This is a genomic window from Streptomyces sp. NPDC050416, assembly GCF_044458845.1.
In the GTDB taxonomy this organism is placed as follows: Bacteria; Actinomycetota; Actinomycetes; order Streptomycetales; family Streptomycetaceae; genus Streptomyces.
The window spans coordinates 55,977-112,890 of record NZ_JBITII010000005.1 but is presented as its reverse complement, the minus strand read 5'-3'; the positions used below and the strand labels follow the sequence as shown (position 1 = coordinate 112,890).

Annotated in this window: 48 protein-coding genes and 1 pseudogene (1 of these 49 running past the window's edge); 22 read left to right on the top strand and 27 right to left on the bottom strand. The window is 71.4% G+C overall.

All coding sequences use genetic code 11. The features are described from left to right. Positions 1–153 precede the first annotated feature (153 nt). Both ACIBL4_RS17170 and ACIBL4_RS17165 read right to left on the bottom strand, forming a co-directional pair. Positions 154–567: a VOC family protein gene (locus tag ACIBL4_RS17170; RefSeq protein WP_356924911.1), complete on the bottom strand. Its 414-nt coding sequence runs from the start codon at positions 565–567 to the stop codon at positions 154–156. Between the two features lie 47 nt (positions 568–614). Then, entirely contained in the window at positions 615–845 is a 231-nt protein-coding gene (locus tag ACIBL4_RS17165) for a hypothetical protein (protein ID WP_356924912.1), read from the bottom strand. A gap of 177 nt (positions 846–1,022) precedes the next feature. On the opposite strand from ACIBL4_RS17165, the gene ACIBL4_RS17160 reads away from it, so the two are divergent. After that, positions 1,023–2,744: a hypothetical protein gene (locus ACIBL4_RS17160; RefSeq protein ID WP_399410764.1), complete on the top strand. Its 1,722-nt coding sequence runs from the start codon at positions 1,023–1,025 to the stop codon at positions 2,742–2,744. A 66-nt stretch (positions 2,745–2,810) separates the two neighbouring features. Here the strand turns inward: ACIBL4_RS17160 and ACIBL4_RS17155 are convergent, their stop codons facing one another. The 6 genes from ACIBL4_RS17155 to ACIBL4_RS17130 form a co-directional block, all read right to left on the bottom strand. Next, on the bottom strand, positions 2,811–3,488 hold the full coding sequence (locus ACIBL4_RS17155) for a cutinase family protein (RefSeq protein WP_399410762.1): 678 nt from the start codon (positions 3,486–3,488) through the stop codon (positions 2,811–2,813). 154 nt (positions 3,489–3,642) lie between these two features. Then, positions 3,643–4,860, bottom strand: coding sequence for a PucR family transcriptional regulator (locus ACIBL4_RS17150; protein ID WP_399410760.1), 1,218 nt, complete (start codon positions 4,858–4,860; stop codon positions 3,643–3,645). Between the two features lie 122 nt (positions 4,861–4,982). Continuing rightward, complete coding sequence (locus ACIBL4_RS17145) at positions 4,983–5,942, bottom strand: alpha/beta hydrolase (protein ID WP_399410758.1); 960 nt, start codon at positions 5,940–5,942, stop codon at positions 4,983–4,985. 21 nt (positions 5,943–5,963) lie between these two features. Continuing rightward, the gene (locus ACIBL4_RS17140; protein ID WP_399410756.1) at positions 5,964–9,941 is read right to left on the bottom strand and encodes an acyltransferase domain-containing protein; all 3,978 of its coding nucleotides are present in this window, start codon (positions 9,939–9,941) and stop codon (positions 5,964–5,966) included. Next, on the bottom strand, positions 9,938–11,716 hold the full coding sequence (locus tag ACIBL4_RS17135; protein ID WP_399410754.1) for a fatty acyl-AMP ligase: 1,779 nt from the start codon (positions 11,714–11,716) through the stop codon (positions 9,938–9,940). Before ACIBL4_RS17135 ends, ACIBL4_RS17140 begins: the two co-directional genes overlap by 4 nt. 81 nt (positions 11,717–11,797) lie before the next feature. Further along, positions 11,798–13,327, bottom strand: coding sequence for an acyl-CoA carboxylase subunit beta (locus tag ACIBL4_RS17130; protein ID WP_399410752.1), 1,530 nt, complete (start codon positions 13,325–13,327; stop codon positions 11,798–11,800). A gap of 325 nt (positions 13,328–13,652) precedes the next feature. On the opposite strand from ACIBL4_RS17130, the gene ACIBL4_RS17125 reads away from it, so the two are divergent. Beyond that, positions 13,653–14,510, top strand: a complete 858-nt coding sequence (locus ACIBL4_RS17125) for an aldo/keto reductase (protein ID WP_399410750.1) — start codon at positions 13,653–13,655, stop codon at positions 14,508–14,510. A gap of 124 nt (positions 14,511–14,634) precedes the next feature. Then, the gene (locus ACIBL4_RS17120; protein WP_399410748.1) at positions 14,635–14,886 is read left to right on the top strand and encodes a DUF5133 domain-containing protein; all 252 of its coding nucleotides are present in this window, start codon (positions 14,635–14,637) and stop codon (positions 14,884–14,886) included. A gap of 17 nt (positions 14,887–14,903) precedes the next feature. Here the strand turns inward: ACIBL4_RS17120 and ACIBL4_RS17115 are convergent, their stop codons facing one another. Then, positions 14,904–15,938 carry a GlxA family transcriptional regulator gene (locus ACIBL4_RS17115; RefSeq protein ID WP_399410746.1) on the bottom strand — a complete coding sequence of 345 codons (1,035 nt, stop codon included), beginning with the start codon at positions 15,936–15,938 and terminating at the stop codon, positions 14,904–14,906. Positions 15,939–16,126: 188 nt separating this feature from the next. On the opposite strand from ACIBL4_RS17115, the gene ACIBL4_RS17110 reads away from it, so the two are divergent. Continuing rightward, positions 16,127–16,600: a hypothetical protein gene (locus ACIBL4_RS17110; protein WP_399410744.1), complete on the top strand. Its 474-nt coding sequence runs from the start codon at positions 16,127–16,129 to the stop codon at positions 16,598–16,600. 139 nt (positions 16,601–16,739) lie between these two features. Continuing rightward, positions 16,740–16,943: a hypothetical protein gene (locus ACIBL4_RS17105; RefSeq protein WP_086604202.1), complete on the top strand. Its 204-nt coding sequence runs from the start codon at positions 16,740–16,742 to the stop codon at positions 16,941–16,943. A 30-nt stretch (positions 16,944–16,973) separates the two neighbouring features. Here ACIBL4_RS17105 and tgmB read toward each other — a convergent pair whose 3' ends face one another. From tgmB to ACIBL4_RS17090, 3 genes are all read right to left on the bottom strand, one after another. Beyond that, a complete protein-coding gene (gene tgmB, locus ACIBL4_RS17100; RefSeq protein ID WP_399410742.1) occupies positions 16,974–17,957 on the bottom strand; it encodes an ATP-grasp ribosomal peptide maturase in 984 nt (327 codons plus the stop codon). 16 nt (positions 17,958–17,973) lie between these two features. Continuing rightward, on the bottom strand, positions 17,974–18,165 hold the full coding sequence (gene tgmA, locus ACIBL4_RS17095; RefSeq protein WP_037669517.1) for a putative ATP-grasp-modified RiPP: 192 nt from the start codon (positions 18,163–18,165) through the stop codon (positions 17,974–17,976). A gap of 131 nt (positions 18,166–18,296) precedes the next feature. Continuing rightward, positions 18,297–18,608, bottom strand: coding sequence for a YkvA family protein (locus ACIBL4_RS17090; RefSeq protein ID WP_399410740.1), 312 nt, complete (start codon positions 18,606–18,608; stop codon positions 18,297–18,299). Positions 18,609–18,851: 243 nt separating this feature from the next. Between ACIBL4_RS17090 and ACIBL4_RS17085 the strand changes: the two genes are divergently transcribed. Beyond that, positions 18,852–20,717 carry a hypothetical protein gene (locus ACIBL4_RS17085; RefSeq protein ID WP_399410738.1) on the top strand — a complete coding sequence of 622 codons (1,866 nt, stop codon included), beginning with the start codon at positions 18,852–18,854 and terminating at the stop codon, positions 20,715–20,717. Positions 20,718–20,742: 25 nt separating this feature from the next. Here ACIBL4_RS17085 and ACIBL4_RS17080 read toward each other — a convergent pair whose 3' ends face one another. The 4 genes from ACIBL4_RS17080 to ACIBL4_RS17065 all read right to left on the bottom strand — a co-directional run bounded on the left by ACIBL4_RS17080 (position 20,743) and on the right by ACIBL4_RS17065 (position 25,774). Next, on the bottom strand, positions 20,743–22,899 hold the full coding sequence (locus tag ACIBL4_RS17080) for a xanthine dehydrogenase family protein molybdopterin-binding subunit (protein ID WP_399410736.1): 2,157 nt from the start codon (positions 22,897–22,899) through the stop codon (positions 20,743–20,745). Then, entirely contained in the window at positions 22,896–23,900 is a 1,005-nt protein-coding gene (locus tag ACIBL4_RS17075) for an FAD binding domain-containing protein (protein WP_399410734.1), read from the bottom strand. The genes ACIBL4_RS17080 and ACIBL4_RS17075 overlap by 4 nt, the downstream gene beginning before the upstream one ends. Beyond that, the gene (locus ACIBL4_RS17070; RefSeq protein WP_399411550.1) at positions 23,897–24,427 is read right to left on the bottom strand and encodes a (2Fe-2S)-binding protein; all 531 of its coding nucleotides are present in this window, start codon (positions 24,425–24,427) and stop codon (positions 23,897–23,899) included. The genes ACIBL4_RS17075 and ACIBL4_RS17070 overlap by 4 nt, the downstream gene beginning before the upstream one ends. Before the next feature lie 195 nt (positions 24,428–24,622). Then, positions 24,623–25,774 carry a hypothetical protein gene (locus ACIBL4_RS17065; RefSeq protein ID WP_399410732.1) on the bottom strand — a complete coding sequence of 384 codons (1,152 nt, stop codon included), beginning with the start codon at positions 25,772–25,774 and terminating at the stop codon, positions 24,623–24,625. Between the two features lie 402 nt (positions 25,775–26,176). On the opposite strand from ACIBL4_RS17065, the gene ACIBL4_RS17060 reads away from it, so the two are divergent. Next, complete coding sequence (locus tag ACIBL4_RS17060; protein WP_399410730.1) at positions 26,177–26,971, top strand: hypothetical protein; 795 nt, start codon at positions 26,177–26,179, stop codon at positions 26,969–26,971. Between the two features lie 29 nt (positions 26,972–27,000). On the opposite strand, the gene ACIBL4_RS17055 is transcribed toward ACIBL4_RS17060, so the two are convergent. Further along, positions 27,001–27,495 carry a cupin domain-containing protein gene (locus ACIBL4_RS17055; protein WP_399410728.1) on the bottom strand — a complete coding sequence of 165 codons (495 nt, stop codon included), beginning with the start codon at positions 27,493–27,495 and terminating at the stop codon, positions 27,001–27,003. A gap of 96 nt (positions 27,496–27,591) precedes the next feature. Here ACIBL4_RS17055 and ACIBL4_RS17050 point away from each other — a divergent pair, with 96 nt between their 5' ends. After that, the gene (locus ACIBL4_RS17050; protein ID WP_399411548.1) at positions 27,592–28,428 is read left to right on the top strand and encodes a LysR family transcriptional regulator; all 837 of its coding nucleotides are present in this window, start codon (positions 27,592–27,594) and stop codon (positions 28,426–28,428) included. A gap of 550 nt (positions 28,429–28,978) precedes the next feature. On the opposite strand, the gene ACIBL4_RS17045 is transcribed toward ACIBL4_RS17050, so the two are convergent. Together ACIBL4_RS17045 and ACIBL4_RS17040 are read right to left on the bottom strand one after the other, a co-directional pair. After that, a complete protein-coding gene (locus ACIBL4_RS17045; RefSeq protein ID WP_399410726.1) occupies positions 28,979–29,641 on the bottom strand; it encodes a dienelactone hydrolase family protein in 663 nt (220 codons plus the stop codon). An 86-nt stretch (positions 29,642–29,727) separates the two neighbouring features. Next, entirely contained in the window at positions 29,728–30,180 is a 453-nt protein-coding gene (locus ACIBL4_RS17040) for an Hsp20/alpha crystallin family protein (RefSeq protein ID WP_399410724.1), read from the bottom strand. A 365-nt stretch (positions 30,181–30,545) separates the two neighbouring features. On the opposite strand from ACIBL4_RS17040, the gene ACIBL4_RS17035 reads away from it, so the two are divergent. The 5 genes and pseudogenes from ACIBL4_RS17035 (at position 30,546) to ACIBL4_RS17015 (ending at position 37,499) form a co-directional block, all read left to right on the top strand. Further along, positions 30,546–30,749 carry a cold-shock protein gene (locus tag ACIBL4_RS17035; protein WP_356924936.1) on the top strand — a complete coding sequence of 68 codons (204 nt, stop codon included), beginning with the start codon at positions 30,546–30,548 and terminating at the stop codon, positions 30,747–30,749. A gap of 201 nt (positions 30,750–30,950) precedes the next feature. Beyond that, positions 30,951–32,573, top strand: a complete 1,623-nt coding sequence (groL, locus tag ACIBL4_RS17030) for a chaperonin GroEL (RefSeq protein WP_399410722.1) — start codon at positions 30,951–30,953, stop codon at positions 32,571–32,573. A gap of 336 nt (positions 32,574–32,909) precedes the next feature. Then, positions 32,910–33,347, top strand: a pseudogene (locus ACIBL4_RS17025) (extracellular solute-binding protein); the annotation flags it as partial. A gap of 482 nt (positions 33,348–33,829) precedes the next feature. After that, positions 33,830–34,807, top strand: coding sequence for a toll/interleukin-1 receptor domain-containing protein (locus tag ACIBL4_RS17020; protein WP_399410720.1), 978 nt, complete (start codon positions 33,830–33,832; stop codon positions 34,805–34,807). A gap of 766 nt (positions 34,808–35,573) precedes the next feature. Continuing rightward, positions 35,574–37,499, top strand: a complete 1,926-nt coding sequence (locus ACIBL4_RS17015) for a hypothetical protein (protein WP_399410718.1) — start codon at positions 35,574–35,576, stop codon at positions 37,497–37,499. A gap of 105 nt (positions 37,500–37,604) precedes the next feature. Here the strand turns inward: ACIBL4_RS17015 and ACIBL4_RS17010 are convergent, their stop codons facing one another. Beyond that, positions 37,605–37,844, bottom strand: coding sequence for a hypothetical protein (locus ACIBL4_RS17010; RefSeq protein WP_399410716.1), 240 nt, complete (start codon positions 37,842–37,844; stop codon positions 37,605–37,607). Between the two features lie 52 nt (positions 37,845–37,896). Continuing rightward, a complete protein-coding gene (locus ACIBL4_RS17005) occupies positions 37,897–38,889 on the bottom strand; it encodes a caspase domain-containing protein (RefSeq protein WP_399410714.1) in 993 nt (330 codons plus the stop codon). A 341-nt stretch (positions 38,890–39,230) separates the two neighbouring features. Here ACIBL4_RS17005 and ACIBL4_RS17000 point away from each other — a divergent pair, with 341 nt between their 5' ends. The 7 genes from ACIBL4_RS17000 to ACIBL4_RS16970 all read left to right on the top strand — a co-directional run bounded on the left by ACIBL4_RS17000 (position 39,231) and on the right by ACIBL4_RS16970 (position 48,283). After that, positions 39,231–39,914, top strand: a complete 684-nt coding sequence (locus ACIBL4_RS17000) for a DUF6338 family protein (RefSeq protein ID WP_399410712.1) — start codon at positions 39,231–39,233, stop codon at positions 39,912–39,914. A 762-nt stretch (positions 39,915–40,676) separates the two neighbouring features. Beyond that, positions 40,677–43,175 (top strand): PQQ-binding-like beta-propeller repeat protein, encoded by a 2,499-nt coding sequence (locus ACIBL4_RS16995; RefSeq protein ID WP_399410710.1) that lies wholly within the window; start codon positions 40,677–40,679, stop codon positions 43,173–43,175. Between the two features lie 1,237 nt (positions 43,176–44,412). Next, a complete protein-coding gene (locus ACIBL4_RS16990) occupies positions 44,413–44,817 on the top strand; it encodes a hypothetical protein (RefSeq protein ID WP_306969873.1) in 405 nt (134 codons plus the stop codon). Then, positions 44,814–45,677, top strand: coding sequence for a hypothetical protein (locus ACIBL4_RS16985; protein ID WP_399410708.1), 864 nt, complete (start codon positions 44,814–44,816; stop codon positions 45,675–45,677). Before ACIBL4_RS16990 ends, ACIBL4_RS16985 begins: the two co-directional genes overlap by 4 nt. Positions 45,678–45,715: 38 nt before the next feature. Further along, positions 45,716–46,237: a roadblock/LC7 domain-containing protein gene (locus tag ACIBL4_RS16980; RefSeq protein WP_399410706.1), complete on the top strand. Its 522-nt coding sequence runs from the start codon at positions 45,716–45,718 to the stop codon at positions 46,235–46,237. 82 nt (positions 46,238–46,319) lie between these two features. Further along, on the top strand, positions 46,320–46,694 hold the full coding sequence (locus ACIBL4_RS16975; RefSeq protein WP_307173218.1) for a hypothetical protein: 375 nt from the start codon (positions 46,320–46,322) through the stop codon (positions 46,692–46,694). An 86-nt stretch (positions 46,695–46,780) separates the two neighbouring features. After that, positions 46,781–48,283, top strand: coding sequence for an FAD-dependent monooxygenase (locus ACIBL4_RS16970; RefSeq protein ID WP_399410704.1), 1,503 nt, complete (start codon positions 46,781–46,783; stop codon positions 48,281–48,283). Here ACIBL4_RS16970 and ACIBL4_RS16965 read toward each other — a convergent pair. From ACIBL4_RS16965 to ACIBL4_RS16940, 6 genes are all read right to left on the bottom strand, one after another. After that, positions 48,280–49,254: an alpha/beta fold hydrolase gene (locus ACIBL4_RS16965; RefSeq protein ID WP_399410702.1), complete on the bottom strand. Its 975-nt coding sequence runs from the start codon at positions 49,252–49,254 to the stop codon at positions 48,280–48,282. The two genes, ACIBL4_RS16970 and ACIBL4_RS16965, sit on opposite strands and share 4 nt — an antisense overlap. A 95-nt stretch (positions 49,255–49,349) precedes the next feature. Further along, complete coding sequence (locus ACIBL4_RS16960; RefSeq protein WP_399410700.1) at positions 49,350–49,844, bottom strand: lamin tail domain-containing protein; 495 nt, start codon at positions 49,842–49,844, stop codon at positions 49,350–49,352. Positions 49,845–49,987: 143 nt separating this feature from the next. Continuing rightward, positions 49,988–51,352, bottom strand: a complete 1,365-nt coding sequence (locus ACIBL4_RS16955) for an FAD-dependent oxidoreductase (protein ID WP_399410698.1) — start codon at positions 51,350–51,352, stop codon at positions 49,988–49,990. Positions 51,353–51,535: 183 nt separating this feature from the next. After that, complete coding sequence (locus ACIBL4_RS16950; RefSeq protein ID WP_399410696.1) at positions 51,536–54,271, bottom strand: SpoIIE family protein phosphatase; 2,736 nt, start codon at positions 54,269–54,271, stop codon at positions 51,536–51,538. A 64-nt stretch (positions 54,272–54,335) separates the two neighbouring features. Beyond that, complete coding sequence (locus ACIBL4_RS16945) at positions 54,336–54,926, bottom strand: hypothetical protein (protein ID WP_399410694.1); 591 nt, start codon at positions 54,924–54,926, stop codon at positions 54,336–54,338. 28 nt (positions 54,927–54,954) lie between these two features. Next, positions 54,955–55,437, bottom strand: coding sequence for an ATP-binding protein (locus ACIBL4_RS16940; protein WP_399411546.1), 483 nt, complete (start codon positions 55,435–55,437; stop codon positions 54,955–54,957). Positions 55,438–55,726: 289 nt separating this feature from the next. On the opposite strand from ACIBL4_RS16940, the gene ACIBL4_RS16935 reads away from it, so the two are divergent. Both ACIBL4_RS16935 and ACIBL4_RS16930 read left to right on the top strand, forming a co-directional pair. Beyond that, positions 55,727–55,957, top strand: coding sequence for a DUF397 domain-containing protein (locus ACIBL4_RS16935; protein ID WP_399410692.1), 231 nt, complete (start codon positions 55,727–55,729; stop codon positions 55,955–55,957). 157 nt (positions 55,958–56,114) lie between these two features. Then, positions 56,115–56,914 carry the 5' portion of a helix-turn-helix domain-containing protein gene (locus ACIBL4_RS16930; RefSeq protein WP_399410690.1) on the top strand. Its footprint extends 115 nt past the window's final position, so 800 of the gene's 915 nt are visible here — the first part of the coding sequence; it begins with the start codon at positions 56,115–56,117; its stop codon lies beyond the right edge, outside the window.

The following is a 56,914-nucleotide window of genomic DNA, read 5'->3' as shown; positions in this document are numbered from 1 at the left end:
GCCGTACCAAAAAACGGGCGGGGCCGCCGCCCGGGTGATGCCGGCCGCCGGGCGGCGCCGGCAAAAGCGGGCGGCCCCCCCCCCCCGGGGGGGCGGGGGGGGGGGGGGCGGCCCCGCGCGGCGGGCGGTCCCTGACCGTCCGGTCGGTCCGGCTCAGCTCTCCGATCCGCTGATGTTGACCATCCACGGGACGCCGAAGCGGTCCGTGCACATGCCGAACACGTCGCCCCACATCTGCTTCTCCAGCGGCACCGAGACCGAGCCGCCCTCGGAGAGCTTCTCCCAGTAGCCGCGCAGCTCGGCGTCGTCGTCGCCGCTCAGGCTCACCGAGAAGGGCTGGCCCGGCGCGGACTCCATGCCCGGCGGGTTGTCGGCGCCCATCAGGGTGAAGCCGGTGGGGGTCTCCAGCATGCCGTGCATGATCTTGTCGGCGTTCGGGTCGTCCCCATGGCCGAAGTCGCCGTAGGTGTTGAGGGACAGCGTGCCTCCGAAGACCTCCTGGTAGAACTCCAACGCCTGCCGTGCGTCGCCGTTGAAGGACAGGTACGGGTTGAGACGGGAGACCATGAGAACCTCCGTGACGGGGCCGTTGTCATGTGGACGGCGCTGAAGGCTCACGCCTCGTCGGACGACCCGTTGTTCCAGTCGTACGGGCCGCCGCCGCGCCACTCGATCAGCTCGGTGTCGTCGACGGCCGTGTCGGTGGTGGGCAGGCCCTCGCGGTGCAGCAGGTCCAGCACGTCGAAGAGGCTGTAGGCGACGCCCATGCGCTCGCCGTGGATGGTCACCAGCCGTCCGCCGTCCGGCGCGGGCGGCTGCACGACCACAGGGGGTTGACCGTCCATAGCCCCACCATGCTCCCGAAACCGCCGGTTCGCAGCTCGACTGGCCCATAAGGGGGCCTCAGGGGTCCTTGTGCGGGCGCAGGGTCCCTGTACGCCGGTGACAAGGCACGATCCGGAAACTGAGTTCTCATCAGCACCCCCTGAGGGACCTCGCGCCGCACCCCTAGCGTCCGTGGCATGGACATGAACCTTTTGAGAAGAGGGAAGTGGCGCGGCGCGGCACTGGCGGTGCTGCTCACCGCGGGGACGCTCACGGCCGCCGCTCCGGGCGCCCGGGCCGACGGCGCGCGGACCGAGACGCCGGTCGCGTCGACGTCACCGGTGACCGGGGTGACGGAGTCGGTGGTGCGGGTGAAGGTGCCGCTGCCGGAGTCGGCCGGGCCGCGTCCGGCCGCCTGCGACTGGCTGTCGTACCTGCGCTACCGCTCCGCCGGTGGTCCCGCCGCCTCGGCCGACGCGGACCGGATCCTCGTCGCCCAGCCCGGCATCCTGGAAGGAGCCGGGGCGTTCGACAGCGTGGCCCGCAACACCGTGGCGCGAGCCGCCGGGCAGGGCCTGCACATCGAGTTCTGGGCGCTGGACCGGCGCTCCAACTGCCTGGAGGACCGCACCGGCATCGCCTCCGGCGACCAGCACACCGCCGTCGACTACTACTACCGCGGCAAGCAGGTCGACGGCCGGACCTTCGGCGGCTACGCCCGCAACGCGGAACTGGGATGGATGGCGAAGCTCGGGATCGAGCAGACCGTACGCGACCAGTACGGCCTCCTCGCCGCCGAGTTGCCCTCCCAGGCGCTGCGCAAGCGCAAGGTGCTGTGCGGCGGGCACTCGCTGGGCGGCGTGATCACCGGGTACTTCGCCGCCGCCGACTTCGACGGCGACCGGGCCACCACGGCGGACGCCGGCTACAACCAGTGCGCCGGCTACTTCGCCCTCGACACCACCGTCTCCACCTCGCTCGCCGACCTCAGCGGCAGCCTGCCGGACGACACCAACCTGCCCGACATCGGCCTCGGTTACGGCGTGGTGCAGGCCGGGCTCGACACCGGGGTGCTGCCCCGCACGCTGTCCGCGCCGGTGCTGCTCAACCCCGAGACCATGACCCTGCTCGGTATCGCCGGGATGGGCGCCCTGAAGGACCCGGACGCCGAGGCCGACCTGCCCCGCTACCTGCCCTCCAACCTCAACATCGAGGCCACCCACCGCTTCCTGTTCTCCAAGGACACCACCGCCTTCCTCACCGGCAAGCCCGCGGTGAAGGACTTCCGCCTCACCAACGGGGCGGTGCTCGGGGCGCTGCTGGACGACAACTCCGTACCCCTGGCGTTCCTCCAGACCAGCGTCGGCTTCTTCGACGGCGGGCCGATCGCCGACAAGAGCTTCCCCGTGGCCAACGGCGGTGACCAGCAGCCCGGGCTGTACGGCACCGCGTACAAGGCCATCCCGGACCGGCCGCAGGGACCGCTCTACACCTGGCGCAACTACGACCGCGTCGGTGACCCCGACGACCCCGGCCACCGGTCGGCCGACGGCACCCCCTTCACCGGCCCCGGCGAGGAGGTCACCGACGTGCGGCAACTGGCCCGCAGCCTGGCCGAGCAGCCGCTGGACTTCACCGAGCAGTACTTCCCGACCAAGCTGGTCACCGACATCCAGATGGCCGGCTCGCCCCAGGTCAAGAAGCTCGTCGTCCACCCCGGCGGGCTCACCGCCAACCCGGTGCTCACCGTCCTCGCCGGTGAGGGACTCCTGGCCGGCCGGGCCCCGGCAGGGCTCCACCCCGTGGTCGCCGACGGCTACCAGCACCTCGACGTCCTGACCGCCGCGCCCACCCAGAACAACGGCCGGCCCGAGATCGTCTCCACCAGTCTCGCCGGGTTCGCGCGGTCGCCGCGCTGACCCCCGCTGACGCACATAAGGGGCCCGGGAGGACATCCTCCCGGGCCCTTCGGTGTGCTGGCGGGGTCAGAGCCTGCCCGCGGCGAACGCCGCCGCTTCGTCCGCGTTGTCGCGGTAGCTCAGGTGCGCCCCGGTGTTGCCGCCGCCGCTCTCGCAGACCGGGTCGCCCTTGGCGCAGATGTCCAGGGTGCGGCTCTGGTACGTGCCGGTGACGCTCTTGCCGAGGGCGCGGATCGGGTTGCCGAACAGCAGCACCGCGGCGACCTTCGGCTCGACCGCGGCGGGCAGCGTGGCCACGATCGGGCTGCCGACCACCGCGCCCGCGCTGCTGATGCCGATCGAGTTGTCGACGACGTTCGCGCCCTGCGAATAGCCGACGAGCACGAACCGCTGATTCGGGCAGGCGGCGGCCTGGCTCTGCACGTGGTTCACCAGGTCCCTGTTGCCCTGCGCGGCAGACGTCAGGGAAAGGTTGGCGGGGTAGTCCACGGCGTAGCTGGACAGGCTTTTGCCCGTCGCTTTCTTCTTCAGCGCGGAAAACACCGGGTCGCCGACGATGAAGCCGAGCGTGCCCGGCTCGAAGGTGCCGCGCGCCGAGACGACCTCGACGTCCGAGCAGGCCGCGGCCGCTGCCGGGGCCGAGGTCGTGGCCGGGGGCGTGGCTGTGGCCGAGGGAGCCGAGAGGGTGGCCAGACCGGCCCCGCCGGCCAGCGAGAGCGCGGCGAGACACAAACGGATACGCATGGGGAATCCTCCGCGGGTGAGGCGCATGGAGCGCCTGCGAAAAAGGACGGCCCGAACGTATTCGCTGTGTCTCCCGGAGTGTTATGGACGGGATTATGGAATCGCCGCGGTTTTTTATCACCGATTGAGTACACCGCCGATTGAGCAGCGGCATTCAGTTCTGTGGTGTGCGTAATGACTCCGCGCGCAACGCGAGAATCAGGTCGAGGCGGGTTTCCGGCTCGTGCAGGGCGTCGCCGAAGAGCTTCTCCAGCTGGCGCAGGCGGTAGCGGACCGTCTGCGGGTGGATGTGCAGCCGCGTGGCGACGTCCGGCACGTTGCTGCCGCTGAGCAGCCACGCCAGCAGCGTCTCGGCGAGACGGTCGCGCTGCCCGGCCGAGACGGTGTCGAGCGGCGCGAGAACCCGCGCCTGGAGCCGTTCCAGCAGCGGCTCGTCGCCGTACAGCAGAAGCGTCGACAGATGGTCGGCGCAGCGCACCACGCCCTGGCGGGGCAGGACCCCGCGTCCCATCAGCCCGAGCGCCCGCGTGGCGAGCCGCAGCGACTGCGCGGCCTCGGTGACCGCGACCGTCGGGCCGATCGCGGCGGGCCGGCCGCGCAGCGCGAGCGTGAACGCCCGGCCGAAGCGGCCGGAGCCGTCCGGGTCGGGCACCAGCATGCGCGGCGGCCGGGACTCCATGTCCACCAGCGCGCCCGCCGCGGCCAGCGGCCGGTCCTCCTCCCGCCGGTCCGGCGCCGCCGCGAGCGCCACGACGGCGACCGTCCGGGGCACCGGCCAGCGCGCGCCGTGCGCCAGGTCGTGCACTGCCTCCAGTGCCACCGGCCCGTCCTCCAGCAGCAGGTCGAGCAGCCGCCTGCGGCGCCGCTCCAGCTCGTCCGAGCTGCGCAACTGCGCCTCGGCGTAACCGGCCGCGGCCGCCTGGGCGACCTCGTGCACGGTCCGGAACGCCAGCTCGCCGAGCGCCGCGACGACCGTGGAGTCCAGGCCGAGTTCCTCCGCTGTCCGGCCCATCAGCCGCCAGGCGTGCAGCCCCCCGACCCGCAGCGCGGACTGCAACGCGTCCAGACTGCGGCCCTCCAGGGCCTCGCCGCGCCCGAGTTCGTAGTACGTCGCCGCGATCGCGCCCCCGTCGTCGCGCGGGTCGGCGATGTGGTCGACGAACAGGGTCAGCGCCTGCACCACTCCGGCCCGCAGGTTCCTGCCGTACGCACCGTCGGCGGGCCGGGCGTACTCGGGAACCTGACGGCGGACCTCCTCCTCCACCTGGTCGGCGACGGCCGCCAGCTGGGCGCGCAGCAGCTCCGCCAGCTCGGGCGGCATCGGGGGCATACCGGGGCGGTCCGGCACGCCGTGCTGGGCAGGCACAGCCATCACGGACACTCCTTTCGACCGGAAGCGGCTCGCCCGCGGACTGTAACCGCTGGGACGAGAGGGAAGTCCTGTGTTGGACGGACGACCCCTGCGCTCCGTTCCGTGCCCCGACGGCACCCCCGTCACTCCGGCACGCCCAGCGCCTGGGCGAGCATCGGCCACGAGGCGGTGAACTCCCGCTTCCAGTAAGGCCAGTCGTGTCCTCCTCCCGCGTACAGGTGCGTGGTGGCCCGGATGCCGAGGCGGGCGAGCGTGCCGGCGAAGCCCTGCGCTGAGGGCCACAGGGCGCTCTCCAGCACCCCGGGCAGCGGATCGCCGCCGCTGCCGCCGCCCACTCCGCTGCCCTGCGAGACGTACAGGGCGGTGCCGCGCAGCCCGGTGGCGCGGGCCCGTGGGTTGAAGTCCCGCCAGGTAAGCAGGTTCAGCAGCGGATGGCCCCACAGGGACGCCGCCGGCAGGTTCTCCCGGGCCACGATGGCGTCCATGATGGCGGGAACTCCGGGCGCGGTGGTGTCGAGGATGCCGCTGAACGAGGCCGCGGCCTTGAACGCCCCGGGGTGGCGGGCCGCGTGCGCCATCGCGCCGTAGCCACCCGTGGAGACCCCGGCGACCGCCCGTACGCCGGAGGCCCGGTAGTCCCGGGCGAGCAGCGCCGGCACCTCCTTGACCTGGAACGTCTCGTAGTCGGGGCCGCCGCGCCAGACGCTGGGGATGCCGGTGGGGCCCGCGTCCGGCATCGCCACGATCAGGTCGCGGCCTTCGGTGAAGGCCTCGATGTCGGTCTCCCGGGTCCAGGACGTGTAGTCGTCATGGGCGCCGTGCAGCAGATAGAGCACCGGATACGTCCGCCCCGGCCGCGCACCGAAGTCCGACGGCAGGATCAGCCGGACCGGCGCGCTGCGGCCGAGCGCGGCGGAGGGCACGGACACGTCCAGCGTGCGCGGCCCGAGCCGGGTGGCGGCCGCGGCACGGGCCGTGCCGCCCGCGGCCCCGAACAAGGCGGCGAGGCCGGCGGCGGCCGTCGCTCTGGCGACGGTGCGCCGGGACACTCGGGCAGCGGGCTTCGGCGGCAGGTCGGGCATGGCGGCTCCTCGGTTGGCGGTTCAGGGGGCCCGTTCGGCGAGCACCCGGCTCAGGTGGGCGGCGATCTCGTCGACGTGCGGCGGATCGAGCAGGGACAGATGGTGACCGGGCACCGGCACGACCTCCAGGCGCGGGCACACCTCGTCCCAGCCCAGCGCCTCGTCGCCCCGTTCGTACGCCGGGTCGCGCACGGTGTGGGGCGCGGGCTCGGTGGCGCGGTAGAGGACGACCGGCCCGTCGTAGCCGCCGGGCCGGTGCGACTCCCCGATGCCCATGTCCAGGTAGGAGGCGCGCTGGTGCTGCAGCGCCGCGGGCGGCACCTCGGCGGCCTCGCGCAGCGCCCGCAGCACGGTGTCGATGCGCTGCCGGTCGTCGTCCATGGCCACGAGCTCGTCGTACGGCAGCTCCAGCCGCACCCCGTAGGCGTCGGCGACGTGGCCGGCGAAGCCCTCGAAATGCGCCCGGATCCGGTCGGCGCGCGTCACGCCCGGCCGGGGGAGAGGGCGGACGGAGTCGATGAGCACGACCAGTGGCACGTCCCGTCCGGCGGCGGTCAGCTGCCGCGCGGTCTCCTGGGCGACGAACCCGCCGAAGGACCAACCGCCCAGCAGGCAGGGCCCGTCGGGCTGGGCGGCGGCGATGGCCTCGGCGTACCGCCGTGCCTTCTCCGGCACGGTCCGGGCCTCCTCGATCCGCTCCAGCCCGTACACCGGCCGGTCCTCGCCGAGCCGCTCGGCGAGTGTCCGGTAGACGGTGACCGGGCCGCCCGCGGCGTGGACGAGGAACAGCGGGGGCCGGGAACCGGTGGCGCGCAGCGGGCGCAGCGGGGTGTCCTCAAGCGGGAGTGCCTGCTGGATCCGGGCGGCGGCGTCCTCGACGGTGGCTGCGGCGAACAGGTCGCGCAGGGGGAGTTCGATGCCGAACTCGCGCTCCACGGCCGTGCGGACGCGGACGGCCATCAGCGAGTCCAGACCCAGATCGGCCAGGGCGGTGCCCGGGGTGACACGGGTGGCCGGGTGGCCGGTGACGGCGGCGATGTGGTGGGTCAGCCGGGCCAGGACCGACACTTCGGCGCGCGGTTCCTCCGGCTCCGGCTCCGGCACCGGCTCGCTTCGGGCCCGGCCGTCCGTCCACCAGTGCCGTACGTGCCGCCACCGGGGGACCGGCAGGTCGACGACCCGGCCGGGCGGCACCGGCAGCTGGTGCCCCGCCACGTACAGGGCGCCCAGTTGCCCGGCGAACGCCTCCGCCCCGTCGGCGTCCCGGCGCAGGGTGGCCAGGGCGAGGGCATCGGGCACGGTATCGGCGACGGCCCCGGTCAGCACCGGGTGGGGCGAGACCTCGACGAACGCCGTGTGGCCGTCTGCCTCGGCCGCTGCGAGCGCCCGGTCCAGGCGGACGGGCCGCCTGAGGTTGGCCACCCAGTGGGCCGCGTCGAACACAGACTCGCCGCGCGGATCGTCCAGGACTGTCGAGTACACCGGGACACGCGGCCGACGGCCCCGGATGCCGGACAGCGCCTTGGCGAGCTCCGGCAGCAGCGGCTCCACCTGGGGCGAGTGCCCGGCGCCGACGACCCGCATGACCCGTGCCGCCCGCCCCTGCCCCTCCAGTCGGCGCACGAGCCCGGCCACCGCGGCCTCCTCACCCGTGACGACCTTCTGCCGCGGGGAGGAGTGCACGGCGACGTGCACACCCGGGAATTCCCGCTCCAGGGACTCCAGTTCGGTGTCGCCAAGGTCCACCACGGCCATCGCGCCGCCGCTCAGCCCGGCCAGCAGCCGAGCCCGTACGGCGATGACCCGCGCCCCGTCCGCCACGTCCAGCGCGCCCGCACACACCGCCGCCGCGACCTCGCCCATGGAGTGGCCGATCACGGCGGCGGGTTCGACCCCGTACGCACGCCACAGCTCGGCGAGGGCCAGCTGAAAGCCGAACAGCACGGGCTGGGCGACGTCCAGGCGGTCGAGGCCGGCCCCGGAGGACAGGTGGTCGTACAGGGACAGGCCGCACTCCGGGGCGAGGTGCGGGTCGAGTTTCTCCACGGCGGCGGCGAACGCGGGTTCCTCGGCCAGCAGTCTGCGCCCCATGCCCGGCCACTGGCTGCCGTAGCCGGAGAAGACCCACACCGGGCCGCGCCCCACCCGGTCTCGTTCCCCGGTCACCACCCGTGCGTCCGGGCGCCCCGCCGCCAACGCGCCCAGGACATCGGCGAGTTCGGTGCGATCCCGGGCGACCACGGCGGCGCGTACGGGGCCGCGGCCGGTGCGCCCAGCCAGGGTCCGGGCCACGTCCGCGGGGTGCGCGGTGCTCTCGCGCAGCCAGTCGGCGAGCCTGCCCGCCGTGTCGCGGACGCGCCCGGCGTCGAGGTCGGACAGCGGATGCAGGCGGGCGGCGGGCTCCTCGGCCGGCCGTACGGGGACCAGGCCGGGCGGACCCTCCTCCAGAACCACATGCGCGTTGGTGCCGCCGAAGCCGAACCCGGAGACGCCCGCGAGGGCGGTGCCGCCATAGCGGGGCCAGGGCTCCGGCTCGGTCACCACCCTCAGCCGCTCGTCGGCGAGGGATGTGCCCTGCGCGCAGTGCAGGGACGGCGGGATGCTGTCGTGGTGCAGGGCCAGGACGGTCTTCACCAGGCCCGCAACGCCCGCGGCGGACTCCAGATGCCCCAGGTTGCCCTTGACGGAGCCCAGCAGCAGCGGCTGGTCCGGGTCCCGGCCCGCGCCGAGTACCGCGCCCAGCGCGCCCGCCTCGATCGGGTCGCCCAGCGGGGTGCCGGTGCCGTGCGCCTCCACGTAGTCGACCTGGGCCGCGGCGAGCCCCGCCCGCGCGTACGCGCTCTCCAGCAGCGCCTGCTGAGCGGCCGGGTTGGGCGCCATCAAACCGTTCGAGCGGCCGTCGGAGTTGACGGCGGTGGCCCGGATGACGGCCAGCACGCGGTCGCCGTCCCGCTCGGCGTCGGAGAGCCGCTTCAGGATCACGGCCGCGCAGCCCTCGCCGCGCCCGATGCCGTCGGCCGCCACCGAGAAGGGCTTGCAGCGCCCGTCCGGTGCGAGCGCGCCCGCTCTGCGGAAGGCGACGGTGACGGCCGGCGACAGCAGCACGTTGACCCCGGCGGCGATCGCGAGGTCGCTCTCGCCCGTGCGCAGGCTGACGCAGGCGTGGTGCACGGCGACCAGCGAGGACGAGCAGGCCGTGTCGACGGCCAGGCTCGGGCCCCGCGTGTCCAGGACGTAAGCGAGCCGCCCGGCGGTCACGCTCAGGGCGCCTCCGGCCGGCGCCCAGGGATCGACGGCGGCCGGATCGGCGCCCGTGAGCTGCCCGTACTCGGGGGCCGACACCCCGACGAACACCCCGGTGGCCGTGCCCGCCAGGGATCCGGCCGGCACGGCGGCGTGGTCGAGCGCCTCGTGGACGACCTCCAGCAGGATCCGCTGCTGGGGGTCCATCACCGCTGCCTCGCGCGGGGTGATGCGGAAGAAGTCCGCGTCGAACCCGGCGATGTCGTCGAGATAGCCGCCGTACGGATGCGCGTCGGGCGGCGGGAAGTCGGTGAAGTCGCGCCAGCGGTCCTCCGGCACGCGCCGGATCGCGTCGATGCCCCCGCTCAGCAGCCGCCAGTAGCCGTCCGGGCCGTGCACCCCGCCGGGCAGCCGGCAGCCGACCCCGACGACCGCCACCGGTTCGGCCGTCCCGCCCGGCAGTCCGGCGCGCGGCTCCGGTGTCACCTCGGCCGCCCGGGAGCTTCCCGAGGCCTGAGTGCCGCACAGCCGCGCCACTAGCGCCTGACCGGTGGGCGTCTCCCACAGCAGCGTCGTCGGCAGCTCGCGGCCCGTGGCCCGGGACAGTTCACCGGCCAGGGCGACGGCGTCCCGCGAGGACATGCCGAGGTCGGCGAGCGGCCGGTCCATCGGAACGGCCTCGGGAGAGGTGCCGTACCAGACGGCCACCCGTTCGGCGATCAGCCGGCGCAGCGCGCCCTCGTCGACGGGGCTCATCCCGCGGCACCCGCCGTCGCCGCAGGGGCCTGCCCGCCGTACGCGCCCTCCAGATACCGGGCCCGGGTCAAGGCCCGGGACACCTTCCCGCTGGAGGTGCGCGGCACCGTGCCCGGCGGCACCAGGACGACGTCGGCGAGCCGCAGCCCGTGCCGGGCGGAGACGGCACCCCGCACGGCCCGCACCACGGCCGGCACGTCGAGCTCGGCGAGCCGCACGGTCCGCGCGTGCTCCGCCACGATCACCACCCGCTCACCACCACCACTACCAGCACCGCCGCCCGGCACGGCGAACGCCGCGAGCCGGTCCCTGCGCACCGCCGGGTCCGCGTCCTGGGCCGTCGCCTCGACGTCCTGCGGATAGTGGTTGCGGCCGTCGACGATGATCAGGTCCTTCAAGCGTCCCGTGACGACCAGCTGCCCCTCCAGCACCGTCCCCAGATCGCCGGTCCGCAGCCAGCCGCCCGGAGCGGCCTCGGCGTCCGCGAACTCGGCGCCGAACACATCCGCCGGTCCCCGGTTCCAGTAGCCCCGGCCGACATTCGGCCCCTGCACCCAGATCTCGCCGACCTCGCCCTCCGACAGCAGGGCCCGGGTCACCGGGTCGGCGATACGGACCCGCTGGCCCGCCGGGGTGCCACAGCCCGCCAGCAGCACCGCCCGGGGATCGTCCGCCCGGGCCGGCAGGGCCTTCCCGGCGGCCAGGGCGTCACGGTCGAGCGCGAACCGGCCGAGCGGCTCACCCGGCCGGGCCGCGCAGACGAACACGGTGGCCTCGGCCAGGCCGTACGACGGGCAGTGGGTCTCCGGTGCCAGGCCCTGACCGGCGAACGCCGCGTGGAAACGGTCGGCCGTGCCCGGGCGGACCGGCTCACTGCCGTTGATCAGCGCCGTCACCCGGTCCAGCCGCAGCCCCTCCTTCTGGTCGTCGGAGACGCTCGCGGCGCAGTAGTCGTAGGCGAAGTTGGGCGCGGCGCTCACCGCGTTCGGGTGCGCGGTGAGCAGCCGCAGCCAGCGCACCGGCTCGTGCAGGAAGGCGGCCGGGTCCATCAGCACCGACAGCGCCCCTCGAGTCACGGGGGCCGCGACGCTGAGCACCAGCCCCATGTCGTGGTAGAGCGGCAGCCAGCCCACACAGGTCACCGGGCGGGTGTCGGCACCGTAGGCGGCGAGTGCCTGGCGGGCGTTGGCGACGACGTTGCCGTGGCTGATCTCCACACCGGCCGGGGCCCGGGTCGAGCCGGAGGTGTACTGGAGGTAGGCGGTCGCCCCGGCGTCCGGCGGGACGGGTCGCCAGTCCCCGGCGGCGTCGTCGGTCACCTGGTCCGCGACCACGATCCGCGGACCGTCGGGGCCGAGGAAGTCACGCACCTCCTCCCGTTGGCGGCTCGTGGTCACGACGGCCGAGCACCGCGCGTCGGCCAGCACACCCGCGAGCCGGTCCGCGTGCCCGGGCAGGCCCGGCGGATACAGCGGGACGGCGACCAGCCCGGCGGCCAGGGCCGCGAGGAAGGCGGTCACGTAGTCCGTGCCCTGCGGACACAGCAGCGCGACCCGGTCCCCCGGGCCGGCCTGGTCGGCGAGGCGCGCGGCCAGCGCCCGCACCCGTACGTCCAGACGGCGCCAGGTCAGGGTGCGGTGGACGCCGCGCGAGTGCGGTGCCGGGTGCTCGACGAAGGTGAACGCCCTGCGGTCCGGGGTGTTTTCGGCCCAGTGCCGGACGTACTCCGGCAGCGTCGGGCACACGGGCGCGTGCGGGGGGCGGCGGCTGTCCATCAGGCGGGGCTCCTCACGGCGCGGATCGGCCTAGGGGTCGCAAAGGGGGAGAAGGGGCGGCTGGAGGGGGAGCGGGGACGGCTAGAGGGGGATGTTGCCGTGCCGGCGTTCCGGCATCGGCGCGCGTTTGCCGCGCAGGGCGCGCAGCGCGCGGCAGACCTGCTCCCGGGTCTCGCGCGGCGCGATGACGGCGTCGACATAGCCGCGCTCGGCGGCGAGGTAGGGCGTGCCGTGGGTGCGCTCGTAGGCGGTGAGCAGGCGGGCGCGCAGCGCCTCGGGGTCGTCGGCCGCGGCGAGTTCACGCCGGTGCAGCACGCCCACGGCCCCCTCGGCGCCCATGACGGCGATACGGGCGGTGGGCCAGGCGAGGTTCACGTCGGCGCCCAGGTGCTTGGAGCCCATCACCGCGTATCCGCCGCCGTACGCCTTGCGCACCACGACCGTGACCTTGGGGACGGTGGCCTCGGCGTAGGCGTACAGCAGTTTCGCTCCGCGCCGGATGATGCCGGCCTGCTCCTGCCGCACCCCGGACAGGTAACCGGGCACGTCGGCGAAGGTCAGCAGCGGGATGCCGAAGGCGTCGCAGAACCGCACGAACCGCGCCGCCTTCTCGGAGGCGTCGATGTCGAGCACCCCGGCGGCGTGCAGCGGCTGGTTGGCGACGACACCCACCGAGCGGCCCTCGATCCGGGCCAGGGCGCAGATGATGTTCGGCGCGAACAGCTCCTGCACCTGGAGCAGTTCGCCGTCGTCGACGACCGCGTGCAGGATCGCCCGCATGTCGTACGCCTCGCCCAGCCGGTCCGGGACGACCTCGTCGAGGCCGGCGCCGGGCGGCGGATGCCCGGGGGCGTACTCCGGCGGCCGTTCCAGGTTGTTGGCCGGGAGGTACGACAGCAGGTCGCGCACGGTGTCGAGGGCGTCCTCCTCGTCGGCGGCCAGGAAGTGGGCGTTGCCGTTGACGGTGTTGCTGGTGCGGGCGCCGCCCAGCTCCTCGGCCGTGGTGCGTTCGCCGGTGACCGTCTCGATGACGTCGGGGCCGGTGACGAACATGTGCGAGGCGCCGTCCACCATCACCGTGAAGTCGGTGATCGCCGGCGAGTAGGCGGCGCCGCCCGCGCACGGACCCAGGACGACCGAGATCTGCGGGATCACCCCGGACGCCTTGACGTTGCGGCGCACCAGCTCGGCGTAGAGGGCGAGGGCGGCGACACCCTCCTGGATGCGGGCCCCGCCGGAGTCGTTGAGCCCGATCACCGGGCAGCCGGTCTTCAGGGCCAGGTCCATCAGCGCGACGGTCTTCTCGCCGAAGGCCTCGCCCATGCTGCCGCCGAACACCGTGGAGTCCTGGGCGAACACACACACCGGGCGGCCGTCGACGGTCCCGTACCCGGTGATCACCCCGTCGCCGTAGGGACGGCGGCCGCCGTCCTCCGCGGCGGGCCGGGCCCGGACGAACAGGCCGGTCTCCGTGAAGGAGTCCTTGTCCACGAGCCGATCGATGCGCTCCCGGGCGGAGAACTCCCCGCGTCTGCGCGGTCCGCCCGGGGCCACCGCCTGCTCCCTGCGGTGTTCCAGGCCTGCGACGCGCTCCGCGGTGCCCCCGGGCACGTGCGCCGCCGTTTCCCCCGGACCGGATGCTGTCACCTCTGTGCTCACAACCACCTCCGAAGCGGTTCTCGAATATGGCAGTGGGGCGGGGGAGTGCCGGGCGGATCGCCGGTCTGTGTGGGGGAATTGAGTCCTCCGGTGCGGGCTTTCATCCCCGCGTGACAAGGGACCGCCGGCCCGGCCGCAGAGGGGCGGGCGCGATTCAGCTGCCCGAGTGCTGAATGCGTTCTCCTTCTTCTATTGGACCTTGGGGCCGTTCGGTGTCCACGCTGGAGTGCACCATCGCCAGACAGCCTCAGCGACAGCCGGAAGAGGTCACGAGCACATGCACACCCGCCGCATCGGTGATGTCGACGTCAGCGCGATCGGCCTGGGCGCGATGCCCATGTCCATCGAGGGACGACCCGACGAGGAACGCTCCCTCGCCACCATCCACGCCGCGCTCGACGCCGGCGTGACCCTGATCGACACCGCGGACGCCTACCACCGGGACGCCGACGAGGTCGGTCACAACGAGACCCTGATAGCCAAGGCCCTCGCCTCCCACGACCGCGGCGGCGACGTCCTGGTCGCCACCAAGGGCGGCCATCTGCGCCCCGGTGACGGCAGCTGGACGCTGGACGGCAGCCCCCGCCACCTCAAGGAGGCCTGCGAGGCGTCCCTGCGCCGGCTCGGCGTCGAGGCCATCGGGCTCTACCAGTTCCACCGCCCCGACCCGCGCGTCCCCTACGCCGAGTCCGTCGGCGCGATCCGGGACCTGCTGGACGAGGGCAAGATCCGCATGGCCGGCATCTCCAACGCGAACCCGGAGCAGATCCGGCAGGCGGGCGAGATCCTCGGCGGCCGTCTGGTCTCCGTGCAGAACCAGTTCTCCCCGGCCTTCCGCTCCAGCGAGCCGGAACTGGACCTGTGCGACGAACTCGGCATCGCGTTCCTGCCGTGGAGCCCCCTCGGCGGGATCTCCAGGGCCGGCGAACTCGGCTCCGGGCACGCGGCGTTCGCCCGCATCGCCGAGGCTCACGGGGTGAGCCCGCAACGGGTGTGCCTGGCGTGGATGCTCGCCAAGTCGCCCGTGGTGGTCCCCATCCCGGGGGCCAGCCGCCCCGGGACCATCCGCGACTCGCTCGCCGCGGCCGACCTCTCCCTGACGCCGGAGGAACTGGCGGAGCTGGACGCGGCCTGAACGGACCCCGCCCCGAGATCGGAGACGATCAGTTTTTCGTCACATCCGCCCCTGGTGAGAAAAACATGTGAATGTTTCCGCGTGGTTCGGGCATACGCAGCGAAAACAGAGAGAGGGGCGCTACGTGCTCGTACCGGACCGGAAGGTCGTCAGGGAGTTGCTGACGCGGTATGCGTCGCTGAGGATCGCTCAGGCGGAGAGGCACGTGCCGACGGCGGCACGCCAGCTTGAGGACGTCAGCTACACGCTGTGCGTGATGATGGGAACGTCCGACATCACCGACGCCATCGCCAAGGCCGACGCCCTGCTGCTCACCAAGGAGCGGTCCGAGAAAGCGGACGCGGACGGGGAGAACGGGCTGACGCTGGTCGGCTGACATCTCGTAGGGCCCGGTCATGAACCGGGCAGCGCCCCGGCGGCCCGTGAACGGGCCGCCGGGGCGTTCGGCTTCCTGTTCGCCGTCCCGTTCGCCGTCCCTTTCGTCTTCCCGTGGAACGCCGTGCGATACGCGTACGGCGTCGTGCCCACCACCTTGCGGAACCGTTCCCGGAACGCCGTCGGAGAGCCGAACCCCGCCTGCCGCGCGATCCGTTCCACGGAGTGGTCGGTGTTCTCCAGCAGGTACTGGGCGCGCCGCACCCGCGCCCGCAGCAGCCACTGCAGCGGCGTGGTCCCGGTCTGCTCGCGGAAGCGGCGGCTGAACGTCCGCTCGCTCATCCCGGCACGCTCCGCCAGCGCGCTCAGCGTCACCTCGTGCGCGAGGTTGTCCTCGATCCACTCCAGCAGCGGCTCCAGCGCCGACCCCCGGGGGACCGGCGGGTGCTCGTGCACGATGAACTGGGCCTGCCCGCCCTCCCGTTCCAGCGGCATGACCGACATCCGGGCGATGTTCGCCGCGACGGCCGACCCCAGATCGCGCCGGATCATGTGCAGACACAGATCCAGCGCGGCGGCCGCACCGGCCGAGGTGAGGATCTGTCCGTTGTCGACGTACAGCACGTCCGGTGCCACCTCGACCCGAGGGAAACGGCGGGCCAGCTCGCCCGCGGCCACCCAGTGCGTGGTGGCGCGCAGCCCGTCCAGCAGCCCCGCCTCCGCCAGCACGAAGGCGCCCACGCACACCGACGCGATCCGGGTACCGGCCTCGGCGGCCTGCCGCAGGGCCTCCAGGACCCGGGCGGAGGGGGGCGGAGCCTCGGGGGAGCAGCCCGGCACGATGATCGTGTCGGCCTCCGCCAGCGCCTCCAGCCCCCGGTCGATGCGCAGGGTGAAACCGCCGTCCGCTCGCACCTCCGGAGTCTCGGCGCACAACCGGACCCGGTAGGCCGGCCGCCCGTCCGGCATATGGGTCCAGGCGAACGTCTGCTGGGGCGCCGCCATGTCGAACGGCACCACTTCGTCGAGAACCAGGATCGCCACGGAGTGCATGAGCGCCACCCTAGGCGCATTCCCGCCAGGCACACGAACCGCCCGAGCATCGGCCCGCAGTGCAAGACAGCAGGTCACACGAGTTGGCGGGAATCCGTTGGAGGCTGTCGTTCCAGCCCATGGGCGATCATCCCCGGGCTCCCTAACGTGGGCTCGCCACCGTCGATCGCACCATGGAAAGAGTCCCGGTGACCAAGATCCTGCTGTCCCTGCACGTACTGGCCGCCATCGTCGCCATCGGTCCCGTGACCGTCGCGGCCAGCATGTTCCCGCCGGCGGCACGCCGCGCCGTCCCCGCAGGCGGCGACGCCCCGGACTCGTCGGCGGTGAGTACGGTCGCGCTGCTGCACCGCATCTGCCGCGTCTACGCCGGCATCGGACTGACCGTCCCGCTCCTCGGGTTCGCCACCGGTGCCGCGATGGGTGTCCTGGGCAGCGGATGGCTCGTCACGTCCATCGCGCTGACCGCCGCCGCGGCGGGCATCCTGGTCGCCTTCGTCCTGCCCCGCCAGGAGGAACTCCTCGGCCAACTGAACGGCGAACAGGCCGTCGAGCACCGAAGCACCGTTCAACTCGCCGTGTTCACCGGCATCTTCAACCTCCTATGGGCGACGGTCACCGTGCTGATGATCGTCCGGCCGGGCTCCACGACGGGAGCCTGAGCCCCGGCCGGCCGCATGTCACGGATTTGCGGTCTGCGTCAAGTCCACCCGGGTAATTCACACTCCGGGACACCTGTCCGCCTACACTCGGCTCTCTCGCCCCCGCTCGGGGCCGACGAGCAGAAAGGCGCGTTGACGGGTGTTCCAGGATTCCCCCATCTACGACCGACTCATCGCGGAGTGCGGCGATGTGCCCACACAGGTTCGCCGCGAGGCCGAACGCGTGAGCAGGGAACTGGAGCTGGTCATGCGGCCCGCACAGTCCCCCGGCTACGACCGCCCGCACTCCCCGGGCACCGGATGGCAGCGTACGGCGATGCTGCCCGGGCCGCGGCCGCAGTGAACCAGGATCGGTGGACGGCCGGTCCGGTGCTCAACAGGCCGTCCTGTTCGCGCCGTTGACGCGCGACGGACCCTCGGGGACGGGGCGGGCCAGCCACCCGGCGATGGTGCGGGCGATCGGCTGGCCCGTCTCCACCTCGACGAACCCGAACTGTCCCGACTGATTGCACTCCAGGAACCACCAGGTCCCGTCGGAGTCCTCGACGAAGTCGAAGGCCCCGTACGCCAGTTCGGCCTCCCGCAGATAGGTCCGGATGCCCGGCGCGATGCACGACGGCACGTCGGTGGGCTGCCACGGCGCGCCGGGTGCGGCGAACCGTACGTCCACCTCGTCGGGGTCCGCGTCCGGGGCCGCCGCCTTGCGGGCGGCCAGCATCCGGTCGCCCACCACGGTGAGACGGATGTCGGCCCGCTTGGAGATCCGCCGCTGGAACAGCGTCGGCCCGAACGCGACGGCGGAGAAGTCCGTGTCCGGCGCGACCCGGCTGGTCGGCACGGCCCGGGGAGGGTCCTGCGGATGCGCGCCCGACACCGGCTTGACCACCAGGTCCGGGTAGCGCTCCGAGAACTCGCGGGCGGCGCGCGGGAACGTCGTGATCAGCGTCGCCGGCACGGGCAGGCCGCACCGCTGGGCGAGGCGCAGCTGCCAGGGCTTGTGCCGGGCCCGGCGGGCCGCGTCGGGGTGGTTCATCCAGCGCGCGTCCGAGCCCCGAAGCATCCCGTAGAGAGCCTGGGCGGCCTCCTCCGTCAGCCACGCGGACGGCTGGGCCGCCCGTACCGCGGGGATGCCCGGCCGGCGGACCCATACCGATCGCAGTCCGCCGATGCTCACCAGCCGCCCCCCGGCGGACAGGTGGCCCCGGAAACGGCCGTGGACGTACTCCCCGGACAGCGAGACACCGCCGGTCAGATCGGCGGGGTCGACGCGGACCACCGGAATCCCGGCCGCGTTCAGGTGGACGACCACCATGTCCGCGGTCACATCCTCCTCGCAGGTGAGGATCAATACCGTCATCTTCGGCGGCCCGCGGTCAGTCGTCGAAGTGCGTCTTGGAGCCGGCGGTGGACGTCGTGGTGCCGACCTCCCTCAACAGAGCGAAGTCGGAGGCGGCCACCCGGCCGTCGTGGAGCACGTTCAACTGCTGTCCGGCGTCGTACACGTACGGAATGGCAGCTTCCAACTCCACTGCCGGGCGCGCGTAGTTGAGCGCGAACGGTTGCATCGTCTCTCCCTCGTCGGTGCTGCGCCGATCGAGCCGGATCCAGGGGCACGGCCACCCGGTCCGCCGACTCGCTTCGGCTCCCAGAGACTTATACGAATCGAACGGGTGGTTGGTTTCCTTACTTTCCGTAGTCATCGGGCCGGTTGGCGGTCCGGCCGGTGTGCCGACTCGCGCTCCCGCACGCCGAGGGAGCCGCGGACGGTGCGCAGAGCGAGCAGCAGGACGCCGATGTCGTCCAGGTACACCGGATCGGGCAGCACGTCGACGGGCAGCACCAAATAGAGAACCGCGCCCCAGAAGACCCAGCGCGGACCCGTGGGCAGCCCCGCGCGACGCAACTCGCGCCGGGTCCTGACCAGTCGCACGAGAATGCCGACGGCGAAGACGAGGACGACGGCCGCGACAACCGCGGCCAGGGTGATCGCCGTTGTGGTCGTATCCACGGGCTGCCCTCCTTCTGGCGTCCGCGACACGGGATGTCCCTTCCTGGATTCCCGTTTCCGGCGGCTGTATTGCGACCGGGGCCCGACATGTCGGCGCGTCGGCGTATTTTCCGTACCGCAGCGGGTGCGGCGGTCATCCCGGTGGCTCACCCGAGTGGCACGGTGTGACGGGGGCGCCTAGTCATGGTCAGCGTAACGTCGCTCGTCACACGACGGGGGGCGGACCCGTTCGGCTCGTTCGGTATGGCAGGCTCGTTCGAGCGGGGTGATGAAGAGCAGGTGGTCATACTCGCCTCCACGGGGGAAGAGTGCGGCCGCTCCTGCGCCCAGCCGTCCGCCGAGACCACCGTCGCCACCGGCACGTACCAGGTGGAGCAGACGAGCACGCAGCCCGCCGCCGGGTCGCACGAGACGTACGGTTCCTCCGACCGGCCGGGCGCCGACTCCGGCGCCCTCGGTGCCCACCCGGGTACGCGTGCCCGCCCCGCTGCCCCGGTCTCGGACGAAGCGGACATGAGCGCCCCGCCCGCCGCGACCGGCTGGGACCAGTCGGATCAGGCGCACGCACGCGCCGCCGCCCCCGGTTCCGGCCGGCCGGGCGAGGCGCAGGCTGCTGCCCGCGGCCTGGACCAGGCGGACCCGGCGCCCCGGCCCGCCGACCCCGGCTCGCACACGGCGACCGACTGGTCCGCCGCCCCGGCCCCGGGCGACGCGCCCACGCAGTCCGCTCCCTCCGGCTCCAACCCCGCGGCCGAGCCCTCCGCCGCGCCGGGCCAGGACTGGACGGACCCCGCGCAGGCGCACCCCACGCCGCCCGCACGGGACTGGCTGGATCCGGCCGAGGCACGCCCTGCCGCTCACGCCCCGGACCGTACGGACCAGGCGCCGGCCGAGCCCGCCCGGCCCGCCGCCTCCGGCCCGGACGAGGCCGTGCGGTCTCCCGAGCCCGGGCCGGGCGACCCCGCCGAGCCAGCCGCGTCCGGCCAGGACGAGACCGACCAGGCGGGCGCGCGGCCGTTCGTCATCCGCTCCCTCGACGACAACCCGGTGGAGCTCCGGCCCGGCACCGCGCAGGGCGCCGCGGTGCCGTACGGCGACGCCGTCAGCGACCTGGTGCACGCCGCCGCGGCGGACCGGCCCCTGGAGGAGGTTGTCGCCCTCATCACCTCGCTGGAGGAGTCGCCCGACCACGCGGAGGCGAAGGTCGAAGCGCTCCGCACGGCCGGAGTGGACCGGCCCGTGGAGGACGTCTCCCGGCTGATCGCCCTGCTGACGAAGCCACCGCGCGACGCCGACTGCGCGGACGAGGCCATCCGGGCCGCGGCCGCCCACCGCCCGGTGGAGGAGGTGACCCGGCTGGTGACCCTCCTGCACAAGGAGCCGCAGATGCCCCACGTCCGCGAGGAGGCGCTCCGGGCAGCCGCCACCCGCCGGTCCGTCGGGGAGCTGGTCGAGCTGATCGACCGCCTGGGCCTCGAGCGCCTGGACCGCAACGGCCGCCTGCCGGCCGGGACGTCAGGTCCGGACGACGCGACCGGGAAGCCCGAGAAGCCCGGCCGTCCCGGCAAGCGCCGTGCGGCACGCCCGGCCTCGGCCCCTGAGACCCGCGTGACCCGTGAGACGCGCCGGACGCGGACGCTCGACGGCTCGCCCGCGGACCGCGTCCGTGCGACGGACCGGCTCGCCAGGTCCGTGTCGTGGTCGGGCTGGCTCGCCGCCCTGGCGCTGGCCCTGTGCGCGGTGGCCCACTTCCCGCTGCAACGCGGCGGAGCGTCCCTGCGCCTGCACGCGTTCGGCCTCGGCCTGTCGGCGCTGTGCACGGTCCTGGCCCTGCTGCTGGCGCTGCGCCCCGTCGCGGTGGTGCCGGCCGGCGCGGTGGTCGTGCCCACGGTGCTGGCCGCGGCCCAGGCGTACGGGAATTCCTTCCCCTCTGCGTCCCTGTCCCGGGCCGTGGACCTCGCCCTCGCCCCGCCGTGGGTCGCCGCCGCGTCCGCCGTCTGCGCGGCACTGCTGGCCCTCGTCGCGCTGGTCTTCCGTACGGTGGCGCCTCTCGCGGGCAGGCAGTGGGCGCCCGCACCGACGCCCGAGGCACGCCAGACGGCGCAGTGACGCCAAGGCGTGTGACGAACACCCCCTAGACGCCCCGCACCGGACCGGATCCGCTCCCTGCGGAGCCGGTCCGGGCGTCGTTCGACGTCCGGCCGTCGAGCAGTCCGGCCAGTACCCGGTCGGGCGTCAGGGGGAGTTCGCGGAAACGGACGCCGGTGGCGTGGTGGACCGCGTTGCCGATCGCCGCGGCCGTCCCGACGATGCCGATCTCCCCGATCCCCTTGCTGCCCATGGGGTTGAGACGGGGATCGTCCTCGTCCAGCCAGTGCGCCTCGATCTCGTCGACGTCGGCGTGCACCGGCACGTGGTACGACGCCAGATCCGACTCCGTGAAGTCACCGAACGCGTCATCCATCGTGCTGCCCTCGGTCAGCGCCATACCGAGACCCATCGTCATGCCGCCTACGAACTGGGAGCGTGCCGTACGGGCGTTGAGGATGCGCCCCGCGGCGTACACCCCGAGCAGCCGGCCGACCCGGACCTCGCCGGTGACCGTGTCCACGGCGACCTCGGCGAAGTGCGCCCCGAAGGCGTGCCGCGCCCAATCGCTCTCGGCGTCCGCCGTGCCCTGGGTGTCGGCGCGGGCGTCGAGGCCCTGCTCGGGCAGCGGCCCCGGATGCTCGGCCAGCCGCCGCGCCAGCCGGGCACCGGCCTCGTGGACCGCCCAGCCCCAGGAGGCGGTGCCGGACGAGCCGCCGGCCAGCGGCGCCGACGGGAGTTCGGTGCTGCCGACCTCGATCCGCACCCGCTCCAGAGGCACGCCGAGGGCGTCGGCGCCGATCTGTGCGAGCACGGTCCGGGCGCCCGTACCGATGTCCGTGGCGTTGATCCGCACCAGGAACGTGCCGTCGGGCAGTGCGCGGGCGGACGCCGTGGCGGGCGACACCAGGACGGGATACGTGGCCGCCGCCACACCCGTCCCCAGCAGCAGGGGGCCGTCCCGGTGGGAGCCCGGCCGGGGATCGCGCCCGGCCCACCCGAAGCGGCGGGCGCCCTCGCGCAGACACTCCACCAGGTGCCTGCTGCTGAACGGCTTGCCGCTGTCGGGTTCGACGTCTGGTTCGTTGCGGACACGCAGCTCGACCGGGTCCATGCCCAGTTCGGCGGCGAGTTCGTCCATGGCGGACTCCAGCGCGTACATGCCCGGCGCCTCGCCCGGCGCCCGCATCCACGACGGGGAGGGCACGTCCAGCGCCGCGACCCGGTGCTCCGTACGGCTGTGGGGGGACGCGTACATCACCCGCGCCGGGACGGCCGCCTGCTCCACGAACTCCTTGATGCGGGAGGTGTGCGTCGTGACCTCGTGCACGAGGGAGGTGAGGCGTCCGTCGGCATCGGCGCCGAGCCGCAGCCGGTGCAGGGTGGGCGCACGATGGCCGACGACGGCGGGCAGATACCGGCGGGGCAGTGCCATCGTGACCGCCCGGCCGGTCTGCCGCGCCGCCATCGCGGCGAGCACCACGTCCGGCCGTGGCGTGCCCTTGGAACCGAAGCCGCCGCCGACGTGCTCGGCGGTGACGACGATCCGCTCCTCGGGAACGCCGAACAGCCCGGCGAGCACGCCCCGCACAGCACCGGCGCCCTGGCTGGAGGTGTGCACGGTGAGCCGGCCGTCGTCCCAGCGGGCGGTGCTGGCATGCGGCTCCATGGGATGGTTGTGCAACGGCGGCACCCGGTAGGCGACGTCGACCCGGACGGCCGAGGACCCGAACGCCCCGTCGGGGTCGCCCCGTTCGCGGACGGCCGGATAGTCGGCGTTGGCGTCGTCGGGGACGTACACACCCGGGTGCGACGCGGTGAGGGTCACATCGTGTTCCTCGGCGGCGTAGTCCACACGGACCGCGGCGGCACCGGCCCGGGCCGCCTCCAAGGTCTCGGCCACCACCAGGGCCACGAACCAGCCGCGGTGCGGAACCCGGGGATTCTGGAGCACGGCGAGCGTGGCGTCGTCCGGCTCGGCGAGCCGCGGCGCGTTCTCGTGGGTGAGGACGGCGAGCACCCCGGGGAGGGCCAGGGCTGCCGCCGTGTCGACGCCGGTCACCCGGCCCCGGGCGACGGCCGCCGGCACGGGCCACGCCTGGGCCAGGCCGGGGTAGTGGTACTCGGCGGCGTAGCGGGCGGTGCCGCTGACCTTCTCCCGTCCCTCCCGGCGCTCGGCGGGGGCTCCCACGCTGCCGGTCATGAAGTCCTCCTCGCCGGCGCCGTCTCCGCGAGCCGGGACAGCACGTCCAGGGCGATCCCCCGGGCCAGCGGCACCTTGTAGGCGTTGTCGCGCAGCGGCTGCGCCGCGGACAGTTCCAGGTCGACGGCGTGCTCGAACGCGGCGGTGGTCGGAGCCGCGCCCAGCAGCGCCTCCTCCGCCCGCCGGGCCCGCCACGGCCGGTGCGCCAGCGCCCCGAACACGAGCCCCACATGGGCGACCACACCGTCCGACACGCGCAGCACGGCCGCAACGGACGCGAGCGCGAAGGCGTACGAGGCCCGGTCGCGGGCCTTGCGGTACGCCGACGGCAGCCCGGCCGTCGCGGCGGGCAGCACCACGCCGGTGACGAGTTCGCCGGGCCGGATCTCGGTGTCCTGCTCCGGCCGGTCCCCGGGCAGCCGGTGGAAGTCCGCCGCCGCGACACTCCGGGCGCCCACGGGACCGTACAGCTCGACACGCCCGTCGAGAGCGGCCAGCGCCACCGCCATGTCCGACGGATGCGTGGCGATGCAGTGCGCGGAGTGCCCGAGCACCGCGTGATCACGATGGACGCCGTCCCGGGCACCGCAGCCGCTGCCCGGCTCCCGCTTGTTGCACGGCTTCGACAGGTCCTGGAAATACGGGCACCGGGTCCGCTGGAGCAGGTTGCCGCCGGTCGTCGCCGCGTTGCGCAACTGCCCCGACGCCCCCGCGAGCACCGCCTGCGACAGCGCCGGGTACCGGTCGCGCACCAGCGGATGGGCCGCGAGGTCGCTGTTGCGGACCGTCGCCCCGATCCGCAGCGCGCCGTCCGGCAGTTCCTCCACCGCGTCCAGCGGCAGCCGGGTGATGTCGACGAGGGCGGCGGGCTGTTCGACGCCGAGCTTCATCAGATCGACCAGGTTGGTGCCGCCGCCGAGATAACGGGCGCCGGCGTGGGAGGCGTACGCGGAGGTCGCCTCCCCGACGCTCCCGGCGCGGACATAGGCGAACTCCTTCACGGGATCACGTCCTCCACGGCCTCGGCGATCCGCGGATACGCGCCGCACCGGCACAGGTTGCCGCTCAGCCGCTCCCGGATCTCCGCCCGGTCCAGCGTCACCGGCCCGGCCGAGGGCGTCGCCGGGTCGGTGACGTGCGAGGGGTGACCGGCCGCCGCCTCGGCGAGCATGCCGGCCGCGGAGCAGATCTGGCCCGGGGTGCAGTAGCCGCACTGGAATGCGTCGCGCTCCAGGAAGGCCCGTTGCAGCGGGTGCGGTCCCTCCCCGTCGCCGGACAGCCCCTCGACGGTCGTGACCTCACAGCCGTCCAGGGCGACCGCGAACAGCAGACAGCTGTTGACGCGCCGCCCGTCCACCAGGACCGTGCAGGCACCGCACTGGCCGTGGTCGCAGCCCTTCTTGGCGCCCGTGAGGTCCAGGTCCTCCCGCAGGAGGTCCAGCAGGACCCGCCGGTGGTCGACGGTGAGGGTGTGGGGTTTGCCGTTGACGCGGAGGGTCGTCTCCGAGTGGTGCTGGTCGTTGCCCATGGCGTGGAAGACCTTCCCGGACGGGCCGTACTGCCGTACGCAACCGCGTATCCACCAGACCACGACTGACACGTGTGCCCCGTGAGGAAGGCACCTGGGGGGTGTACCGGATGGGCCGGTACCGGGAAAGCCCATGCGCGGGTCGTCGCCGGGCACGACGGTGCCGGCCAGACGCAGTGGGCGCAGACCAGCCCGTCAGGGCTCGTCCCGGGACGGGGCCACGGGACGCTGGGACCTGCTCTTGAGGCGTTCGAATGTGCGTGTGAGCTGTTGCAGCGGAGACGCCATGGGGGTGCCGGAGGGCTGCCGGGGCGCGGGAGCGGCCTCGGCGGACTCCTGGTAGGCGGCCAGGGCCTCGTGGGCGCGTTCGGCGGCCTCCCGGTACAGGTCACGTGACTTCGTCATGGCCTCCAGCGCCTCGGCGTACATGGCCACCAGCCCGCGCTGGCGCTCCAGCTCCTCCTCGAGGGTCAGCAGGTGCCAGTCCTCCCGCAGTGCGGTGAGGGCGTCCTCGGCTCCGTCGGGCAGCGGTCTCGGCAGCGCGGCGTACCGCGTCACCGCGTAGACGAGGTCGGTGGGCTCCGAGCCGTCGAGGAAGACCGCGCGGACGGAGAAGTCCTCGGCGGCGTAGCCCTCCGGCGCCGGGGTGCCGGGCAGCACCGCGGCACCGCCGCGCGGCACCTGGACGCCCAGGTCGCGCAGGGCCCAGTTGAGACCCCGGTGCTGCTGGGGTGCGGCGCGGTGCTCCACCACACGGTGCCGCAGGCTCGGCGGCAGCCACCGCGCCACCGGCAACCGGCCCCGGTCGTCGGTGGTCATCGCCTCGTGGACGACCACATGGATGTGCCACCCGCCGCGCACCGCGTTCCTGAACAGGCGGCGCGTGTCCTTGTCGTCGTGGGGGAGGGGATTGATCTTCCGCAGGGACAGCTCCGCGGCGCCGTCCCGGTCCCAGGCGAGGTCCGGCTCCTCCGGCCAGAACAGCGCGGCGGGCGACGGCCAGTCGTTGTTCCACGGCCGCTCCGCCTCCGCGACCAGGATCCACTCCTGCCCGCCGTCGGGCCCGGGCGTCACGCCGATCCGGGCCCGCACGGTCACCGTCTCCTCCACCCGCCAGCGGGCCTCGAAGACCCGCTCCGCCGGGGCGTCCTCGGCCTCGGTCCCGGGGTCGGTGTCGGCTTCGGTCCCGGCTTCGGGCAACTCGAGGAAGTCGTCGATGGCCCGACTTCGCTTGCGCTGCTCCAGCGAGCGCCGGAGCACGTCTTCCGCGGCGCCTTCGGCATGGCGGCCGCGAGCCAGCCACACCGTGGGGGGAGTCATGGGGCGGACGGTGGGGGAAGTCGGCATGGGTCCAACTGTGAACGGGGGCAGGGGCTCCTGCCAGTATCGTCGCCGCAGGCCGACGGGCATAACCCGGGGTCACACACCGGGCAGCGCCCTGCGGCACCCGGCGGCGCCAGGGGGCCGGCACCGGGTGCTCGTAGGCACGCGGCGCGCACGGGGTGTGCGCGCCGCGCGCACACCGGCGGATCACACTCGTGGCCCCACCGGCGCGAGATCCCGACAATGGTCCGCACGAGCAGGGCCCGCCCACCATCCGCATCGGGGCGGGTCCTGCTCGCCTGCCGCGCCCTTCCCACCGTCGGGGCGTCACGGCCGAAACCCCGGGCCCCGTCACCGGTTTCGTGCGAAGATCTGCAGGCCCTGTCGGGCTCCACCCTGACGAAGTGACGATTCCTCGGAGAGCCCATGCGCCGCGCCTCCCTCCTCTCCGCCGCTGTCCTCCTGCTCTGCACCGCCTGTTCCGGCGGTCCGGGCAAAGACTCGGGGGAGAGTGGGAAGAAGACCGTGGATCACGGGGCGGCCGTGCGTGCCGCGATCGAGAGGACGAGCGCGGACAGCGCCCGCGTGGACGAGAAGATCGAGCTGCGGTCCGCCGACAGCCCCACGACGTACACGTTCACGATCGCCGGCGCCTTCGACCTGGCGGACGACAGGGGCCGGCTCACGGTGGAGCTCGAGGACAGCGGCATGGACCCCGTCGAGGAGGTCTTCGTCGGCGACACCGTCTATGTGCGGGGCTCGCGGGCGGTGGGCGGGAGCGAGTGGGCCTCGGCCGTCCGGAGCGAGGCCCTGACCCGCTATTTCCTGCGGGCGCCGCTGAACGACCCCGAGCACCTGCTCCGCCAGATGAAGGCGATGCGGCAGGTGTCGAACGAGGGCGAGGAGCAGGTGAACGGCGCTCCTGCGGTGCACTACCGGGGCACGATCGACCACGCCACCGCGACGCTCCGGATGACGGCGGAGACGAAAAAGGGGCTGGACGACCTGCGCGAGAAGCTGGGCGACGACATGCCCGTCTTCGCGGACGTGTGGGTCGACGGGAAGGGGCGCGCCGTCCAGGCCCGGCTGTCCTGCTTCGGTGGTGTGAAGGCCAGGACGACGATGACGCTGTCGGACTTCGGGACGCCGGTGAAGGCCGAGGCGCCGTCGGCCGAGCAGGTCGTCCCCGTGACAGCGGGCGAGGACGTCCTGCTGGCCTGAGCGCGCCGGGCCGTTCCGTCCCGTTGGCTTCAGGGAAGGTCGGTGGCGGGCTCGGTCGCGTAGCGGCTCATCGTGTCGATGTTGGCCTGCGGCGTCAGCGGCCGGCCATCGGCGAGCACCTCCTGGAGGTCTCGGAAGTACTGCACATACAGGTCGGGGGTGAAGGTGCTGAGCATGACGGCGGGTTGGTCGGTCAGGTTGGCGAAGGTGTGCGGGGTACCGGGCGGGACCATCACGAGGGTGCCCGTGGTGGCGTCGTACTCCCGGTCCCCGACGGTGAATCGCACGGTGCCGGAGAGGATGTAGAAGCCCTCGTCGTGCCGGCCGTGGCGGTGCTGCGGCGGTCCCTGGGTGTGCGGGGCGAGGACGGACTCGGCGATCGCGAGGCGGTGCCCGGTGTGGCTGCCGTCTTCAAGAACGCGCATGTGTGTGGTGCCCAGAACGATCGTCTCGCCGCCGCCGGGACCCACCACCGATACGGCGGGAGCGGTCTGCGGCTCGCTGGTCTTCGCTTCTTCGGCCATGCCGACGAGTGCACCGCCGGGGACCTGCCAATGTCCAAGACCCATCCCGCGGCGCCGATACCTGCTGGGTATCGTTGCAGCGTGGAGCTTCGGACCTTGCGCTACTTCGTCGCGGTCGCCGAGGAGCTCCACTTCGGCCGGGCCGCCACCCGACTGCACATGAGCCAGCCGCCGCTGAGCCGGGCGATCAAGCAGTTGGAGGCCGAGGTCGGGGCCCTGCTGCTCGCCCGCTCACCTACCGGCGTCACGCTCACTCCCGTGGGCACGGTGCTGCTCGACGAGGCGCGGGACCTGCTCGCCCATGCCGATCGCGTCCGGGGACGCGTGAGCGCGGCGGCCGGCGTCACCACCATCACCATCGGCATCCTGGGCGACGGCACCGACCCCGGAGTGTCCAGACTGGCCGCCGCCTACCGCCGAAGTCACCCCGGCATCGACATCCGCATCCGAGACACGGATCTGACCGACCCGACGTGCGGGCTGCGCTCAGGACTGGTGGACGTCGCCTTGACCCGGGCGCCGTTCGACGAGACCGCCCTGACGGTGCGTGTACTGCGGAGCGATCCGGTCGGCGTGGTCCTGCGCGCCGACGATCCCCTGGCCGGCCGCGACCAGCTGCGGCCGGCCGAGCTGAGCGATCGCCGCTGGTTCCAGTTCCCGCAGGGCACCGACCCCCTCTGGCAGTCGTACTGGAACGGCGGCAGCCCGCGCGAGGGGCCAGTGGTACGCGCCGTCCAGGAATGCCTGCAGGCCGTGCTGTGGAACGGCACGGTCGGCCTGGCCCCGCTCGGACACGACCTGCACCCGGAGCTGGCCGTGGTGCCGTTGACCGACATGCCGCCGAGCCGGGTGGTGGCGGTGTGGAACGAGGGCGATACCAACCCGTTGATCCGATCCTTCGTTGAGATCGCGACATCCGCGTACCGCCACTGAGTACCGGCAACCGGTGCCCGTCTCCTTCTCGCGCGCTGCGGGGATCATGCTCTTGGCGCGGCCTCCTCCCGCCCCTTGGCGTGCATCCCCTCGCCCGCACACCACCGTGCCGGGCGGAAGCGGTAGCGCCGGCCAGCCGTGCCCCTCAGGGCGCGCCACCAGGACGACTCGACCAGCACCTTCGCTACCGGCCACCCCTCTCCTTCTTGAGTCAGTCACTAGCAAGAAGCTTCATGGAGCCTTGTCATAGTATTTGCCTCGTCGTATATGAGGTATGCGAGTACCGCAGTGCGAAGGGGAGGAGAGGCGTGTTGATATCTGCTGTCGTGATCCCTCTGATCCTGCTCGCCGCTGTTTTGACGCCCGACCTGTACAGGGACTGGAAGATCTACTCCCAGCGGACTCGATTGCCCCTCCCGCCGCCGAGGCGATCGCTGCGTAGCCGGCTGCTCGATGCCAGTACGGCCAGTTTGCGGCGCTTGGTGCCCCGGCTGACCGAGCGCCGCGGCACTCGTCCGGCCGGCGGAAAGGAACCGACCGCTCGTGCGGGTCAGGCCAAATGCCGTTCCCTCGCCAGGTGAGAGGCGAACCAGTCGCGAGCCGCTGTCGCGACTTCCTCCAGGAGCCGTGGGTCCAGGAACAGGTGTGTCGCACCGCGGACGACATGGATCTCGCTCGGCGCCTTCAGCTTTCCCGCTGCCTCCTGGCCGAGCCGCACGTCCGTCTCGTCGTCGCCACCGACGATGAACAGCACCGGGGCCTGGATCCGGTCCAGGTCGTCGTGTATCAGGTCCGGCCGCCCGCCCCGGGACACCACGGCCGAGATCCGTTCCGGCCGTTCAGCGGCGGCCAGCAGAACCGCCGCCGCGGCGGTCTCGGCGCCGAACAGGCACACCGGGACGTTCGCCGTGTCCGGCCGCTGTTGCAGCCAGTCGATGGCGGACACCAGTCGCCGGGCGAGGAACGGGATGTCGAAGCGGTGCCGGGCCGAGCGCGCGTCGTCCCGCTTCTCGCGTTCGGTGAGGAGGTCCAGGAGCAGCGTGCCCATGCCCGCACGGTGGAACACGCCGGCGATGGCGCGGTCGCGCGTGCTGTTACGGGAGTTGCCGCTGCCCTCGGCGATGAGGACGACCGACCGTACCGGACCGGGCACGACCAGGTCACCGGCGAGAGGAGCCCCCTCTGCGGGCACCAACACCAAGTCGGAGATCATCTGTTGCCTCCACACGGCGCTTGTTGCTTGGTCTCGGAGCGAGCCCGCCCACCGGGGGCGGGCTCGGTGGTGTGGACGGGGCGTGGTCAGCTGGTGATCTCGATACGCCGCGGCTTGGCCTTCTCGGCCTTGGGGACCTTGACGGTGAGCACGCCGTCGGCGAGCTCGGCGGTGATGCGCTCTTCGTCGGTGTCCTGCGGCAGGGTCACCCGGTAGTCGAACTGGCCGGTGCGCCGGGTGCGGCTGCGGAGCACGCCGGTGCGTTCCTTTTCCTTGATCTCGCCGTGCACGGTGAGTTCGCCGGCGTTCAGCTCGACGGTGATGTCGTCCTTCTTCACTCCGGGCAGGTCGACTTCGACGACGTACGCGTCGTCGGTCTCCTCCAGGTCGGCCAGTGGCGCCCAGGTCTCACTGAGCAGGCCGCCACCGCCCGGAACCGCGGACTGCCACAGCTGCCCCATCCGCTGATACAGGTCCTGGAACTCCCTGAAGGGGTCCCATACCGGGCTGCGCTGCTCACGTCGCACGGGAAGCGCCATATCCGATCATCTCCTTCCGAAAGGCGCCTCGGTCGTGGCACGCCACGGCCGTCTCGCGTTCCGGAAGTCCCCCTGACCGGGACCTCCACTATCCATAATCCGCGCATAAGGCCAGATATTCCACGTGCCGTCCTCGTATGGGGACCAACAAGACGGCCTCGTACGGGAATCAACAGGACGGCCGCGCCGTTAGCGGCCGCCGACCGCGCGGTGTAGCGTCGTTATTCCAGCAGTCGTGGTTCCGAAGTCCCGTTCGCCCGTGATCACGATCATGGGCGTTCTTGCTGTTCAGCGCCTCTCCGGACCAGGGCGATCACCTCCCGGGCCCGCACAGTGCGAGCCGGGTTTCCGCAAAGGAGCAGGCCATGGCCAAGGGCACCGTGAAGTGGTTCAACAGCGAAAAGGGATTCGGCTTCATCGAGCAGGAGGGCGGCGGACCCGACGTCTTCGCCCACTACTCCAACATTGCCGCTCAGGGCTTCCGTGAGCTGCACGAGGGGCAGAAGGTCGAGTTCGACGTCACGCAGGGCCAGAAGGGACCGCAGGCCGAGAACATCCGACCGGCATGACCAGCGCCCGGCCAGCCGTCTGGAGGCGCTTGCCCGGTCAGGGAGAAGGTGTTAAATCAAGAGCTGGCACTCTCCGGTCGAGAGTGCCAGCGGCTGGGTCGGGTGGCGGGCTCGTGCGGCAGTGTGCAGCCGTGCGGGCGGGCGTCGCGGACGTCACCCGGGTCCACCGGCATCGATGTATGGATCGGTGTGGAGGAGACGATGACAACGAAGATCATCGCGTACGACGAGGAGGCGCGGCGCGGCCTCGAGCGCGGCATGAACCAGCTCGCGGACGCCGTCAAGGTGACGCTCGGCCCCAAGGGCCGCAACGTCGTCCTGGACAAGAAGTGGGGCGCCCCCACGATCACCAACGATGGTGTGTCCATCGCCAAGGAGATCGAACTCGAGGACCCGTACGAGAAGATCGGCGCCGAGCTGGTCAAGGAAGTCGCCAAGAAGACGGACGACGTCGCCGGTGACGGGACGACCACCGCGACCGTGCTGGCCCAGGCCCTGGTGCGGGAGGGGCTGAAGAACGTCGCCGCCGGCGCCAACCCGATGGCCCTCAAGCGGGGCATCGAACTCGCCGTCGAGCGGGTCAGCGGCGAACTGCTCGCGCAGGCCAAGGAGTTGGAGACCAAGGAGGAGATCGCCAACACCGCGGCCGTGTCGGCGGGCGGTGACCGGGTCATCGGAGACATGATCGCCGAGGCCATGGACAAGGTCGGCAAGGAAGGCGTGATCACCGTCGAGGAGTCCAACACCTTCGGTCTGGAGCTGGAGCTCACCGAGGGCATGCGCTTCGACAAGGGTTACATCTCGCCGTACTTCGTCACCGACCCCGAGCGCATGGAAGCGGTCCTGGAAGACCCGTACATCCTGCTCGTCGGTTCCAAGGTCACCGCCGTCAAGGACCTGCTGCCGCTGCTGGAGCAGGTCATGAAGGAGAGCCGGCCGCTGCTGGTCATCGCCGAGGACGTCGAGGGAGAGGCGCTGGCGACCCTGGTCGTCAACAAGATCCGCGGCACCTTCAAGTCCGTCGCCGTCAAGGCCCCGGGCTTCGGCGACCGTCGCAAGGCCATGCTCGGTGACATGGCGGTCCTGACCGGCGCGACCGTGATCTCGGAAGAGGTCGGCCTGAAGCTGGAGAACGCCACGCTCGACGTGCTGGGCCGGGCCCGCAAGGTGGTCGTGACCAAGGACGACACGACCGTCGTTGAGGGTGCCGGTGACGGCAGGGCGATCGAGGGCCGGGTGCAGCAGATCCGTGCCGAGATCGAGCGCACGGACTCCGACTACGACCGCGAGAAGCTCCAGGAGCGCCTGGCGAAGATGGCCGGCGGTGTCGCGGTCATCAAGGCCGGCGCCGCCACCGAAGTGGAGCTCAAGGAGCGCAAGCACCGCATCGAGGACGCGGTCCGCAACGCGAAGGCGGCCGTCGAGGAGGGCATCGTGCCCGGCGGCGGGGTGGCGCTGCTGCACGCCGCCGAGACCGCGTTCGACAAGCTGGACGCGGAGGGCGAGGAGGCCACCGGCGTGGAGATGGTGCGCCGCGCGCTGAGCGCCCCGCTGCGCCAGATCGCCGCCAACGCCGGGCTGGAAGGCGGCGTGGTGGTGGAGAAGGTGCGCTCTCTGCCGCAGGGCCGCGGCCTGAACGCGGCGACCGGCGAGTACGTCGACATGCTGGCCGAGGGCATCATCGACCCGGCGAAGGTGACCCGCTCCGCCCTGCAGAACGCGGCCTCCATCGCGGGCTTGTTCCTCACCGCCGAGGCGGTCGTCGCCGACAAGCCGGAGGAGGAGAAGGAACCGGCGACTGCGGGAGCCGGCGCCGACTTCTGACGATGCCGGGCGCGGCCGCGCCCGGCATTCATCGAGCCAGGACTGCCCAGTGGGAACGGCTTCGGTCGTTCCCACTGGGCAGCAACGCGTGTTGTGGCAGGTGGCGGGATCATCGGCAGTCCTGGCCGCCGGACCAGCCTGACCGTCCGGCTCTGGCTCGTCCGCCACCTGGCCGCGGCTGCAAGCTCGCGGACGGCCGTCGGCCGACGACTGCAGCCCCGCGCGTACGCACGTTGACCTCTTGTCACGGCACCGGCGTCTGGTCCGCGACGACGCACTCCGCACGCCCCGGGCGCCCCAGTGAGACAGCCGGACGATAGATCCACATAAGTTTTCAAGGGCATCTGCCTGCGCGGTCTGCCCGGCTGTGGCGAACTCGGTGCGCCTCTGACCAGCATGGTCAACACCTTCGGCGGCACCTGGTTCACCAAGGACTGGAAGCCCCAGGTCAACACCGGCGGCTTCAAGGAGGCCACGAAGTTCTACGTCGACCTGGTGCGCAAGCACGGTGAGGCGGGCGCTCCGCAGGCCGGGTTCACCGAGTGCCTCAACGGGATGAGCCAGGGCAAGGTCGCCATGTGGTACGACGCCACCAGCGCGGCCGGTTCCCTGGAGGACCCGAGCAGCAGCAAGGCCGCGGGCAAGATCGGCTACGCGTACGCGCCCACGGTCAGGACCAAGAGCAGCGGCTGGCTGTGGGCCTGGGCGTGGGCGATGCCGAAGACCACCAAGAAGGCCGACGCCGCATCGAAGTTCATGCTCTGGGCGTCCAGCAACTCCACGCCGACCTCGCCCTGATGTCCGCCACCGCGGTCCTGGAAGGCCGCCTCTTCCACCCGTGCCAGCCGGCTTCGGAGTCCTTTCCACGCATCGCTTCCCGGTGTCTGTACTACCGCGGCACCTGTCCGTAGTCAGGGGAGACCGACGGGACAGGTCCTGCTCGCTTCGGATCGGTCCCGTACGCCTCCTGCCCGCTCCTCTGCACATTCATGGGCGTGTGGGCCCTGGCCTGGTAGGTGCGCACCCATCCTGTGGGCGTGCGTGATCCCCCTGTGGCTGAGGCATTCCTCCCGCACGCGGCGTCGCGGCCCACGCTCCCGCGGGTTGCACTGATCGGGGCTGTCAGCGTGCCTCCCGCCCCTGTGCGCCGTCTTTGCGCTCCTCCGCTCCCTTGTTGAGCGGGGTGCTGGTCATAAAGGCTGCCCACAGACGCCTGCAGGAGCCGGCTTAGACGTCGCCGTCGGTGGGGGGAACCCGTGCACGAAACACAAACCAAGACGCTCCACGAAATGGAGTGGGGCATTTTCGTCTCTTACCGTCGTTCGGACTCTGCCGTATCGACCGGGCGACTCGCCGCGGATTTACGCAGGTACTTCGGAAAGGACCGGGTCTACCTGGACATCGATTCCAATCTGTCCGCCCAGAACTACGTCGTCCAGTTGAAACAGGCCCTCGCCACCTCCCGCGCAATGATTGCGGTAGTCGGGCCACAGTGGCTGGCCAACCGGGACGCCGAAGGGGGGCGACGGCTGGACGATCCGGACGACCTGGTCCGTCTGGAACTGGAGACCGCTCTACGAAACGGCATCGCTCTCATTCCAGTACTTGTCGAAGGCGCAACAATGCCCGCCGCGGACCTGATGCCGCCTTCCCTTCAGCGCCTGGCATATCTGCAGGCCGTCAGATTGGCTACCGAAGACTGGCCCTACGACTTCGGCCGTCTCCTGGAGAGCCTCGAGAACCATGCTGTCGTCCCGGCCCCCCAACCAGATGCGACACCACCCAACGAGTTCACGCTTCTCACCACCAAGCGCTATGAACGGACTCTGCAGGCGTCCAGACGCCGAGCGTTCGACGCCTTGACAGGCGCCGTCGAGCTGCTGCGCTACCCGATCATCGAAACCAGCCCCGAAGCCGCACAGGTAATGTTCCATGCCCGCCGCGGCCGCCCAGTCACCGCAAAGGTGATCGATGCCGATCCCGGCCGGTCCACCGTGGTACTGCAACTACCAGCCGTCAAGGCCGGAGCCATCGCCGGCGCATCCCTCCTTCTTGCCGGGCCCACCGGGGGTCTGTCCTTCGTGAGCCTGCCTGCCCTCTGGGCATGGCAGCGTCGCTTCGCCGCCGGCTTCCTTGACAACGTCCAGGGAGTACTGGAAGGACGGGGCGTCGGTGAAGACTCGTCACTGCTTCCTGGAGTCCATGCCTGGCGCAACCGCAAGCGCGAACTGTAATAGGCAACACGATCAGGGGGCATGCGCACGGCGACGATCCCGCCCAAGCCAACGGCCACCGGACCAGAGTGGTTTGCGCGGCGGGTAAGGGCCTCGGCGTCGAAGTCGCGGAGGCCGTCAGGGCATGAGTGCGTTCGCAGGACAGGTAGGACTGACGAGCACGTACCGCACGGGGAGCGTGTTGCGATCGTCCGCCCGGCCGCGCAGGGCATGGATGGGTCCCGGAAAGCGGCCAGCTTCACCAGGAGTGATGGAAGCAGTGGACCGGCGACATCCACGTACGCCGGGTCCTGACCGCCATCGTCCGGCGGGCGCCCGGGGTGCCGGAGGCCATCCGGATCCCCTGTCGACCGAACCCACGCCCCGCCCCCGGTGCTGTCCACCGCGCCCCCGCGGCGGTGGGTCAACGCCAGCCGTGCGACGCCTCCCGCGCAGCCGTGGTGCGTAGCACCTTCGACCCCTCTTGGCAGAGCTCAGTCCGGCGTCTGCCCTCACGTCGTCGCATTGACGTACTTCTTCCCCGGGACCGACGCCGTTTCTGGGCTAGGCACCCTGCGGCACCCTCTCCCGGGCCTAGCGTCGACTCTCTGTAAGGGAGGTGGGCATCGGCTCACGCCCGAGGCCCACGACGGCGAAGGCGCGAACACGAATGGCGCACACCAACATCACCACACGTCGTAGACACAGCAGGCCGCTGTTCCCGCCCGGAACGCCACCGTCGCGCCATCCAGGCAGACGTGCTCTGCTGTCACCCGGATTCCTACTGATGCTTCTGCTGCTGGCCGGAGCCGTCGGGCAGAGCAGCGCCCACGCCGCGGCCCCGCGTCCGACGACGCGTGACGCCCCTCCGTCACTCTCCTCCCTGGTCATCAGGGACCCCGGGCTGGGTCCTTCCCACCGGCTGGTCTCCGAGGGGCCGTGGGAGGGAGAGACGGAGACGAAGTGGCTCTTGGACGTGTGCCAGGGCTGGCAGCGCACATGGCGCTCTCAGAGCGGTGAGGAAGCCCAGGCAGTGGTGTGGCGCTGCTCCGATGCGAGGGACGCGGCCACACTCGTATGGTTCGACGTCTTCGACCCCGACTTCTTCGAGCGCGCCACGAACTTGCGCGCGCTGCCGGGTGTCTGGCTCACCCCCGAGGTGCGCTACGTCAGCGGCGCACGAAGCCGGGCAGCGCTGTTCGCCCAGGGCAATCGTGCGGTGCGGGTGTCCTTGCGGACGCCGGCCGAGGGGCGCCGCGACGCACTGCCCCGACCCGTCACCGCGATGGCCGCCCGGCAGACCGAACTCCTCCCCGGCGAGAGGGCTGAGCTGAAGGCGCCGGAGTACTCCCGGGGCATGGTTGCGCTGCTGACGATGCCCGCGGCGGGCTATCTCCTCTACATCCTCCCCTGGCGCGTGATCCGCACCCGGCACGTGTGGCGTCGTTACCGCGTCCGGCGCGAAGACCCCGCGTGGCGGAACGTGTCACGCCCGGCCCTCAAGCTCGCCGTGCTGGTCCGCGTGCGGGCGGTGTTCCGCGTCTTCGGCTTCTTCGTGCTGTTCCTCCTTCTCGCCACACGCAACCTGACCCACGAGCCGATCGTCATGCTGACCATCGCCTTCATCGGAGGCTGGCTTCTTCCCGGCCGCAGCGGCCTGTTGAAGCGGGCCTGGCAGCCGCGGCCCGTGCGCGGCCGCTGGGACGTACGAGGCGGACACGCATGGGTGGTGCGCACCTGCGGCCTGGCAAGCCTTGTGCTCTACGCGGCAGGACTCGCCGTCTTCTTCCTCTTCTACGTCGCCCAGTTGTCCGGCCTCGGGAATTCACCCCTGATCGACGGGGGTCTGCCCACCAGCCGCTACCTGCAAGTGGAGTCCTTCGGGCAGCTGATGGTCTTCTTGGTCCTGGCGGTCGTCGGTCTTGGGGCGGGCAGCGCGGTGATATTGGTGTCGGGGCTGCTGATGGTCGTCGGAGTGCTGGTCCGCAGGCTGGGCCGCTCCTACGCACTGAAGGACGCCGAGACCGCCCAGGAGGAAAGCGCGGAGCCGCCCGTGCTCTACCTGCGCAGCTTCACCGACGACTCGGCCACGATGCCGTCGAGCGCTATCGCGCGGACGAGTGTGCTTGAGCGGGCAAGCTTTGCCTGGCGCCAGCCCTTCGAGGAGATCACCGTCCGGCACGTCTGGGCTCTGGGCCCGGTGATCGCCGCCTCCCACCCCGCGGACACCAGAAGCAGGGCCGACATCGGCGCGGCCCGTATGAGGCTGGGCGAGAACTGGCAGGCGGAGATCGAGTCCGCTGTGCTCGAATCCCGGCTCGTCGTGGTGGGCGCCACGCCGGAGTCCATTAACGATGGCTTGCGGGACGAGCTGAAGATCCTGGACAGGAATCCGTCGACGCCTGTCGCCCTCGTCCTCGCACCGCTGCCTCGGCACGAGTTGAGCCGCCGATGGCATCAGTTCATCGACGCGACCCAGACGGTGAGAGGCCTCGGTACTCAGCAGCACTCGCGCTTCGACGGACTGCGTGCGCACAGAGACGATGTGAGCGGTCGTCTTGTCCTGCTCAACACCGACGGAACCGAATGGCATGTCTGGGGAGCACGCCGACGCACCGAGTTCACCTACGCGATGGCGTGGGGCGAGGCCCGCGAGGCTCTCACCAGACACTCCACTTCTGCGGCGAGCACTCGGGCCCGGCGACCTGCGTGACCTGACTCTGGACTACTTGGACTTACCCGAAACACTCGGACTTGCTGAAGAGCGCTCGGGAAGGGGAGGTCGGCCGGCTTCATGTCACGTCCTCCGGGGTGATGATCAGACCGGCGGCCCGAGTATCTTCGTGATGACGGGCAGGTAGCGGCGGACCTGCTCGCGGTCGCTCTCCTTCTCCGCCTCCGATAGTTCGGCGTACGGAGTGTCCATCTGCGATTCCCAGCGCAGGACCAGTTCCGCGGGAATGGTGAGCGAACCGTCGCTCTGGCGTGAACACCGAGAGTGAAGGTAGCGCTGCCAGTGAGACCACCTCTCATGCTCCACACTGGCCAGCTCCTCCATTATTTCATCTATGTCGTGTGCCCTCGATGAGTCTTCGGAGTGTACCGGCACCTTAAATCAACCCCTTATTCACAAGCGACCAATAGTGTTGCCCCAGTACAGTCAACTCGCATGATTTGCTCTGCATCGCGGCATGCCACATATGAGGAGCATCGACCGGCCGGACCAGGTTGACCTTCACATAGCGCTGCAGCACGGCGAAGACGGCCGTGCGAGCAGGGTCGGGTGGCGGGATCGAATCGTCGTCCTCTTCCCCCGGGGAACGTTCCGGCTCGAACGACGGGTCCAACTGGAACTTGGAGTCCGGTGACGGGAAGTGCGTGGTCAGCGCTTGGAGATCCGCCAGAGCGATCGGAGGCTCGGATCTCCGCAGCGAGACGAACGTCTTGACGTTCGTCTTGAAGACCGGCCTCTGCGCCCACGGGCCGAGCGATTGATCGATGTGGGCATACACACTGCCGGGCGTGATGTCCCCCACGAGATTGGCAGCCGCGCCGTTCAGCGCGTCCACGAACAGACTTGTGAAGACACCCGCACCGCCACCGGGTGTCTCGTAGGACTCCTGCTCGGCAGTCGACGCGGTCAGGATGGTGACCCCGTCGGATATCTCAGCGAGGCCGGAGGTTGTCGCACTGCTTCCCACCGCGCCGCTGTGACAGCTGTCGAGAATGATGACTTTGTTCCTGGAACGAGATTTGTTCGCCAGTTGCATGAGTTCGGCCAGGGACAGTCCGTCGTCCCCGGTCTCGGAATCGCTCGCGCAGAGAAAGCCACCGGTATCCTCGATGTATCCGTGCCCGGCGAAATAGAATAATGCAATGTCGGAGTCGTCCGCGAACAGCTTCCGGGCCGCCTCCTTGAGGTCCCTCTTGAGCACTCTCCGTTCGGCATTGGTTCCGGTCATGACCTGAGGGGACGGAAAATTCAGAGTGCCGTCCGAGTTGCGTTCCACGGTCGCCCTGACAGCGAATGCGTCGTTGACGCACCCGGTGAGCAGGTCCAGGTGATCGTAGTAATCGATACCAATGATCAGCGCCTTACGCATGGCACTCCTCAAGCGAATCGACCAAGTGCTGGATGTCCACGTCGGCCCACGAGAGACCGGATGCTCACAGGTGCCGGGGAGGGGGCTTGCTTTCGGTGGAGAACATGTCAGCGCCGTCCTCAGGGGTGTGCGCCTTTGAGATCGACGCCACCGGCCGGCCCGGCGAGCTGGTCATTCACGCTACTGGCGCCACTCCCCGGTTGGGCCGGAATTGATCAAAGTGGTTCAAAACCCGCCGCAGTCATCCGCTGGCGGCGAGCTGCCTCTACGAACGCCCTACGGCACTGGACCAGCACGATACGGTAATCCTCCCGCCCGCTTCCGTAGCACAGGGATCTGTCGTGCCGACAACCATCACGGGTCTCATCCTTCTCGTGGTCCTGCTGTTGCCGGGCCTCACGTTCGTCATCGTCCGCGAGCGCCAAGGCAGCGAGCGTCGCCCGACACCCTTTCGTGAGACGGGCACGGTGGTCTTCTGCAGCGTTCTCACCGAGCTGGCAGTGCTGGTTGCCTTCGCGGTACTGCGCGGAGTGATGCCCGGTCATACCCCGGACGTGGGGCGGCTGGTACGGGAGGGCACTCCCTATGCGCAAGTGCACTACGTCGAACTCTTCTGGTGGGCAGGTGGCCTGCTGTCCGCGGCCTGTGCCCTGGCGGCGGTGGCGGCGGCGATGACAGCAGGAGTACCGCATTCCTCGGCGATGTCGGCGTGGTGGGTCATGTTCCATAAGTGGTTCCCGGGGGAGGACCCGCTCGTCGGCTGCGTCCTGGAGGACGGTTCATACATAGAGGGTCGACTCGCGTCGTTCAACGTGAGTTCCGACGACCTGTCGGACAGGGACCTGGTCCTGGTCGAGCCGCTCAAGTACCGGGCGCCCGGGGCGCTGGAGACACGAGACCTCCCGTGGGGCTCGGCATGCGTCTCAGCGCGCCGGATCGTGACCATGTTCGTCAGCTACCCTCCGGCCGCTGAGGGGGAGGGGGAGGGGGAGGGGGCGCCGGCGTCCTCCTCGGTTGCCTCGTAGTCCTGTGCCCCCGGCCCCCGCCCGGTTCGGAAGGGTTCCCCTGACGATCTCCCGGCTTCTTCGGACAGTCTTCCTGGGACGCACTCAGCCTCTCGACCATGGGCAGACTCCCTGACGGTCATGCGCACGCGCTGCCAGATCGTGAAGTGTCCAGCTCTGCAGCCAGCCTACTGACTGCACCGCCGCAGCACTGGCGTCCCGGCTGTGGCACCCCGTGGTCGACTCGGCTGTCGCGCGGCTTGTGCCCAGTTTACCCAACCTCACCCACGCCCAGGACAAAGCTGTCAAAGTCTCCTCACGGGCTGAGGATCTGAATGGTTGGGATCCGATCGGGGGGCTGGCATGTGGCGGTATCGGATGCGGTGGGCGGGTTGGCGGGCGCTCGCGTTGGTGTCGCTGCTCCTGGCTGCCGCAGCGGTCTTCTGGCAGCGAGAGTGGGCCCCACCCCCTGTCAGGACGGTCGTTCCGCCGTACTCCACGCCCGCCGTCGCTCAGCGGCTCCTCACGGCCTCGGATCTGCCCACGCGTGAGAGCGACGTCTGGCTGAGCATGCAGAACGGGCCCCCTGACACCTCCCTCTTCGTCGGGACCGGTCGGCTCCGCGCTGACGTGCGGGACATGACGGTCGTGGGTGCATGGCAGCGGACCTGGGAGGCCGCGGACGCGAGAAGCTCCGTCGGGGTCAGAGGTCTGGAGATGCGCCGAGCCGATTTCGCACGGACGCAGGCGAAGGGCTCATGTTCCCCGTCCGAGGGCTTCAGCGTGGCCGGGGCCGACAGAGCGGGATTCCTCGAGCACGGCGCAAACTACGCCTCCGCTTGCGCGGTGTTCGTCCAAGGCCGTACCGCCGTGGCTGTCTTCGCGCAAGTCAGCCGACCCCAAGCTGCCCGAGCCACGCAGGAGTTGATCACCGACCTGCTCCGGTTGCAACGGCCGCGGATCACCTCTGCCCCGGACCTTCCGGCGCTGACGTGGCGCCAGAGCACCACACGGACAGCCTTGAACGCAGAGGCCATGAGTGTTGCCCTGGGACTGCCGCTGGCGCTCGGGCTGCTGGTTCTGGTGCTCGACCCCGCCAGTTGGCGCCGACTCCGGTCCAGGTTCTCCCGGCCGCGCGAGGACGGCGTCTTCCGCGTCGATCAGCTGGTGGACCTGAGACTGGCCCGCAGCACTGCGGCGGTTCTCGTCAGGTTCTGCGTGTATGCCTGGACGGTGCGCCTGACCGAGCAGCTCTCGTTGGGCGTGTGGGCGACCGTGGGTGTCGCCGTCAGCGCCGTGGCGGGCGTCCTGACCGTCGAGTGGTTGTTGCGCAGACGGCATCCCGGTCGTTGGCGGCCCGCCGTCTTCAGGGGGCGCGGGCGACTCCTTGCCCTGTTCGGGCTGCTGGTGACGGTCACGGTCGCCGCTGCCGGCATGCTACTCGTGGTACTGGGGGCGGACCTTCAGGCCATGGGCACCAGCCCCGTATCGTCCGACTACGTGGCGACCGGCTTCGGGACCGTGGTCAGGGTCGCAGGCGTCGTGATGCTGTTGCTGGCCCTGGTTCCGTTCACCTTGGTACGGCGGCTGGGCATGCGCTCCTTGCGGCGCCAGGTCGAACAGGACCGGCGCCCACCCACACTGATGCTGCGCTCCTTCGCCGATGACCGCCGAGTCCTCCGTGCCCGTCGGCTGGATCGCGCATCCGTCGTCGAGCGGCTCTGTATGCGGCGGTTCGAACGCTTCGAGGAGGTCGCCGCCTCCGCCCTCGCGATGCACGGACCGGTGGAGACCCTCAGCCAGGTGGGAGAGAAGCTCCCCCCTCCTCTGGGAGCGGCGCGGCGCAGCTTCTCTATGGACGATTGGAAGGAGGGGGTGCGCGAACTCCTCGGCCGCTCCCGGCTCGTCTGTGTGACGGTCGGCCGATCGACCTCCTTGCTGTGGGAGATCGAGCAGATCCGCCAGGCCGGTGCCCTGGGGCGCACGATCTTCGTACTGCCTCCGACGGGCCGCCGCGAACAGCGCCTGCGGCTGGCGGCGCTCGCACATGCGCTGCGCATCGACTGGTCCGTTGTGGACCGCTCCCGACCAGGCACCGAGGTGCTGGCCGTCACTGTTCCCTTCGGATCCCCCGTGGTCGTGGTGGGGCGGGCGCCCAACGATGTGAGCTACGAGGCGGCCGTGGAGGTCGCCGCGCTGGCCGTCACAGGAGCGCAGAGCGCTCATGGGGCCGACCTGCGCCAGACGGTCGACGCCTACGTCGCGTACGCGCGGAATCCGTCAGGCGACAGCGGACAGCCAGCCCCTCCCACCAGGCGCCCGGCCCCGCGCGTGAAGATCCACGGGCCCGGCGAGGCGCCCGTCTACCGCTTGTGGTGGCGCAGGAAATGGCTGTGGCCCTGGCTGGCCATGGGAGTGATGACAGCGACCTTCAGCACCGTGCTCGGTGACGCCATCGACGACTCCGAAACCATCAGCTACGGGGCTGCGGTGACGACCGTCGTCCAAGACCAGGCCTCGAACACGGCCTACGCCGTGGTGGCCGGCCGTGCGCTGATGCGTTTGGACTTCGACGAGCCCACCGACCGTGCCGTCGTCAAGTTCGACGACTTCGTCGACGATCTGATCGTCCGAGGTACGGCCGCGTACTACGTCTCGGGGTTGTCGGGCCGCGTGGGCCGCGTCGATCTGCGCACCGGACGCACACTCTGGACGAAGTCCGCCGGTGGTGGCGCACGTGCCCTGGCGCTGGTGGATGACCGTGTCGTGGTGACCTCACCGGCGGCCGGCCGCGTCGACGCGCTCTCAGTGAAGAACGGGCGACTCATGGCGCGGCGAACTCTGCCAGGCGCTCCGTACGGCATCACCACGAGCGACGGCCGCATCTTCGTAAGCCTTGCCCAGGGCGACCGCGTGATGGAACTGGCCGCCGACGACCTGCACATGGTGGCCCGCCTCGCGGCACCACGGAGTCCGCTCCAGCTGACGGCTCAGGGTGGGCAGGTGTGGGTGCGCTCGGGCCTGGACCACGTCCTTCAGGTCGTAGGAACTCGGGCAGGCTCCCCCGCCGGGCGCATGCTGCTGTCCGACCAGAGCGCGCAGGTCTCGGGCAACGGGCGCTGGCTCGCCGTGCAGGGCATGGAGTGGGTGACCGTCGTGAAGCCGGACGGAACACTGCGCCAGTTGCCCCTGCCGGACTCGTCCTTCATCTCGCTGCTCGCACAGAGGGACGGCGCAGTCATCGTCGCGTACAGGACGGGACAGGTGACTCGCTTCCGCTGACACGCTTGTCGGCTCGGCCGGATGCCCCTACTTCTCGCCGCCGCCGGAGCCGCCGGTCACCGAGTGATACCCCGTTCAAGCCTGACCTGAGCGCTCTCGGTACTGCTTCCCGGAGGGGATGCCGTGTCGGATTGTTCCTGGCAGGCTCTTCGTCTGCTGGTGGTCCAGCGGCAGCAACTTGCTGACCTGCGAATACGGCAGCCGTAGCCGCCCGATCCGAGCTGACGGTCCCATCCGGCCAGGGTCGTGACGACCGTCCAGGGGCGTCCAGCCGATCCAGGTGGCAACGGGCATTGCGCGGCGAACGCGGTGTCGTCGCGGCGCCCGGGCGTACGTGGACAGGGCGGGTCCTCTCACAGCGCTGACAAGCACCTACAAATGACAACGGTCGCTGAACGCACACAGGTTATTGCGGTTTCGTCATTGTTTCTTCACTTCTGTGCATGAGAGCGGTAAGGATCCGGATCCGCCGCCTGCGCGCCTCATCCTGAGAGGCTCTGGAGGGGCCTCCCGGGCCGAAGAGACCTCCGGTCAGGCTGGGACTGGTCGGCGAGGGGGGAGGGTGTGGGAGCGGTGGGGGAGGGGGTGCTCGAGGTCGACTCCGTCGGGGATGCCGAGGGGGTGGCGGACGGCGCTCCGTTCTCGTCGGCTACCTGGCCGAGTGGCGGTGCCGGGCGGAAGGACTTCACGGGCTGGTCCTGGAGGGCTGCGGACATGTAGCCGAGCCACACCTGGGTCGGCATGTCCGCGCCGAAGACGTTGCTTCGGACGGAACCTGCGACAGGGGCACGTTCTGCCGGTTCACCTGGCCCACGCTGGCCATCTGCGAGCCGTCCGACCAGTAATCGATACGAAATGGCCTCCGGCTGACCGACTCGATGCTTCGATCAGGCCCTCGACCGATTCGAAGTCGGCCCGAGTCCGTGGCCCGTGTCCGGCTGGGTGAGTGAGGTTGTAATCCCGACCTGCGAAGGCTTGCCGAACAAGCGACTGGTTGCAGGGGGGATGTGGGCCTCGCGGGGGTCTCGCGCACGTGACCGCGGGTCAAGCCACCTGGCCTGTGTCCAACCCTGAGCGCTGCGACGCTTCCTGCTCGCTTCCGTCCGACCCTGATCACCTCTCGCTCGCTTACGGCACATTCCTTTGGAAAATGCCAAAGCCTTCACCTGGGCCAAGCACGTTCCGTAGTGTCGTGCTCACGTTCGCGGGAACGGCCGTGCAGGGGAGGGGATTCGGCGTGCCCGGAATCGACGAGAGTCTGCTGGAGGCCATGCGGCTGCCCGGTGCGCGAGGGGCGGCGGTGGTCGACTGGATCAGCGGTCTCGCCCTGGGCGCGGTGGGTGACGCCCCGGGCGGCGACCTCGAGGCGGCGGCCGCGGAGACCGCCGAACTCGCCCGCCTCGCCACGGAGAGCGGCGTGCTCGCCCCGGCCGGCGGCGACGCGGGCGGAGCGTCCGGCAAGGAACCACCCGTACAGGACCTGATCATCACGAACACCGACTCGTACCACCTGCTCAGGTTCGTCACCACGACCTTCGACAGCACCGTCTTCCTGCACTTGTGGCTCGACCGCGGGGAGGGCAACCTCGCCCTGGCCCGCATCCGGCTGGCCGAGATGGCGGACAGACTGGTGCTCGGATGATCACGCCGACCCGGACCGCACGCACGGACGAGCCGGCCTCGGCCCTGCTCGGCACCCTCGCCGCCCAGGGTGCGAGCGGTGCCCTGTCGACCGAGGCGGGGATCGTCTACCTGGCCGCTGGACATGTCGTCCATGTCGAATCCGCCCTCACCCCCGACATCGGCGATCTGCTCACCCACAGCGGCGCGCTCGCCCCGGACGGCTGGTGGGAGGCCATCGACGAGGCCGGCCGCGAGTGCCGCGTCGGCCGTCGACTGGTGGACAGCGGCCACCTCGCCGCGGGCGCGCTCGAACTGTGCCACCTGGGCGCCCTCTTCGACGCGGCGTACTTCGTCCTCGCCTACGACGGACCGGCCCTCCGCTTCCGTCCCGGAGCCGCGCACTGGCTCGGCGCGGTCCGTCCCGTGCCGGTGGACAGCGTCCTGCGCGAGTCGAGACGCCGCCGTGAACTGCTGCACCGCATATGGCCCGAGCCCACCGTCGACCTCGCCCCGCTCGCCCGCGTCCCCGGCACCGACCCGGCGGACCTGCCGGCCCGCCGCGGCCGCACCCTCGCCCAGGTCGACGGTGTCCGCACTGCCGCCCAGATCGCCACCGCCCTCGCCAGCCGCACCTTCCACACGCTCGTGGAACTCCGCCGCCTGGCCGCCGCCGGGCTGATCGCCCCCAAAGTCCCCGGCCCCGCCCCCGTCAACGCCCCCGCCCCCGCCAACGTCCCTGCCTCTGCCTCTGCCCCCGCCACCGCCCTTGCCCCCGCACCCGTGTCCGCCGAGCCGGGCCCCGCCCCTCGTCCCACGGCACCGGACGAGCCCGACACCGCACTGCTGCGACGGCTCCTGCACGCCTTGGAGGCACTGTGATCCGCGCGCGACGACAGCGTGCCGAAAGGAGACTGCTCATGGCCGTCGAGACCGACGTCCTCGACGAACTGCGTCGGCTCCGCACCCGCGTACCCCGCCTGACCGGTTCGCTCGCGGCCACCGTCGACGGACTCGTCCTCGCCCACGACGTCCCGGACACCGAACCGGAGGGACTCGCGGCGCTCACCGCCGCGGCCCTCGGCGTCGCCCACCGCATGACCGACGCCGCGGCCCGCGGCGACTTCCGCGAACTGCTGGTGCGCGGCTCCGGAGGCTACGTCGCCACCTACGCGGCCGGGATGACCGCCGTCCTGACCCTCCTCGCCGAGGACCGCGTCAACGTCGGCCGCCTCCACCTGGAGGGCCGGCGCGCCGGCGCCCGGATCGCCGACCTGGTGGCCACGCACGTCGGGCCGGGCACCGGCCGCCACGCCGACCGGCCCGCGCCCGCCGAACACCTCGCGGCGGCGCCCCCGGCCACGGCCCGCCCCATCGGCACCCTCCCGGTACGCACGCCGCAGCGGCCCACCCACCAGCCGCGCCCGCAGACCGGCATCTGAGCCACCCGAACCACCCGATCCACCCGAACCATCCGAACCGTCCGACCCGCCGAAGAAACACCGAACGAAAGGAACCGCCCGCATGGCCAACACCGAGACCGCGCTGAAGGAATGCCTGAGCTCCATCGACGGAGCGACGGCCGTGGCACTCGTCGACTACACCAGCGGCATGGCGCTCGGCACCCTCGGCGGCACCAAGGACTTCAACCTGGAGGTCGCCGCCGCCGGCAACACCGACGTCGTACGGGCCAAGCTGCGCACCATGGAACTCCTGGGCCTGAAGGAGGAGATCGAGGACATCCTGATCACCCTGAACTCCCAGTACCACCTCATCCGCCTGCTCAAGGGCCGCGGCGGCAGCGGACTGTTCCTGTACCTCGTGCTCGACGCGAGCCGAGCGAACCTGGCGATGGCCCGCCACCAGCTCCGCCGGATCGAAAACGACCTGGAGGTCTGAGCCGGCACCACCGGACGGGAGCCCTCCGCCACGGACACGTCGCGGAGGGCCCCGGCATGCCGGGAGACGGGCCTACGGTGGGTCCCATGACGGCACCCCTGGACGTGCTCGTCGTGGGCGCGGGCCCGACCGGACTCGCACTCGCGACCCAGCTCCGCGCGTACGACACCCCGTTCCGGATCGTCGACCGTTCACTGGACCGTGCGCGGGAGTCACGCGCCCCGGCCATCCAGCCCCGCACCCTGGAGATGCTGGCCGGGTTCGGCGTGACGGACGAACTGGTCGACAGGGGGAACGCGGCGGTCCGGCTGCACCTGCACTTTCCCGGACGGGTGCTGCACGTGCCGGTGTTCGACGTCGGCTGCGACGACACGCCGTATCCCTTCCTGCTCTTCCTCCCGCAGTCGGAGACGGAGGCGGTCCTCACGGCCGGTCTCGCCGCGCGGGACGTCACCGTCGAGCGGGGGGCGGAGCTGGTGAGCGCCGAGGCGGACGGCGAGTTCGTCACCTGCCGCCTGCGCCACGGCGAGGACGGCGAGGAGAGGGTGCGGACCCGCTACGTCGTCGGCTGCGACGGCGCCCACAGCACCGTGCGCGACCAGGCGGGCATCGCGTTCGAGGGATACGCCTACCCGCAGACGTTCCTGCTGGCCGACCTGGAGGTCGACGGACTGGAGCCGGGCGCCGCGCACACCTTCATGACCGCCTCCGGCCTGCTGTTCTTCTTCCCTCTCGGCACCCCGGCCACCTGGCGGATGATCGCCACGCACCCGCCGGGAGCCCGGTCCGACGACGTGACCCCGGACCTCCTCCAGCAGATCGCCGACGACTGGACGACCGACCGGCTGACCCTGCGGGACCCGGTCTGGACGACGACCTTCCGCATCCACAACCGCGGCGCCGCCCACTACCGCAAGGGCCCGTTCTTCCTCGCCGGAGATGCCGCGCACATCCACAGCCCGGCCGGGGGACAGGGCATGAACACCGGTATCCAGGACGCGCTCAACCTGGGCTGGAAACTCGCCCACGTCTGCCGCGGGGAAGCGCCGGAGGACCTGCTGGAGACCTACGAGGCGGAGCGGGCCCCGGTCGGCCACCGCGTACGGCGCCTCACCGACCGCGCCTTCACCGTCGGCACGAGCAGCCACCCGGCCCCGCGGCTGGCCCGCACCCACCTCGCCCCGCTCTTCGCTCCGCTGCTCCTGCGGGCGACCGGCCCCCGCGCACGTCTCTTCCGCACGGTGTCCGAACTCGGCATCCACTACCGTCGCGGCCCCGTCTCCACCACCGGACCGGCCCGGCCGGCGCGCGGCCCCCGGGCGGGAGACCGGCTCCCCGATGTCCCACGCGGCCTCCAGCGGCGGATCGCAGGCCCGGGCCACCACCTCCTGCTCACCGGCTCCTGGCCCGGGATTCCGCCGCTGCACGACCTGGTCGACGTCCACCGCCTCGGCACGGAAAGTCCCTGGCCCGGCATCACCCACGCCCTCGTACGACCCGACGGATACGTGGGTTACGTCGCCCGCGGCACCGACCTCACGGGCCTGCGCTCCTACCTCGACCGCTGGCTGCCCAGCCCGAAAACCTAGGCGGGAAGACCCTTCAGCCACTCGATCAGCAGCCGGTTGGTCTCGGCGGGACGCTCCTGCTGGAGGAAGTGTCCGCAGCCGTCGAGGATGTGAGAGGCCGTCAGTCCGGGCAGTGTGGTCGGGTACGCGGCGATCGCGTCGGACAGCCAGGTCGTGGACGCGTCCAGGCCGCCGCCGATGAACAGCGACGGCTGCGTGACGGGGGCACCGGCGAAGTCCGCCAGGTCCTGCCAGTCGCGGTCCATGTTCCGGTAGCGGTTCAAGGCGCCGGTCATGCCCGTGCGTTCGAACTCCCCGGCGTAGACATCGAGATCGGCCTCGCTCAGCCAGTGTGGCAGCCGGCCCACGGGGAAGCGGTCGCGCAGCCGGCCTCCGCGCGCCACGAAATGCGGGTCGGCCTCCGGCATCGTGTCCGGGGACAGTGCCGCGTAGAAGCCCCCGAGCCAGCCGCGCACATCGGGCTCGATCTCCGCCTCGGCCCGGCCGGGCTCCTGGAAGCAGGAGACGTAGAACTCCTCCTCGCCGCCCATCCGCGCGAAGACCTCGCTGGGCCTGGGCCCGCCGGGCGGGGTGTAGGGCACGCTCAGCAGCGCGACCGCGCGGAACACGTCCGGCCGGACCAACGCGGACGTCGCGGCGATGGTCGCGCCCCAGTCGTGCCCGACGAGCACCGCGGACCGCTCGCCCAGCGTCTCCACGACGGCGACGTTGTCGGCCACCAGCTCGAGCATCCGGTAGGCGTCCACCTCCGCGGGCCGGGACGAGCGCCCGTAGCCGCGCACGTCGACGGCCACCGCGCGGTAGCCCGCGGCGGCAAGGGCCGGCAGCTGGTGGCGCCAGGCGTACCAGGACTCGGGGAATCCGTGCAGGAGCAGGACCAGTGGCCCGTCACCCTGCTCGACGAGGTGAAGGCGGCCGGCCGGTGAAGGCACCAGGCGATGGGTGTGGTCGACGGCGGACGTCTGCGGCATGGATCCTCCCGCGTTCCGGAAAGGGGCGCTCGGTCCACCGATCATGCAGCGCCCGCCGCGACGCACACCAAGCCTGTTGCCGGTTCGGCAAAGGCTCAGCCGTGGAACGTGATGTACCCGTTGCGGTCCTTGTCGGACCCGCTCTGGGTGTACGAGTGCACGTCGGCGCGGCTGCCGGACGGCTTGTACACGTAGATCGTGTCCTTGTCGTTGTTCCACATGAAGTTGCAGTTGTCGCGGTACACGACGTTGTTCGCGTCGGAGTCGGACCCGTTGCCGCCGCGCAGCTTCACGTAATCACCCGGCTGAAGGGTGTGGCTCGCGGTGAAGGTGAACTTGTTCCCCGCCGCGTCCTTCACGACGTACCCCTTGAGGTTCACCGTCGTCGACCGCGAGTAGTTCTTGATGGTCAGGTACTCCTCGTCGGTGTTCCCCGTCGAGCAGCGGTTGGAGTCGCTCCCGGGAGCGTCGTACTGGATACCGCGGATCTTCAGCGCGGAGTCGTACTCGGCGGCCTGGGCCGGAACCGCCGTCAGAGCGGTCAGTGTTCCGGCAGCGACGGCCGTGGCCGCGACAAGGCGTATACGCATGGACGTTCGTCCCCCCTGCATGGCCCTCTGGTGAAGGCGATGTGATGGTTCGGTGAAGCATCCGGATCGTACACGGTTCAAGCACGCATAAGGGCGGGTCCGGTGACATTGCCACCGGACCCGCCCGCGGGGTGTGTGAGACGTCAGGCGCCGCTGGCCCGCAGCATGTCCGCCCGCTCCACGATCTTCACGCGCTCGCGGCCCTCGGGCTCGCCCAGCGCCTTCTCCGCGGCGTCCAGCCGGTACCAGCCGTCCCACGTGGTGAAGCGGATGTTCCGCTCGGCGAGGAACGCGTCCACGGCCTCGAGGCCGGGGGAGGCGGGCGTGTGCAGCCGGCCGTTCGCGTAGTCGTCCAGCAGGTTGGCCACCGTCTCGTTCGCGTCGCCCTTGGTGTGGCCGATGAGGCCCACGGGGCCACGCCGGATCCAGCCGGTGACGTACGTGGACTGCAGGTGCTCGCCGGTCTCCTGCACGACCCGGCCGCCCTCGTCGGGGACGGTGCCGGAGTCGAGGTCCCAGGGCAGCTTGGGGAGTTTGTCGGACAGGTAGCCGACGGCACGGTAGACCGCGCCCACGTCCCAGGTCTTGAACGTGCTCGTGCCCTTGACGTTGCCGGTGCCGTCGAGTTCCGTGCGCTCGGTGCGCAGCCCGACGACCTTGCCGTCCTCGCCCAGGATCTCCACCGGCGACTCGAAGAAGTGCAGGAAGAGCTTGTGGGGCCGGTCGCCGACGTCCCGTATCGCCCAGTTCTCCAGGGTCTTGGCGACCATGTCGGCCTGCTTGTTGCCGCGCCGGGTCGCGATCGAGCCCTCGTCGTAGTCGATGTCCTCGGGGTCGACGATGACCTCGATGTTGGGGGAGTGGTCCAGCTCCCGCAGCTCCATCGGGCTGAACTTCGCCTGCGCCGGGCCGCGGCGGCCGAACACGTGGATCTCCTTGGCCCGGTTGGCCTTCAGACCCTCGTAGACGTTCGGCGGAATCTCCGTGGGAAGCAGCTCGTCCGCCGTCTTGGCGAGGACGCGCGCGATGTCGAGCGCGACGTTGCCGACGCCGAGCACGGCGACCTTCTCCGCCTCCAGCGGCCAGGTGCGCGGCACGTCCGGGTGGCCGTCGTACCAGGACACGAAGTCCGCGGCGCCGTAGGAGCCGTCGAGGTCGATGCCCGGGAGGGACAGCGCCCGGTCCGCCGTCGCGCCGGTGGCGAAGATCACGCCGTCGTAGAACGCGCGCAGGTCGTCCAGGCTGATGTCGGTGCCGTAGTCCACGTTGCCGAAGAGCCGGATCTGCGGCTTGTCGAGGACCTGGTGCAGGGCGGTGATGATGCCCTTGATCCGCGGGTGGTCGGGCGCGACGCCGTAACGGATCAGGCCGAACGGCGCCGGCATGCGCTCGAAGATGTCGATGGACACGCCGGGCTCGGCGGCCACCTGGGACTTGAGCAGGGCGTCGGCGGCGTAGATCCCGGCGGGGCCGGATCCGACGATGGCTACCCGCAGGGGGCGGGGCATGGTCAGGTTCCCTTCGAGCGGCGACAAGTGATCTCGCCGTGAAGCCTAAACTGAGGCATGCCTAAGTTGGTACGCGGGTCCGGTCTATGAGCTCATAAGGCGACTTTATGACCGACCGTAGATGGCCTTATGGTCGACCGCCGACGGCCTTGTCGCCGACCGGAGACGGCCTTACCGGCCCGCTCACGGCAACGGCTGCTCCGCCCAGATCACCTTCCCGGCGGGCAGATAACGCGTCCCCCAGCGCTCGGCGAGCTGCGCGACCAGGAACAGCCCCCGCCCGCCCTCGTCCGTCATCGTCGCGTACCGCAGACGCGGCGACGTGCTGCTGCTGTCGGACACCTCGCAGATCAGGTTTCGGTCGCGCAGCATCCGGACGTGGATGGGGCCGCCGCCGTACCGCAGCGCGTTGGTGACCAGTTCGCTCAGGATCAGCTCCGTGGTGAACGTCAGCTCGTCCAGCCCCCACTGAGCCAGCTGCCGGGCGACCGCCGCCCGTACCTCGCCCACGGCCGCCGGATCGGCCGGCACCGGCCACTCGGCGACCCGGTCGGGGGCGAGCGCCCGGGTGCGCGCGACGAGCAGCGCGATGTCGTCGCTGGAGCGGGCCGTGAGCTGCGAGTCCAGGACGGTCCGGCAGGTGTCCTCGGGGGACTGGCCGGCCCGGCCCAGCGCGTCGCGCAGCATGTCGAGACCGACATCGATGTCCCGCTGCCGGTCCTCGACCAGCCCGTCGGTGTAGAGGACGAGCCGGCTGCCCTCCGCCAGCTCCAGCTCCGCCGTCTCGAACGGCAGACCGCCGAGCCCGAGCGGGGGACCGGCGGGCACGTCGGGGAACTCGACACTGCCGTCGGGGTGGATCAGCGCCGGCGGGGGATGCCCCGCCCGTGCCACGGTGCAGCGCCGGGAGACCGGGTCGTAGACGGCGTACAGACAGGTCGCGCCGGTGACCGGGGCGCTGCCCTCCTCCTCCGTCTCGTCCTGGTCGATGCGGCCGACCAGCTCGTCCAGCAGGGCGATGAGTTCGTCGGGCGGGAGGTCGAGGGCGGAGAAGTTGTGCACCGCGGTGCGCAGCCGCCCCATGGTCGCCGCCGCGTGCAGCCCGTGGCCGACGACGTCCCCGACCACGAGCGCGACCCGGGCGCCCGACAGCGGCAGCACGTCGAACCAGTCGCCGCCCACCCCGGCCTGCGCAGGCAGGTACCGGTAGGCGATCTCCAGGGCGTCCTGCTCGGGCAGGTTCCGCGGGAGCAGGCTGCGCTGGAGCGTCACCGCCATGCTGTGTTCGCGGGTGTAGCGGCGCGCGTTGTCGATGGAGACGGCGGCCCGCGCGACCAGCTCCTCCGCCAGGGCCAGTTCGTCCGTGTCGAAGGGCTCCGGCTTCTCACAGCGCCAGAAGCTGACCACGCCGAGCAGCACAGAGCCCACCCGCAGCGGCACGGTGATCAGGGAGTGGATGCCGTACTCCACGATCTGCGCGGAGCGCTCGAGGTCCTGTGCCTGCCAGCCGGGGGCCTCGCTCAGCCGGGGTTCCAGCACCGGCCGGCCGGTGTCGAGGCTGCGGCCCTGCGGAGAGGACTCGACGAACCTGATCCGCTCGCCGACCGGGTAGAGGGGAGCGTCCTTGCGGATCCCGCTGAGCGCCGCACGGCTGAGAGCGGTCGCCGCGTCCGGCTGCCCGCCGCCCAGGACGGCGTCGAACAGGTCGACGGTGGCGAAGTCGGCGAACCGGGGCACCGCCAGCTCGGTCAGTTCCTCGGCCGTGCGGGTCACGTCCAGGCTCGTGCCGATGCCCACTCCGGCGTCGTACAGCATGTTGAGCCGTTCCCGCGCGGTCTCGGCCCGGCCGGACAGGGCGCGCAGCTCGGTGGAGTCGCGGAGCGTGGCGACGCTGCCGGGCGGGACGCCCGCACGGTCCGTGGTGCGCTGGTTCACGGCGAGGAGCCGGTCCCCGACGAGATGCACCTCGTCGGTGGCGTCGCGTCCGGAGGCCAGCAGCTCGGCGGTGCCGGGGTCGAGACCCAGGCTGAGCACGTGCCGGCCTTCGGCGTCGGGGGGCAGCCCGAGCAGCCGGTGCGCCTCGTCGTTGGCGAGCAGCAGGGTGCCCCCGTCGTCGACGATGAGCACGCCCTCCCGGACGGCGTGCAGCACGGCGTCGTGGTGTTCGTACATCCGGGTCATCTCGTGCGGCCCGAGCCCGTGCGTCTGGCGCAGCAGCCGCCGGCTCACCAGCGCGGCCCCCGCCGTCGCCAGGACGAGCGCCGCCGCGGCGGCGGACAGCACGAGCGGCAGCTGACGGTCGGCGGTCCCGCCGATGTTCTTGGTCGTCACCCCCGCGGACACCAGCCCCACGACCTGCCCGTCGGCGTCCTTCACCGGCACCACGGCCTGGACAAGGGGGCCGATGGTGCCCTCGATCTCCTCGGTCACCGCCTTTCCGGCCAGCGCGGGCGCGATCGTCCCCACGAACTTCTTCCCGATGCGGTCCGGCTTGGGGTGCGAGTAGCGGATCCCGTCGGTGTTCATGACGACGATGAAGTCGACCTTCGACTGCTCACGGGCGGCCTCGGCACGCGGCTGGAGCACAGCCGACGGGTCGGGGCTCCCCAATGCCTCGACCGTGCCCGGCGCGTTGGCGAAGGTCTCCGCGACGGCGAGGGAACGGTTGCGGGCTTCCTGGGTCGTGTCGTGCCGCACTTGCAGGACCAGCGCCACGACGGCCGCCACCACCAGCAGCAGCACGATCACCACGACGAGCAGGAACACCTGTCCGGCGACGCTGCGTCCGCCCAGCACCGACCGCAGTCCCGCCACCGGCTGCCACCGCGACGGGCCCGCCTCCCGCGGCTGCCGAGCGGACGGCGCAGCGCCGGGCCGCAGGGGCGATCGAGTCCCGGATCGACCCAAGAGTCGGACCATGTGCCATGTCTACACTGCCCGGCCGCGCGAGGCGAGGGGCATCACCCATGGTGACAGGGGGCCCTCACCGTTTCGTCACGACTCCCGGCGCCCGGGCACCCGCATACGGCCAGGCGCTCAGGGAACGGGCGAGCTCGGTCGTGGCCCGGGCGATCTCCGTGTCCTCGTCCGCCATCAGCCGGCCGAGCTCGCCGCGCCGGGCCCGCACCGCCTGGCGGGCCGCGCGCTCCCACACCACCGGGTTCTCCCGGCGGTTCAGCAGCTTCGGATAGACGGCGGCGGTGCTCTCCCACTGCCGGGCGTCGGCGATGCTCTTGAGCAGCCGGATGATCTGGGCACGGCAGGTCACCTGAGGCAGTTTCGCCAGCTCCCACAGGAAGGGAACCGTGGCGGCCGTCGCCTGTTCCACGACGAAGCCGAACTGGCAGATCCGCCTGCGCAGGTCGTCGAGAGCCGAGCGGGCCGTGTCGGCGTCACCCCAGGCGATGCCTTTGAGCAGGAGGGGAATGGCCGCCGCCGAACCGGTGGAGTCCTGGATGTCGCCCCAGGGCACTCGGTCCAGGGCCGTGAGCGGCGTGGTCCGGGCGCCCCCGGACGGGGCGTCGGGGCGCTGTGGGCGCTCGCTGCTCGGGTGTTCCGTCGAAGCGCTGCGCATGGCGAGGGGCCTTTCCGCGGCAGTCGTGTCAGATGGGTGGACAGGTCGACAACCTGGCCCAGACCGTCTTGCCCGCCGGAGGGCAGGGGGTCCAGCCCCACTCCTCGGACAGGGCGTCGACGATGCCCAGACCTCTGCCGTGCTCCGCCAGGGCGGAGCCGGTGGGGGCGTACACGGGCGGGTGGTCGTCGGGGTCGGAGACGGTGACCAGCAGGTGCGTGGGGTCCAGGAGGAATCCGAGCCGGATCTCCGGCGCGGCCGGCGCACCGGTCGTGCCCGCCGTCGCCGGCGCCGCGTGCGTCGCGGCGTTGGCGGCGAGTTCGGTGATGACGAGGGTCGTGTCGTCGCAGCGGTGGTCGAGTGACCAGAAATGCAGCGTCTCGCGGGTGAAGGACCGGGCGCGCGCGAACCCTTCCCTGCTGCACTCGACGCGCAGGGCGGCCGAGGCGGCCAGGGCCCCGGAGGGCTGCGGCATCGTCTCCGGCATCGGGGGCGGAGTCCCGTACGGCATCGCCTCGTACGGCGTCACCGGGGGCGGACCGGGCGGGAATCCGGTGCTCGTGGCGGGTGCGGCTGCTTGTGCCGCAGCCCCACTGGGCGGCCGGAGCACGTGGTGCGCAGCTGATGACACGGCATCTCCCCGATGCGAGGTCAGGACGCGGCGTCACCACAGGGGTTGACGCCACGGCTATTATCCACGCTGAAGGCGCCCCCGTGCAATTGCACGTGAAATTGCGTGAGAATCAAGCCGTGTTGGGTACCCGAGCCGGGACGTGAACCAGAACAGCAAGGAGACCGTGGTGCCACCAGTGCAGAACGGAGTGCAGGCAAGCTCGTTGGACGCCTGCTGGATCAAGAGCCGGCACAGCAACGCCGAGGGCAACTGCGTCGAAGTCGCCCCCCTCGTCGACGGCGGGATCGCGATGCGCAACTCCCGCGACCCCGAGGGGCCCGCGCTCGTCTACACGGCGGCGGAGGTGGCGGCGTTCCTGGCCGGGGCGAAGGACGGCGAGTTCGACCACCTGCTGTGAAGCCCGCTGCTGTGAAGCCCGAGTGGTCTGCGTGAAGCCCGCGTGGTGAAGCGGAGCCCAACTCCCCACTTCCATGGGGCTGCTCTGAGGGATGCGAGCACGCCCGGCGGAGTGCGATAGTGTAAATCGCCCTTGTGCCGGTCTGCTGGGAGTCAGGATGTCCGCCGCGTCGCATCGCATCTCCCGTCTGGAACCCTACCTGGACAGGCCCGAGCCTGCGCCGACTCTGCTGAAGATGCTGGTCGGTGTACAACTGGCCGGCTTCCGTGAGGACGCCGGGCTCGCCCAGGACCAGGCGGCTCGCGCCGTCGGTTTCAGTGCCGCGAAGCTGTCCCGCATCGAGTCCGGCAAGGGCCGCCGCCCGCCGACGGAGAACGACGTCCGTGCGCTGCTCCGGCTGTACGGCACCGACGACTACGAGGCCTCGGTGCTGCTCAAGCTGTTGCAGCGCGCCGGCGAGCCGGGCTGGTGGCAGCGGTACGACAAGCGGCTGATGCCCGAGTGGTTCGATCGCCTGGTCGGACTCCAGGAGGCCGCCGCCACCATCCGTACCTTCGAGATCCAGTACGTGCCCGGCCTGTTGCAGACACCCGCCTACACCAGGGCCGTGGTGGAGCGGGGCCTGCCGAACGCGCCGTCCGGCGAGGTGGAGCGGCGCGTCGAACTGCGCAGGCACCGGGCACGGTTGCTGTTCCGGCCGGACGCACCGCAGCTGTGGGCGGTCATCGACGAGTCCGTGCTGCTGCGCGTCCTGGGCAGCACCGAGGTGATGCGGGAGCAGCTCGCGCACCTCGTCGAGATGGCCGAACGCCCCAACGTGACCCTGCAGATCGTCCCGCTGAACGTCACGAACGCCTCGGCGCCCGCCATCCCGGTCACGTATCTGCGCTTCGGCGGCCTCGACCTGCCCGACGTGGTCTACCTGGAGCACATCAAGAGCGCGAACTTCCTCGAGGA

Coding starts and splice junctions, on each gene's coding strand:
- ACIBL4_RS17145 (WP_399410758.1), bottom strand. CDS start 5,942: ATGCCCGACCTGCCGCCGAAGCCCGCTGCCCGAGTGTCCCGGCGCACC.
- tgmB (WP_399410742.1), bottom strand. CDS start 17,957: ATGACGGTATTGATCCTCACCTGCGAGGAGGATGTGACCGCGGACATG.
- ACIBL4_RS17115 (WP_399410746.1), bottom strand. CDS start 15,938: ATGCACTCCGTGGCGATCCTGGTTCTCGACGAAGTGGTGCCGTTCGAC.
- ACIBL4_RS17005 (WP_399410714.1), bottom strand. CDS start 38,889: ATGCGTAAGGCGCTGATCATTGGTATCGATTACTACGATCACCTGGAC.
- ACIBL4_RS17170 (WP_356924911.1), bottom strand. CDS start 567: ATGGTCTCCCGTCTCAACCCGTACCTGTCCTTCAACGGCGACGCACGG.
- ACIBL4_RS16955 (WP_399410698.1), bottom strand. CDS start 51,352: ATGCCCCGCCCCCTGCGGGTAGCCATCGTCGGATCCGGCCCCGCCGGG.
- ACIBL4_RS16945 (WP_399410694.1), bottom strand. CDS start 54,926: ATGCGCAGCGCTTCGACGGAACACCCGAGCAGCGAGCGCCCACAGCGC.
- ACIBL4_RS17070 (WP_399411550.1), bottom strand. CDS start 24,427: ATGGGCAACGACCAGCACCACTCGGAGACGACCCTCCGCGTCAACGGC.
- ACIBL4_RS17165 (WP_356924912.1), bottom strand. CDS start 845: ATGGACGGTCAACCCCCTGTGGTCGTGCAGCCGCCCGCGCCGGACGGC.
- ACIBL4_RS17045 (WP_399410726.1), bottom strand. CDS start 29,641: ATGATCTCCGACTTGGTGTTGGTGCCCGCAGAGGGGGCTCCTCTCGCC.
- ACIBL4_RS17080 (WP_399410736.1), bottom strand. CDS start 22,899: ATGACCGGCAGCGTGGGAGCCCCCGCCGAGCGCCGGGAGGGACGGGAG.
- ACIBL4_RS16975 (WP_307173218.1), top strand. CDS start 46,320: ATGGCCAACACCGAGACCGCGCTGAAGGAATGCCTGAGCTCCATCGAC.
- ACIBL4_RS17015 (WP_399410718.1), top strand. CDS start 35,574: ATGCTTCTGCTGCTGGCCGGAGCCGTCGGGCAGAGCAGCGCCCACGCC.
- ACIBL4_RS17040 (WP_399410724.1), bottom strand. CDS start 30,180: ATGGCGCTTCCCGTGCGACGTGAGCAGCGCAGCCCGGTATGGGACCCC.
- ACIBL4_RS17150 (WP_399410760.1), bottom strand. CDS start 4,860: ATGGCTGTGCCTGCCCAGCACGGCGTGCCGGACCGCCCCGGTATGCCC.
- ACIBL4_RS16960 (WP_399410700.1), bottom strand. CDS start 49,844: ATGCGTATACGCCTTGTCGCGGCCACGGCCGTCGCTGCCGGAACACTG.
- tgmA (WP_037669517.1), bottom strand. CDS start 18,165: ATGCAACCGTTCGCGCTCAACTACGCGCGCCCGGCAGTGGAGTTGGAA.
- ACIBL4_RS17085 (WP_399410738.1), top strand. CDS start 18,852: ATGGCAGGCTCGTTCGAGCGGGGTGATGAAGAGCAGGTGGTCATACTC.
- ACIBL4_RS17010 (WP_399410716.1), bottom strand. CDS start 37,844: ATGGAGGAGCTGGCCAGTGTGGAGCATGAGAGGTGGTCTCACTGGCAG.
- ACIBL4_RS17065 (WP_399410732.1), bottom strand. CDS start 25,774: ATGCCGACTTCCCCCACCGTCCGCCCCATGACTCCCCCCACGGTGTGG.
- ACIBL4_RS16940 (WP_399411546.1), bottom strand. CDS start 55,437: ATGCCGTACGGGACTCCGCCCCCGATGCCGGAGACGATGCCGCAGCCC.
- groL (WP_399410722.1), top strand. CDS start 30,951: ATGACAACGAAGATCATCGCGTACGACGAGGAGGCGCGGCGCGGCCTC.
- ACIBL4_RS17135 (WP_399410754.1), bottom strand. CDS start 11,716: ATGGACAGCCGCCGCCCCCCGCACGCGCCCGTGTGCCCGACGCTGCCG.
- ACIBL4_RS16950 (WP_399410696.1), bottom strand. CDS start 54,271: ATGGTCCGACTCTTGGGTCGATCCGGGACTCGATCGCCCCTGCGGCCC.
- ACIBL4_RS17055 (WP_399410728.1), bottom strand. CDS start 27,495: ATGGCCGAAGAAGCGAAGACCAGCGAGCCGCAGACCGCTCCCGCCGTA.
- ACIBL4_RS17140 (WP_399410756.1), bottom strand. CDS start 9,941: ATGAGCCCCGTCGACGAGGGCGCGCTGCGCCGGCTGATCGCCGAACGG.
- ACIBL4_RS17060 (WP_399410730.1), top strand. CDS start 26,177: ATGCGCCGCGCCTCCCTCCTCTCCGCCGCTGTCCTCCTGCTCTGCACC.
- ACIBL4_RS16965 (WP_399410702.1), bottom strand. CDS start 49,254: ATGCCGCAGACGTCCGCCGTCGACCACACCCATCGCCTGGTGCCTTCA.
- ACIBL4_RS17125 (WP_399410750.1), top strand. CDS start 13,653: ATGCACACCCGCCGCATCGGTGATGTCGACGTCAGCGCGATCGGCCTG.
- ACIBL4_RS17035 (WP_356924936.1), top strand. CDS start 30,546: ATGGCCAAGGGCACCGTGAAGTGGTTCAACAGCGAAAAGGGATTCGGC.
- ACIBL4_RS16985 (WP_399410708.1), top strand. CDS start 44,814: ATGATCACGCCGACCCGGACCGCACGCACGGACGAGCCGGCCTCGGCC.
- ACIBL4_RS17160 (WP_399410764.1), top strand. CDS start 1,023: ATGGACATGAACCTTTTGAGAAGAGGGAAGTGGCGCGGCGCGGCACTG.
- ACIBL4_RS16980 (WP_399410706.1), top strand. CDS start 45,716: ATGGCCGTCGAGACCGACGTCCTCGACGAACTGCGTCGGCTCCGCACC.
- ACIBL4_RS17155 (WP_399410762.1), bottom strand. CDS start 3,488: ATGCGTATCCGTTTGTGTCTCGCCGCGCTCTCGCTGGCCGGCGGGGCC.
- ACIBL4_RS16970 (WP_399410704.1), top strand. CDS start 46,781: ATGACGGCACCCCTGGACGTGCTCGTCGTGGGCGCGGGCCCGACCGGA.